Origin of the sequence: Cytobacillus sp. S13-E01, assembly GCF_029193815.1 — a bacterium.
Lineage (GTDB): Bacteria > Bacillota > Bacilli > Bacillales > Bacillaceae_L > Bacillus_BV.
The window spans coordinates 1-57,671 of sequence record NZ_JARFVC010000006.1 but is presented as its reverse complement, the minus strand read 5'-3'; the positions used below and the strand labels follow the sequence as shown (position 1 = coordinate 57,671).

General features: G+C 36.3%; 53 protein-coding genes, 1 pseudogene and 1 riboswitch. Of the genes and pseudogenes, 16 read left to right on the top strand and 38 right to left on the bottom strand.

The window, feature by feature from the left end:
• Positions 1 to 151: 151 nt before the first annotated feature.
• Positions 152 to 1,471, bottom strand: coding sequence for a hemolysin family protein (locus PY093_RS06335; RefSeq protein WP_275645043.1), 1,320 nt, complete (start codon positions 1,469 to 1,471; stop codon positions 152 to 154).
• 755 nt (positions 1,472 to 2,226) lie between these two features.
• A complete protein-coding gene (locus PY093_RS06330) occupies positions 2,227 to 3,144 on the bottom strand; it encodes a PhzF family phenazine biosynthesis protein (RefSeq protein ID WP_275645042.1) in 918 nt (305 codons plus the stop codon).
• 294 nt (positions 3,145 to 3,438) lie between these two features.
• On the opposite strand from PY093_RS06330, the gene PY093_RS06325 reads away from it, so the two are divergent.
• Positions 3,439 to 3,567, top strand: a complete 129-nt coding sequence (locus PY093_RS06325) for a hypothetical protein (protein ID WP_275645041.1) — start codon at positions 3,439 to 3,441, stop codon at positions 3,565 to 3,567.
• Positions 3,568 to 3,611: 44 nt separating this feature from the next.
• On the opposite strand, the gene PY093_RS06320 is transcribed toward PY093_RS06325, so the two are convergent.
• The 7 genes from PY093_RS06320 to PY093_RS06290 form a co-directional block, all read right to left on the bottom strand.
• Positions 3,612 to 4,751 carry a glycerate kinase gene (locus PY093_RS06320; RefSeq protein ID WP_275645040.1) on the bottom strand — a complete coding sequence of 380 codons (1,140 nt, stop codon included), beginning with the start codon at positions 4,749 to 4,751 and terminating at the stop codon, positions 3,612 to 3,614.
• A gap of 464 nt (positions 4,752 to 5,215) precedes the next feature.
• Positions 5,216 to 6,049 carry a carbohydrate ABC transporter permease gene (locus PY093_RS06315; RefSeq protein ID WP_275645039.1) on the bottom strand — a complete coding sequence of 278 codons (834 nt, stop codon included), beginning with the start codon at positions 6,047 to 6,049 and terminating at the stop codon, positions 5,216 to 5,218.
• Between the two features lie 32 nt (positions 6,050 to 6,081).
• Positions 6,082 to 7,026 (bottom strand): carbohydrate ABC transporter permease, encoded by a 945-nt coding sequence (locus tag PY093_RS06310; protein WP_275645038.1) that lies wholly within the window; start codon positions 7,024 to 7,026, stop codon positions 6,082 to 6,084.
• 74 nt (positions 7,027 to 7,100) lie between these two features.
• Positions 7,101 to 8,402, bottom strand: a complete 1,302-nt coding sequence (locus tag PY093_RS06305; RefSeq protein WP_275645037.1) for an extracellular solute-binding protein — start codon at positions 8,400 to 8,402, stop codon at positions 7,101 to 7,103.
• Positions 8,392 to 9,891, bottom strand: a complete 1,500-nt coding sequence (argH, locus tag PY093_RS06300) for an argininosuccinate lyase (RefSeq protein WP_275645036.1) — start codon at positions 9,889 to 9,891, stop codon at positions 8,392 to 8,394. The genes PY093_RS06305 and argH overlap by 11 nt, the downstream gene beginning before the upstream one ends.
• The gene (locus PY093_RS06295) at positions 9,888 to 10,811 is read right to left on the bottom strand and encodes an amidohydrolase family protein (protein WP_275645035.1); all 924 of its coding nucleotides are present in this window, start codon (positions 10,809 to 10,811) and stop codon (positions 9,888 to 9,890) included. Before PY093_RS06295 ends, argH begins: the two co-directional genes overlap by 4 nt.
• Positions 10,812 to 10,817: 6 nt before the next feature.
• Entirely contained in the window at positions 10,818 to 12,041 is a 1,224-nt protein-coding gene (locus tag PY093_RS06290; RefSeq protein ID WP_275645034.1) for an ROK family transcriptional regulator, read from the bottom strand.
• A gap of 462 nt (positions 12,042 to 12,503) precedes the next feature.
• Between PY093_RS06290 and PY093_RS06285 the strand changes: the two genes are divergently transcribed.
• From PY093_RS06285 to PY093_RS06275, 3 genes are all read left to right on the top strand, one after another.
• On the top strand, positions 12,504 to 13,433 hold the full coding sequence (locus tag PY093_RS06285) for a CobW family GTP-binding protein (protein ID WP_275645033.1): 930 nt from the start codon (positions 12,504 to 12,506) through the stop codon (positions 13,431 to 13,433).
• Between the two features lie 127 nt (positions 13,434 to 13,560).
• On the top strand, positions 13,561 to 13,755 hold the full coding sequence (locus PY093_RS06280) for an alpha/beta-type small acid-soluble spore protein (RefSeq protein WP_275645032.1): 195 nt from the start codon (positions 13,561 to 13,563) through the stop codon (positions 13,753 to 13,755).
• 262 nt (positions 13,756 to 14,017) lie between these two features.
• A complete protein-coding gene (locus tag PY093_RS06275) occupies positions 14,018 to 15,016 on the top strand; it encodes a DUF3231 family protein (RefSeq protein WP_275645031.1) in 999 nt (332 codons plus the stop codon).
• A gap of 102 nt (positions 15,017 to 15,118) precedes the next feature.
• Here the strand turns inward: PY093_RS06275 and PY093_RS06270 are convergent, their stop codons facing one another.
• The 5 genes from PY093_RS06270 to PY093_RS06250 form a co-directional block, all read right to left on the bottom strand.
• Entirely contained in the window at positions 15,119 to 16,741 is a 1,623-nt protein-coding gene (locus PY093_RS06270) for an ABC-F family ATP-binding cassette domain-containing protein (RefSeq protein WP_275645030.1), read from the bottom strand.
• Between the two features lie 609 nt (positions 16,742 to 17,350).
• Positions 17,351 to 17,623 carry a hypothetical protein gene (locus PY093_RS06265; protein WP_275645029.1) on the bottom strand — a complete coding sequence of 91 codons (273 nt, stop codon included), beginning with the start codon at positions 17,621 to 17,623 and terminating at the stop codon, positions 17,351 to 17,353.
• Between the two features lie 152 nt (positions 17,624 to 17,775).
• Positions 17,776 to 18,723 carry a nucleoside hydrolase gene (locus PY093_RS06260; protein ID WP_275645028.1) on the bottom strand — a complete coding sequence of 316 codons (948 nt, stop codon included), beginning with the start codon at positions 18,721 to 18,723 and terminating at the stop codon, positions 17,776 to 17,778.
• 312 nt (positions 18,724 to 19,035) lie between these two features.
• Complete coding sequence (locus tag PY093_RS06255; protein ID WP_275645027.1) at positions 19,036 to 19,635, bottom strand: cell wall hydrolase; 600 nt, start codon at positions 19,633 to 19,635, stop codon at positions 19,036 to 19,038.
• 261 nt (positions 19,636 to 19,896) lie between these two features.
• Positions 19,897 to 20,091: a hypothetical protein gene (locus PY093_RS06250; RefSeq protein WP_275645026.1), complete on the bottom strand. Its 195-nt coding sequence runs from the start codon at positions 20,089 to 20,091 to the stop codon at positions 19,897 to 19,899.
• A 174-nt stretch (positions 20,092 to 20,265) separates the two neighbouring features.
• On the opposite strand from PY093_RS06250, the gene PY093_RS06245 reads away from it, so the two are divergent.
• Complete coding sequence (locus tag PY093_RS06245; RefSeq protein WP_275645025.1) at positions 20,266 to 21,069, top strand: hypothetical protein; 804 nt, start codon at positions 20,266 to 20,268, stop codon at positions 21,067 to 21,069.
• 193 nt (positions 21,070 to 21,262) lie between these two features.
• Here the strand turns inward: PY093_RS06245 and PY093_RS06240 are convergent.
• Positions 21,263 to 21,470: pseudogene (locus PY093_RS06240) on the bottom strand (hypothetical protein); the annotation flags it as partial.
• Positions 21,471 to 21,665: 195 nt separating this feature from the next.
• Between PY093_RS06240 and PY093_RS06235 the strand changes: the two are divergent.
• Positions 21,666 to 21,845, top strand: a complete 180-nt coding sequence (locus PY093_RS06235; RefSeq protein WP_275645024.1) for a YkvS family protein — start codon at positions 21,666 to 21,668, stop codon at positions 21,843 to 21,845.
• 333 nt (positions 21,846 to 22,178) lie between these two features.
• Here PY093_RS06235 and queF read toward each other — a convergent pair whose 3' ends face one another.
• From queF to PY093_RS06205, 6 genes are all read right to left on the bottom strand, one after another.
• Positions 22,179 to 22,676 (bottom strand): preQ(1) synthase, encoded by a 498-nt coding sequence (gene queF / locus PY093_RS06230; RefSeq protein WP_275645023.1) that lies wholly within the window; start codon positions 22,674 to 22,676, stop codon positions 22,179 to 22,181.
• Between the two features lie 50 nt (positions 22,677 to 22,726).
• On the bottom strand, positions 22,727 to 23,389 hold the full coding sequence (gene queC / locus PY093_RS06225; protein WP_275645022.1) for a 7-cyano-7-deazaguanine synthase QueC: 663 nt from the start codon (positions 23,387 to 23,389) through the stop codon (positions 22,727 to 22,729).
• Between the two features lie 78 nt (positions 23,390 to 23,467).
• Positions 23,468 to 23,512: riboswitch (PreQ1 riboswitch) on the bottom strand.
• A gap of 145 nt (positions 23,513 to 23,657) precedes the next feature.
• Positions 23,658 to 24,599 carry an EamA family transporter RarD gene (gene rarD / locus PY093_RS06220; protein ID WP_275645021.1) on the bottom strand — a complete coding sequence of 314 codons (942 nt, stop codon included), beginning with the start codon at positions 24,597 to 24,599 and terminating at the stop codon, positions 23,658 to 23,660.
• Positions 24,600 to 24,903: 304 nt separating this feature from the next.
• Positions 24,904 to 27,261, bottom strand: a complete 2,358-nt coding sequence (locus PY093_RS06215) for an FdhF/YdeP family oxidoreductase (protein ID WP_275645020.1) — start codon at positions 27,259 to 27,261, stop codon at positions 24,904 to 24,906.
• Between the two features lie 238 nt (positions 27,262 to 27,499).
• Positions 27,500 to 27,859 (bottom strand): Na-translocating system protein MpsC family protein, encoded by a 360-nt coding sequence (locus tag PY093_RS06210; RefSeq protein WP_275645019.1) that lies wholly within the window; start codon positions 27,857 to 27,859, stop codon positions 27,500 to 27,502.
• A gap of 73 nt (positions 27,860 to 27,932) precedes the next feature.
• Positions 27,933 to 29,204 (bottom strand): L-lactate MFS transporter, encoded by a 1,272-nt coding sequence (locus PY093_RS06205; protein WP_275645018.1) that lies wholly within the window; start codon positions 29,202 to 29,204, stop codon positions 27,933 to 27,935.
• Between the two features lie 645 nt (positions 29,205 to 29,849).
• Here PY093_RS06205 and fdhD point away from each other — a divergent pair.
• Entirely contained in the window at positions 29,850 to 30,644 is a 795-nt protein-coding gene (fdhD, locus tag PY093_RS06200; protein ID WP_275645017.1) for a formate dehydrogenase accessory sulfurtransferase FdhD, read from the top strand.
• 19 nt (positions 30,645 to 30,663) lie between these two features.
• Entirely contained in the window at positions 30,664 to 31,683 is a 1,020-nt protein-coding gene (gene moaA / locus PY093_RS06195; protein WP_275645016.1) for a GTP 3',8-cyclase MoaA, read from the top strand.
• A gap of 38 nt (positions 31,684 to 31,721) precedes the next feature.
• Here the strand turns inward: moaA and PY093_RS06190 are convergent, their stop codons facing one another.
• Positions 31,722 to 31,856, bottom strand: coding sequence for a hypothetical protein (locus tag PY093_RS06190; RefSeq protein WP_275645015.1), 135 nt, complete (start codon positions 31,854 to 31,856; stop codon positions 31,722 to 31,724).
• A 2-nt stretch (positions 31,857 to 31,858) separates the two neighbouring features.
• Complete coding sequence (locus PY093_RS06185; protein WP_275645014.1) at positions 31,859 to 31,999, bottom strand: DUF6254 family protein; 141 nt, start codon at positions 31,997 to 31,999, stop codon at positions 31,859 to 31,861.
• A 258-nt stretch (positions 32,000 to 32,257) separates the two neighbouring features.
• Between PY093_RS06185 and PY093_RS06180 the strand changes: the two genes are divergently transcribed.
• Positions 32,258 to 32,722 (top strand): CPBP family intramembrane glutamic endopeptidase, encoded by a 465-nt coding sequence (locus tag PY093_RS06180; RefSeq protein ID WP_275645013.1) that lies wholly within the window; start codon positions 32,258 to 32,260, stop codon positions 32,720 to 32,722.
• A gap of 59 nt (positions 32,723 to 32,781) precedes the next feature.
• Here PY093_RS06180 and PY093_RS06175 read toward each other — a convergent pair whose 3' ends face one another.
• On the bottom strand, positions 32,782 to 33,843 hold the full coding sequence (locus tag PY093_RS06175; protein ID WP_345774220.1) for a YkvI family membrane protein: 1,062 nt from the start codon (positions 33,841 to 33,843) through the stop codon (positions 32,782 to 32,784).
• 568 nt (positions 33,844 to 34,411) lie between these two features.
• On the opposite strand from PY093_RS06175, the gene PY093_RS06170 reads away from it, so the two are divergent.
• Together PY093_RS06170 and PY093_RS06165 are read left to right on the top strand one after the other, a co-directional pair.
• Positions 34,412 to 36,532: an ATP-dependent Clp protease ATP-binding subunit gene (locus tag PY093_RS06170; RefSeq protein WP_275645011.1), complete on the top strand. Its 2,121-nt coding sequence runs from the start codon at positions 34,412 to 34,414 to the stop codon at positions 36,530 to 36,532.
• Between the two features lie 216 nt (positions 36,533 to 36,748).
• Positions 36,749 to 36,955 carry a TM2 domain-containing protein gene (locus tag PY093_RS06165; RefSeq protein ID WP_275645010.1) on the top strand — a complete coding sequence of 69 codons (207 nt, stop codon included), beginning with the start codon at positions 36,749 to 36,751 and terminating at the stop codon, positions 36,953 to 36,955.
• Positions 36,956 to 37,001: 46 nt separating this feature from the next.
• Here the strand turns inward: PY093_RS06165 and PY093_RS06160 are convergent, their stop codons facing one another.
• The gene (locus tag PY093_RS06160; protein ID WP_275645009.1) at positions 37,002 to 37,979 is read right to left on the bottom strand and encodes a DMT family transporter; all 978 of its coding nucleotides are present in this window, start codon (positions 37,977 to 37,979) and stop codon (positions 37,002 to 37,004) included.
• 909 nt (positions 37,980 to 38,888) lie between these two features.
• On the opposite strand from PY093_RS06160, the gene PY093_RS06155 reads away from it, so the two are divergent.
• Positions 38,889 to 39,188, top strand: coding sequence for a hypothetical protein (locus PY093_RS06155; RefSeq protein WP_275645008.1), 300 nt, complete (start codon positions 38,889 to 38,891; stop codon positions 39,186 to 39,188).
• A 528-nt stretch (positions 39,189 to 39,716) separates the two neighbouring features.
• Here PY093_RS06155 and PY093_RS06150 read toward each other — a convergent pair.
• Positions 39,717 to 41,411 (bottom strand): M3 family oligoendopeptidase, encoded by a 1,695-nt coding sequence (locus PY093_RS06150; protein ID WP_275645007.1) that lies wholly within the window; start codon positions 41,409 to 41,411, stop codon positions 39,717 to 39,719.
• Positions 41,412 to 41,640: 229 nt separating this feature from the next.
• On the opposite strand from PY093_RS06150, the gene motA reads away from it, so the two are divergent.
• Both motA and motB read left to right on the top strand, forming a co-directional pair.
• Complete coding sequence (gene motA / locus PY093_RS06145) at positions 41,641 to 42,432, top strand: flagellar motor stator protein MotA (protein WP_275645006.1); 792 nt, start codon at positions 41,641 to 41,643, stop codon at positions 42,430 to 42,432.
• Positions 42,425 to 43,192, top strand: a complete 768-nt coding sequence (gene motB, locus PY093_RS06140) for a flagellar motor protein MotB (protein WP_275645005.1) — start codon at positions 42,425 to 42,427, stop codon at positions 43,190 to 43,192. Before motA ends, motB begins: the two co-directional genes overlap by 8 nt.
• 94 nt (positions 43,193 to 43,286) lie before the next feature.
• Here the strand turns inward: motB and PY093_RS06135 are convergent, their stop codons facing one another.
• From PY093_RS06135 to PY093_RS06105, 7 genes are all read right to left on the bottom strand, one after another.
• A complete protein-coding gene (locus tag PY093_RS06135) occupies positions 43,287 to 44,858 on the bottom strand; it encodes a bifunctional metallophosphatase/5'-nucleotidase (RefSeq protein ID WP_275645004.1) in 1,572 nt (523 codons plus the stop codon).
• A 109-nt stretch (positions 44,859 to 44,967) separates the two neighbouring features.
• Positions 44,968 to 45,762 carry a phosphonate ABC transporter, permease protein PhnE gene (phnE, locus tag PY093_RS06130; RefSeq protein WP_275645003.1) on the bottom strand — a complete coding sequence of 265 codons (795 nt, stop codon included), beginning with the start codon at positions 45,760 to 45,762 and terminating at the stop codon, positions 44,968 to 44,970.
• A complete protein-coding gene (phnE, locus tag PY093_RS06125; RefSeq protein WP_275645002.1) occupies positions 45,762 to 46,571 on the bottom strand; it encodes a phosphonate ABC transporter, permease protein PhnE in 810 nt (269 codons plus the stop codon). The genes phnE (PY093_RS06130) and phnE (PY093_RS06125) overlap by 1 nt, the downstream gene beginning before the upstream one ends.
• Positions 46,571 to 47,341, bottom strand: coding sequence for a phosphonate ABC transporter ATP-binding protein (gene phnC, locus PY093_RS06120; RefSeq protein WP_275645001.1), 771 nt, complete (start codon positions 47,339 to 47,341; stop codon positions 46,571 to 46,573). Before phnC ends, phnE (PY093_RS06125) begins: the two co-directional genes overlap by 1 nt.
• A 73-nt stretch (positions 47,342 to 47,414) precedes the next feature.
• Positions 47,415 to 48,326 (bottom strand): phosphate/phosphite/phosphonate ABC transporter substrate-binding protein, encoded by a 912-nt coding sequence (locus PY093_RS06115; RefSeq protein WP_275645000.1) that lies wholly within the window; start codon positions 48,324 to 48,326, stop codon positions 47,415 to 47,417.
• Between the two features lie 131 nt (positions 48,327 to 48,457).
• Positions 48,458 to 49,243, bottom strand: a complete 786-nt coding sequence (locus PY093_RS06110; RefSeq protein ID WP_275644999.1) for an inositol monophosphatase family protein — start codon at positions 49,241 to 49,243, stop codon at positions 48,458 to 48,460.
• A 311-nt stretch (positions 49,244 to 49,554) separates the two neighbouring features.
• On the bottom strand, positions 49,555 to 50,502 hold the full coding sequence (locus PY093_RS06105) for an aldo/keto reductase family protein (protein ID WP_275644998.1): 948 nt from the start codon (positions 50,500 to 50,502) through the stop codon (positions 49,555 to 49,557).
• 263 nt (positions 50,503 to 50,765) lie between these two features.
• On the opposite strand from PY093_RS06105, the gene PY093_RS06100 reads away from it, so the two are divergent.
• Positions 50,766 to 51,995 (top strand): MFS transporter, encoded by a 1,230-nt coding sequence (locus PY093_RS06100; RefSeq protein ID WP_275644997.1) that lies wholly within the window; start codon positions 50,766 to 50,768, stop codon positions 51,993 to 51,995.
• 200 nt (positions 51,996 to 52,195) lie between these two features.
• Here the strand turns inward: PY093_RS06100 and PY093_RS06095 are convergent, their stop codons facing one another.
• Positions 52,196 to 52,732: a hemerythrin domain-containing protein gene (locus PY093_RS06095; protein ID WP_275644996.1), complete on the bottom strand. Its 537-nt coding sequence runs from the start codon at positions 52,730 to 52,732 to the stop codon at positions 52,196 to 52,198.
• A gap of 259 nt (positions 52,733 to 52,991) precedes the next feature.
• On the opposite strand from PY093_RS06095, the gene PY093_RS06090 reads away from it, so the two are divergent.
• Complete coding sequence (locus PY093_RS06090) at positions 52,992 to 53,336, top strand: hypothetical protein (protein ID WP_275644995.1); 345 nt, start codon at positions 52,992 to 52,994, stop codon at positions 53,334 to 53,336.
• A 190-nt stretch (positions 53,337 to 53,526) separates the two neighbouring features.
• On the opposite strand, the gene PY093_RS06085 is transcribed toward PY093_RS06090, so the two are convergent.
• Genes PY093_RS06085 through PY093_RS06070 form a run of 4 tightly spaced genes read right to left on the bottom strand, consistent with a single transcriptional unit; the run spans position 53,527 to position 56,962 of the window.
• On the bottom strand, positions 53,527 to 53,826 hold the full coding sequence (locus tag PY093_RS06085; RefSeq protein WP_275644994.1) for a ferredoxin family protein: 300 nt from the start codon (positions 53,824 to 53,826) through the stop codon (positions 53,527 to 53,529).
• Entirely contained in the window at positions 53,808 to 55,103 is a 1,296-nt protein-coding gene (locus PY093_RS06080; protein ID WP_275644993.1) for an FAD-dependent oxidoreductase, read from the bottom strand. The genes PY093_RS06085 and PY093_RS06080 overlap by 19 nt, the downstream gene beginning before the upstream one ends.
• Entirely contained in the window at positions 55,096 to 56,121 is a 1,026-nt protein-coding gene (locus tag PY093_RS06075; protein WP_275644992.1) for an electron transfer flavoprotein subunit alpha/FixB family protein, read from the bottom strand. Before PY093_RS06075 ends, PY093_RS06080 begins: the two co-directional genes overlap by 8 nt.
• Before the next feature lie 22 nt (positions 56,122 to 56,143).
• Complete coding sequence (locus tag PY093_RS06070; protein ID WP_275644991.1) at positions 56,144 to 56,962, bottom strand: electron transfer flavoprotein subunit beta/FixA family protein; 819 nt, start codon at positions 56,960 to 56,962, stop codon at positions 56,144 to 56,146.
• Positions 56,963 to 57,671: the final 709 nt, after the last annotated feature.

Below are 57,671 nucleotides of genomic sequence, written 5' to 3'. Positions count from 1 at the left end.
ACGGAACGGTTTAATGTTAAAACCTCTGCGTTTTCTATGCGTTTTGAGTTGGCAAAAATTGTCTGAATTAGCTGGTTATTTAACTTGTTAAATTGAGTTTTCTACTTCATAATCGAACTACTTACTAATATATTAGGTCTGCTTTTAGTTTTTACGATGCAACAATAAATCTATTATTTTGTACTTTTATTTTTGTAATTCTTTTTTCATCAACTTGATCGACATAAAAATTGATACCATCAAACTCGATTACCGTTTTTTCATCTTCAGTTGGAATATTTCCAAGCTGTCCGATTATAAAACCACTTAAGGTATCATAGTCCGTAACAGGTAAGTCTATCTTCAATAGATCTCTTACATCATATAAACTTACTGTTCCTTCCATCATGAACGTGTTAGCATCAAGCTGCTTATATTCATGCTCTTCTTCATGCTCATCATATTCGTCAAAAATATTACCAACGATTTCTTCAATTAAATCTTCTATAGTTACAATCCCATCTGTTCCACCATATTCATCAATAACAACAGCCATATGGACTTTGTTCTTTTGTAGATCTAAAAATAAATCGTCTGTCTTTCTAGAGCCGAGAACAAAATAAGGCGTTCGCATCAAATTTTTGAGGTTAAATGAATGGTTATCTCCACTCTCTATAAATTGAAGCATATCTTTCACATGAAGAATACCAACGATATTATCGAGACCTTCATTATAAACAGGGTATCTTGTATATTTTTCGTAATTGATTAGTTTTACAAGATCACTAAATTCTGTATCTATTGAAATACCAATTACATTTGTGCGATGGGTCATGATATCTGAGACAATTTTATTATCGAATTCTAAAATATTGTTAATCATCGTTTTTTCACTAGTCTGTATAGATCCGTTCTCTTCTCCTACATCAACCATCATCCGGATTTCTTCTTCCGTTACATTGTCTTCATCCAAATGGGGATCGACTCCAAAAAGTCGAATGATCGTGTTTGTTGATAATGATAATAATTTTACAAATGGGGCAGACACCTTTGAAAGTATTGTCAACGGTACTGCTGCGAACATGGAAATGGATTCTGCTTTTTGCATGGCTAGTCGTTTAGGAACAAGTTCACCCACTACTAAGGTAAAAAACGATAATAGTAAAGTTATCAAGATTACCGAAATGGTCTCAAGAACCTTTTCTGATAATGGTACCCCTGTCATAAAGATAAAACGCGCAATCTTACCAGCAAAACTACCGGCTGCAAACGCACTCGCCAGAAATCCGGCCAGGGTAACTCCTATTTGTATAGTGGCTAAAAAGCGACTTGGTTCGTTCAAAAGGTTGTGCAACAATCTTGCTCTTTTATTACCAGCTTCAGCCATTGCCTTTATCTTGTTATCGTTCAATGAGATTAGAGCAATTTCAGATGCAGCAAAAAAGGCATTAAGCACTATGAGTATCATTAAAACCAAAATTTCTATAAACAAACAATTCATCCTCCATATTAAATAATTTGTGTTTTAAAACCGCATTATTTACTAAAGAGATAATCATTGCCGTCTATAATAAATCGTATTTAGATACACTCTGGTTTTTATAACAATCCACATAGTTCTTACATTGTTACTCTCACCCTCAGGTTCGTCATCGTCCAATTCCTATCCACCTCCTTCAACTATACTATATTATAATCTAATTTATTAAAAATGTACATAATCAAGCTTCTTTTTTGGAAAAGATTGCTAGTATGATAATCTTCCAAACCTGATTATCACCTTCATCTGAAAATGCCTTTTGTAAGTAATCATCAGTACAATTTCACTTATACTCTTTCGTAATATTGAGTTAGTGCAATATGACTTGCTTTAAGTTGTGTTAACTCGTTAGCTTGGGTACGAATTTTGTTACTTGATAAAGCTAGTACAAACAACACTACACTTATAATCAGAACAAAAAGTGCTTTTTTCTTATCATCTCTAACAAATAATAACAACAAACCAAATCCAATCAATCCAATGGCAATGGCATATATGACTAAGGTTGCAATATATATGATTAGGATAATACCCCTCCTGGACTGGTATTAAAACACCTAACAATTAAAATAACCCTTTTTAAAAAAGTATTAACACAACACTACAATAATACCATTATTTGTAAAAAAATATCATTTATTTACTAATTATATTTTTAAAATGAAGTTCTCAAGGCATCACGACTATGAGCTTACAAAAAGGCCTTATTATAAATAAAGTCGTCCTTCACCAATATCGACACTACAACCACCAATTTTAACACTACTAATCTGATCATCTTTTTTCAAAATTGTTATGTCGATAAAGCTTGCTCGCCCCATTTCTATTCCTTGTTCACTGACTATCTGATACTCCCCATCTATATTTTCTTTCGTTACACCATAATGGACCAAATAAGCACCTAACGGACCACTTGCAGCACCTGTTGCGGGGTCTTCCGGTATTCCCATTGCTGGCGCAAACATTCTGCTATGGATAGTAGAACCTTTATGTTCAACTTCACGTGAAAAGACAAACACATGTTTAAAATCCTCATATGCACTAAAATGATCTTTCCAGATATCTAAACGAAATTTAATTTTTTTCAAGGCAGACAGCGAGTTTAAAGGAATATATAAAAAAGGGACACCAGCGGACACGGATTGGATTGGTAGACTATGGTCGATATCTTCCGTACTAAGTGATAACAGCTTGGCTATCTTATCACTATCCTTATAAATATCACCAAACTGTGGGATCGGCTGCTCCATTTCAACTTTTGAAACCTCACCCTTCAATTTATGAACCGTGACACCAATATCACCAACATTTTCTTCGAACACCACCACAGTTGCGCCTTCATTTGTTTCAATAAGTTTTCTACTTGCTAGTACATACGCAGTTCCAATTGTCGGATGCCCTGCCATTGGGAGCTCTACGGCTGGCGTGAAAATCCGAAGTTTCTTGTTGTTCCTTTCATTTTTTGCAGGCAGAACAAATGATGTCTCAGAAATATTTAGTTCCCTTGCAATCTTTTGCATTTGTTCCGTTGAAATACCTTCAGCATTAGGAAATACAGCTAGTTGATTTCCAGCAAATACATGATTGGTGAACACATCTACTAGATAATATGTAAAATCAGGCATCTTTTATCAGCTCCATTCACGTTTCTACCTTACTATTTTACAATTTACGGAGGTCAACAAGAAAAGCGCAGGGCGCCCGCCTATCGGCGACAAGCATAAGACAAGCCGGCTGGAAGGTTGTTCTTTACCTTCCGGACGGATTGGCTTATGACCTCGAGCCGATGGCGCCCGGAGCTAGACACTAAAACTAGGTTCAAATTTTTATACTTTCTTATCTTTTTAAAAATAATATACCTTTTTTGTTATAATTTGTTATACTCATTTAAAAAATATAAATGGGGATGAAATTTAAAAATGGAAGTAAGAGTCTTAACAGCACTAGATGCAGCCGATTATTTAAAGTTACGGTTAGAAGCTTTGCAACAAGATCCAGACGAAAATGTCTATTTAGATGAAGATTTGATGGTATTATTTTTAAACTAAAATTTAAAAGGAAAGAGGCGACCACACATTGGTTGCCACTTGGCCTATTCATTTTTTCTAAAGTTTAAGTTTACTAGATTCGCAATATTTCTAGCTTGATGACGTAATAAATCATCCGCTGCTTCTATCGAGTTTTCCAATGTCATCGGCCGATTCGTAATCGAAAAACATGCCGTAAACACATCGGTTAATTTTTCAAACCCATTGCCTAAACTACCAGATAATAATATAACTGGTACTTCATAGTTCTTCGCCGTATTTGCTATGAACATTGGAGCCTTTCCAAACAAAGTTTGATGATCACTCTGCCCTTCACCTGTAATCACTAAATTTGCAGAACGGATAGCATTCTCGAGATCACACGCTTCTGAAATCAACTTTGATCCTGAAGTGAGTTCACCATTTATTGTTAAAAATGCAAAACCTAAACCTCCTGCAGCACCAGCTCCAGGGATATTTTGCAACTTTTTATGTAGTGCATCTTCAATCATGCAGGCATAATTAGCTAAACCTTCGTCTAATTGTTTTATAATAGCCGCTGTCGCCCCTTTTTGAGGCCCATACACAGCGGATGCACCTTGCTCACCACATAATGGGTTGACAACATCACAGGCGACTTGAAAACGACACTCCATTAGAAGTGGATCGATTGTTGAGAAGTCTACTTTCTTGACTTTAGCTAAATTGGCAGCTATTGGAACGATTTGATCTCCTTGCTCATTTAAAAACGTAACATCTAAAGCCTGAAGCATCCCCAAACCACCATCATTAGTGGCACTTCCACCAAGTCCAATAATAAAATCTCGATATCCTCTATTGCATGCATCAAGGATTACTTCTCCAACTCCATATGTCGTACTTTTAATAGGGTTTTGTAATTCTTTAGGAATCATCGTTAGCCCAGCAATTTTGGCAATCTCAATGACAACTGTTTTATTATCACCTAATATGCCATATTCGGTTAAAATGCGGTCTCCTAATGGACCAATTACCTCAATTGGAATTTGTTGCCCACCTGTTGCAAAGAGCAATGCTTCAAGAGTTCCTTCACCACCATCAGCTATCGGAATGACCTTTAGATTTGCTTCTGGTATCACTTCTTTAAAAACATCGCTAATTGCATTTCCTACTTCAAGTGATGTCAGGCTTCCCTTATAAGAATCTGGAGCAATAACTATGTTCATTGAATAACCCCTTTTTCCAATTATTATAATATCAATTTTTAAAAAATTCAAATTACTTTTAAGCGATTTAAACTCCTGATTCTTCAAATCTGCGTAAATCTGCATTATCACCAATTACAATTAATATATCACCTTTCATTAAGAGCCAGCATTATTCAACCTCAGTTATAACCGGTTAAAAATCTAAAACAAAACCATTAGCATAAGGACCTTATCTAGTAAGTCTTTAAAACGTTCAGTTAACTATAAAGTGAACCTTCAATCAGTGGGGATTTTACTGCCCCTTAGACGTGGGATAAATCTCTTTTGGAACCATCCACAATCATGCGCCCGGGCCATTATGTTCAGATACAAATAATAACTTTTTAGAAAATAAAACAATTAATCTTCCAATAAAGACTATTTTCCGTTAAAACCTCAAAAAAAGAGACTGAAACTCAGTATCTGAGCCAGCCCCTGTAAATTTATTTCAATCCTGTTAATGTAATACCCTTAATGATATGACGTTGGAAGAAAAGAAATACGATGATGAGCGGAATGACTGCAACCGTTGCCCCTGTCATAATCATCTCCCAATAGTCTTCATTCTCGCCAGAAAAATAGGCGAGTCCGACTGGTAGTGTTTGAATTTCTGATGATTCGATAATGATTAGTGGCCACAGAAATGCGTTCCAATTTCCTAGGAAAGTAAAGATACAAAGTGCAGATAGTGCAGGCCATACTTGTGGAATAGCAATTTTAATGAAGATCATAAACTCATTCATTCCATCAATTCTTGCTGCATCTAATAAATCATTCGGTATGGATTCCATAAACTGCTTCATCAAAAAGATACCGAAAGCTGAAATAACCCCAGGAAACATGATTCCCCAATATGTATCAACCCAACCAAAGGCGGTTGACATGATATACCACGGTATAACAAGCATTTCTGTTGGAATCATCAACGAACTTAAGATTGCAATAAAGATGAAGTGTTTTCCTTTAAACGTAAACTTAGCAAGAATGTAGCCAACCAATGTATCAAAAAATGCGACACTGATCGTCGTAATTGTGGCAACGATCAAACTATTTAAAAACCACGTCCCGAATAAAGATTCTTGAAATATTCTTATGTAGTTTCTGATGGTAGGATTTTCAGGAATAATTTGTAATGAAAACACATCCATAGGTGCTTTAAATGATGTTGATACCATCCAAACAAATGGAAATATCATAAAAATTGCTCCGATTAGTAATACAATATATACGAAAGCTGTTGAGACTTTGCGCTTTGTTCTTGGACTGTTCATTAGCATGTTTTCACCCTCTTTATTTACACCATCACTCATTAGTACTCAAATTTTTTCGTGAGTACTTTCATTTGAAAAAGTGTAAGTAATAAGACAATCAGGAATAAAATGACCGTTGCTGCTGCCGCATAACCCATTTTGTATTGTTGAAATGCTAGCTGATATATATAGTGAACCATGGTATTCGATGAATTTAGGGGTCCACCCTGAGTCATATTTAACACCTGCGTAAATGATTGAAGAAAGCCGATACTCCCAATAACCGCGGAAAAGACAATTGTCGGGTTTAATAAAGGAATAGTGATACTTTTAAATTTATGCCAGCCATTCGCTCCATCTATATCCGCTGCTTCATAAAACATCTTCGGAATATTTTCAAGTCCCGCTAAAAAAATAATCATTTGGAAACCTAATCCCTGCCAAATCATTGTTGCAATGATGACGTAGATGGCTTGTGTTGGTGAACCTAAAAAGAGCTGTGACTCGAATCCCAGCTTCACAAGCCAGTCATTGACGATTCCATTAGGCATTAATAGCCATTTAAATACCCAGCTTACAGCTACAATACTTGTAATGTAGGGGATGAAATAAATCACTCGAAATAACCCAACAAACCTATTTATTCTTTGTAGCATTAGCGCTATCGCTAAACCAATGATTAGTTGTCCACTTACCCCTACTACAACATAGATAATTGTGTTTAACATTGATTTCAAGAACACTTCATCCTTAAAAAGATTTACATAGTTATCCATTCCTACAAAAGGTTTTTCAGGTGATAATATATCCCATTCACGAAACCCTACATTAAATGTATACAATGTAGGGGCAAAGCGAATGACGATGAAAAATAGCAGTGGGATCAACAAGCAAGAATACACAAAGATATATTTCTGCTGTTTAAGTGTAAACTCAAATTTCGGCTGTTTATTTTTCACGTTTTGTGTAATAGCTAGGTCTTTTTTATGATTTATTTTCGCCATGCATTTCACCTCCATGTAAGGACAGAGAGACTAGTAACATCCTAGCCTCTCTAAGTAAATATCTTTTACAAGTACTATTTGTTACTCCAGTATTCATCATATAATTTTTGAGTTCTCTCAACTAACTCATTATAAGCATCTTCAATTGACATTCCTTGAAGTATGATTTTGTCTCCAGCTTCCAATACATAATCTCTTTCAAGGTTTTCATCAACAAAGAAGTGGGCATTAGCATATGGTAACTGCTCAATAAATGGTCCAATTTTTTCATCATTTGCATACTTATCTTGTGTGGCTACCGCTTCTTTCGCCGGAAGCTCACCGATTTTGTCCATCCAACGCTCCATCACATCATCACTTGTTAAGAATTGAAGGAACTTAGATGCCGCCTCAAGCTTTTCACCTTCAACCTTTGACGTAATACCATTAGCCCAGAAAGATGACTGAGTAGCTTTATCTTTATAAGAAGGAAGTGGAGCGATACCATAATTTAAATCCGGTGCATCTGTTGCTAATGTACCTAAACGGAAGGATCCGTCAATATTCATTGCTGCATTTCCAGTTTTAAAAGCCGTTACATCGTTTTCATAAAAGCCTTTTTCCCCGACTTTATGAAGAGTTGTTAATTCCATCATATACTTAAAAGCTTCTAAGCCAGCAGGAGTTTCATTCCATAAAATTTTCTTGCGGTCTTCACTTAAATCTTGACCACCAGCTTGGTAGATTAGTGCATCACGGAACCAGTTGTGTAACTGACCACCTAATTCAAATGCCATTCCAGCTGTGATTAATTTTCCATTTGCATCTCTTTCAGTAAGCTTTGTAGCATAATCAACTAATTCATCCCAATCCTTTGGGGGTGCATTAGGGTCTAATCCAGCTTTTTCAAATAAATCTTTGTTATAAAATAGTGCTAATGTACGAACAGCAGTTGGAATGGCCCAATACTCACCATCAAGCTTTACAGATTCAACTAATGGGAAAAATTCATTCTCAATCGTTTCATCTGAAAAAGCATCTTTAGGAAGCGGCTGTAAATAGCCAGAATCAACGTATTTTGGTACCCATCCATAATAGAGGTTAATAATATCAGGTCCTCTACCTGCTGGAACTAATGTAGCAACCTTTTCATTGTATTGTTCATAAGGAAAATTCGTTTGTTTAACCTTAATTCCAGGGTTTGCATCTTCAAATTCTTTAATTAACTCATCCATTAGATCTACCTTGGATTTATACGCATACTGCCAATACTCTAATTCGATAACCTCTCCATCTTCTGTGTCGGTTGAGGCATTATCACCGCCACCAGAACAACCAACAATAATTGCCGCCATCAACGTTAGTAATAAGAAACTAAGTAAGCTTTTACCTTTCATTTTTTAGACCCTCCTTTATTTTGTTCGCAGTTTGGTTCATTAGATTGGTAAGATCTAATTGATACTTGCGAATAGTATCCTTTTTCTCATTAACTTGTTTGTTAAAGTCTATGACTCTCAGCCTAGATAATTCTATTTGTCTAGTCGTTTCAGCAGGCATTGGTCCACCTTTTACACTTCTAACAGCTACAAAATGGATTGGATCAATTGCTGCTTCATACTCAGTTTCTGATAAATGTACGTTTTTTCCAATTATTTCTTTTGCTAACCTATTTATTATACCGGCGTTACCATCTAGTAATACTTGGTTTTTCTCAAAAAGCATCCCTACAAATCTTTGTGTAATTTGATGTGACTCTCTGAATGATAGCTGGTGATTTCTAACAAGCACATCAGCAAGTTCCGTTACAGTTGAAAAGCCATTTTTACATTTGTTATAAAGCTCTTCCTTATGGAAGGTTGTATTCTCAAGTATTTCAGAAAGTAGTGCAACTATCCCCTTTGTTTCTGTTATACCGTTATATAAAATCGGCTGGATGTCATCTCCGATATCGACAATATCGCCAAATGGAACACTATGTGACATTGGAAAAACTGCTTGGAGTTCACCTATTGTTCTACTAATATATGACCGGGTATGTTCTAAAGATGATGGATTTCTTTTTTGTGGCATTATACTTGAAGTTTGGACTAAGCTGCTATGTATCGTCATACCTTTTACTTCATTTGTTGTTAACAGCATTAAATCATAAACAAAGCGCGATAATGAACTCAGTGAAGTAATAAGAACACTTGCCAGCTCGAGCATATAATCGGCTGCGGCAATGGCATCATAGGAATTTTCCATAGCTTTAGCAAAGCCTAAATGATCTGCAACGTAATCACGGTCAATTGGAAAGCCCGTTGTCCCTAAGGCAGCAGCTCCCATTGGTGAGACATTAATTCGCTCAAATAATGAAGTACCTCGCTCAAGATCTCTTTCCAAATGATGAACGACTGCGATAATATAATGGGCAAGAGTTGTTGGCTGGGCTTGTTGATTATGTGTATATGCTGGGATGATTGTATCTTTATGTTCATCTGCTATTTTTAAAAGGACCTCTATTAATTGGTCAATTTGCTCAAACCATTCAATAATATGTTCCCTCCAAAACATTCGAAACATCGTTGCATCCATGTCATTCCGGCTAAAGGCAATATGCATATTTCCGACTAGCTCATCACCAATACTTTCTTTAAGATCATGTTCGATCATAAAAAATAGGTCCTCAAACTCTGAATCATATTCCTTTTGATAGTCGGTTTCGAGTAATTTTCCGCAAGCCTCAATGATTTTCCCCACTGATTCCTCTGGTAAAATCCCTTGTTTTCCAAGCATTGACACATGGACAATACTAATTTCAAGAATATACGAATAAAAATGTTCACGCGTAAATTCAAAGATAGGAGTCAATACACTTTTCACATATAGTTGAGATCTCTTCGTCATCCTTCCACTCCACTCTGAAGGTTAAGTAGTCTACGGGCATTATTACCAAAAATACTTTCGATATCCTCTTCCCTAAAGTTTAAGTCTCTACATGTGCGAACTTGATCTTGAAGGTAGCGATAAGCAAATCCACGTGGAAATCCATTTGAGTCAGATCCAAAAACAATTCGTTCAGGTCCTATTAACTCATACGTTTTTCGAAAAAGGATCTCTAAATCTAAGTGATAAGGCATCCATCTCATCCATTGGTTTGAGCCCGATGTTTCTATATGAACATTAGGACAGCTCCAGCATAGCTGAAGTAATTCCTTAAAATAACCTGCTCCAAAATGGGGAATAATTATAGGAATCTCTGGGAATTCACTAGCTACTCGAAAAATCGCTAATGGATTGATGTTTTGATGTTCAACAATACCACCTGCTCTTCCAAGCATTCCAAAATGAATCAGGACAGGTAGCTTTCTGTCAGCGAGGAATCTCCAAACAGGCAATAAGGTTGGATCATGTAAGGGTCTGTTGACCAATGGTCCCATCATCTTATATCCGTTTAAGCCAAGTTCATCGACTGCTCTTGTTAATTCTTCAAGTGCGTTTTCACTCTCAATCGGATGATGCGCAAATCCGATAAAACGCTCGGGATACTGACTCACCTTTTCCGCTAAATCATCATTATTCAATGAAGTTAAAAAAATCATTTTTTCCAATCCATATTTATCAAGCTCACCCTTCCATCTATCCATAATTGGAATGGCTCGATCTTCATCTTTTTCAGAGGCTGGATTTGGAAAATCCCATGTGAGTCTCATTCGCTCAGAACGTTCAGCATTATATTGATCGGCAATTTCACTTCGCCTAATAAAGTTTACTTGCCATGGTAGGTGTGCATGAATATCAATCACTTTAAAATCATTTGAAAACATAAACCATCATCCCCCCGTATTAAAAAGCTCGTCATTCCTCAGACATAAAGAAACAGCACCTAACAATGAAACATTGGTATGTTTTGTAATTTGTATTTCAATTTGACTTTGTTCTGGTAGATGACTTTTTAGCCAAGCTTTTATTTTTGGTAAAAACCATGCACCAGACCCAGAAATTCCGCCTCCAAGTACCACTATTTCAGGATTTAAGATCGAGACGATATTGATGATTGCTACCCCAACATTATCGATCACATCATCAATTACCCTTAAAGCAAGTGGATCATCTTCGATCGCAAGCTTAAACACATTTTTCGCAGTCCACTCTTCATCAGAAATATCATATAATGCAAGCATATTCTCTGATTTAAGAATTTTTAAAAATTGATTAACAATCGCTGGCCCACCAACATGATTTTCTAAAAAACCATAACCTGCAAACATGGATGGATACGATTGCTTTGCTTTTCCCTTATCTGTAATAATATAACCTACTTCACCTGCTGCATATTTTGCACCATGATATAAAGTACCGTTAATAATAATGCCGCAGCCGACCCCAGTACCCAATGTAATGAGGATTACATGTTGTTTGTTCTTAGCAACGCCCCTCCATTGTTCACCTAACACAGCCACATTCACATCATTTTCAATATTTACTCGAAAAGGTATGAGATTCTCAAGCTCCGCCTTCAATGGGTAATTGCGCCAACCCAAGCTTGGCGCTTCAACGACATTGCCTTTACTTACATCAGTTATTCCTGGTGCTCCAACACCAACAGCTAATATTTGATGGTGATCAAGCTTGGACTGCGCAACCATATCAATAATCTCATTTGCGATCCGTTCTACAAGTGATTCGGAGCTTATTTTTTGAGTTGGAAGCGAAGACTGAATCATAATCTCCCCATCTAAATTAAGTAGAGCTAGTTTAACTGCAGTTCCTCCAATATCGACACCAACAACGAATTTTGCATTTTTATTAAATAAAAGGAAAACAGGCTTTCGTCCCCCTTGAGAGCTTGTAAACTCACTCTCACATTCCAAAACCCACCCCTCTGAAATTAATTCATCAACTATATTTGATATAGTTGGTTTACTAATTTTTAATTCCTTTGCAAGATCCGCACGACAATAGGAATCGTTCTGTGCAGACATGATAAATTGTAATACCTTTTTCTTATTAAGAAACTTCATGTAATTAGGTGTTCCAGATTCTGAATACTTCATCTGAACTTCTCCCTCTTGTTTTAAAGAACTTACTGATAAGGTAAGAGCAACTAGACAGTCACCGAAAGGCTTAGGGCCAGCCAAGTTTTCTTTAGTTAATCAGAATTTATAGCTAAATTCTGTACTCATAAGTACAAATACGCCTCTGTCATCTCCACTCGGCGAGTTTTTAAGCCGTGTAGTATTAGAGTTAGTTAACTTTCCTTACTACCATTATAGTAGTTCGATTTTTAGCAATTGTCAATATATTCATCTTATGACAATTAATGACCATTTTCGACATTGGCTGTACTTTGATCACTGAAATTGACGCTCCTTTCTTGATAAGATACTATAAAGTAAATAAATATCGTTTCGCTTAGGGAAGAATGATGCCACTAATAAGGTAAATAAGCTAGGTGCTTCAAAGATCAAAGTTTACGGAAAAAACAGCCTAAATATAAATAGCTGAGGAGATATAGAATGAAGAAGGTTGAAGTATACATACTGGCGGGCTTTTTAGGAAGTGGAAAAACAACTCTTTTAAAAAACCTGCTGACTGAAGAAAAACAATTAGGCCGTAGAGTGGCTGTTGTAATGAACGAGCTTGGACAAACCTCTATTGATTCTAATGAGGTGTCAGAAGATATACCATTAAAAGAATTATTAAACGGCTGTGTTTGCTGTACGATTCAAGGACAGCTTGAAGTTCATATGCATGGACTACTAAATGACCATGAACTTGATTCCATTTATATTGAAACAACAGGAGTTGCCCATCCTATTGAGGTATTGGATGCTTGCCTATCACCCTTGTTTGCAGATAAATTGGATGTTCAATCGATCGTGACAATCGTTGACGCAAATCGTTGGAAGGACCGTCATGGTATGAGTATCCGTTTACAAAAGCTTTTACAGGAACAAGTACGCCATGCTGACGTTTTATTAATCAATAAAGTAGATCAATTAACAGAGGCAGAACAAGGTAGTATTATTTTTGATATTCAATCTGTTAATCCTAAGGCCAAATGTTTGTTAACTAGGTATTCAGCAGTAAGGCTTGAGGATCTTTCGTTTAAACGTACTCGTATAAATGAGACACGCGAAAAAGCGCATGTTCAACATGACCTACGTGTAAAAACATTTGTCCATCAATTCCAACACCCTTTAAATATAGATATCTTTGAAAACTGGCTTCGTGCTATGCCTGACACCATTTATCGAATTAAGGGCTATTTGCGTTTTACTCATTCGGATAACACATTTCTTTTTCAATACTCCTATGGAATGCCGTTATATATGAAGGAAATGTTGAAATATCCATTGACGCTTGTCTTTATTGGGGAAGACTTAAATCCTTCTTGGATGGAAGCTGAAATGAAGCTTATTTCCGAACAGTCAGCTTTCGAGTAAAACCAGAGGTAATTGTAATGGAGTAATTTACTAAATTTTTTCATGAATTCCCTACACGCATTCGGTTATCTTAAAAGAGAGTAATTAATTATAGGTTACTCAAAACTTCGCACGGGAGTGATGTATCATGGCAAGAAACAAACTTTTAGTTCCTGGTGCAGGAAATGCTCTTGATCAAATGAAACAGGAGATTGCAGGCGAGTTTGGAGTTCAGCTTGGTGCAGATACGACCGCACGTGCAAACGGATCTGTCGGTGGAGAAATGACAAAGCGTTTAATCCAAATGGCAGAAAAACAGCTGCAAGACCAACAACAGCTGTAACTTTTTAGTAGTGTAGCTCATATCAGCATGGCTGATATGAGCTTTTTTGGTGCGCCAAAGCTGGAAATAACCTTTTTGTGCCTCTAACCAATAAATCGGCCGATAATCAAGTATATCTCCCTTTCTTCACCTAATCACTACCATACAAAAAAATGTATAACCAATATTAAGTTGATGATGCTAAATAATAGTACTTTTCAAGGATACACACAAGTAAAAAGGTTAGACTAACCTTATTCAAACATGTTGGAGGTATGCCAAATTGAACGATAAAACAACGATTCCTCTTACGGCATCTGAGATTTCAAACCTTTGGGCGAATTATTTAGATGATTCGATGGTAATCATTGGCTTCCGTTATTTTCTAAATCATTGTGATGACCAAGAGATTCGTGAAATACTAGCCACTGCACTAGAGTATTCAAAACAGCATATTTATAAACTCACTACCTTGTTTCAAAGCGAGAATTTTCCGATACCTCGTGGTTTTACTGATCAGGATGTAAATGTTAATGCTCCAAGGTTGTTTTCTGATGTGCTCTATTTACATTATTTAGTTCACATGTGTCAGTACAGTATGACAGTTTATAGCCTTGCTCTTTCAACTGCTGCAAGACCTGATATTATCAGTTATTTCTCTGAATGCTTACACCAAGCGATTCAACTACATAGTAAGGCAAAAGCATTGATGCAATCTAAAGGCCTTTTCGAACGTGATCCTATTATTCCTATTCCAGAAACAATTGACTTTGTTAAAAAGCAAACTTTTTTAGCAGGCTGGTTTGGGGATAGAAGGCCAATAAGTGGCGTAGAAATTTCAAATCTATTTTTAAATATGAAGCTTTGCGAATTGGGAAAAGCAATTTCAATAGCATTTAGTCAGGTTGCAGATTCGAAGGAAGTGAAAAAGTACATGGTGCGGGGCCGAGAAATTGCGACAAAACATTTTGATATTTTTAGTACAATTTTAAAGGAGGAAGACCTTCCTTCTCCTAGTTCATTAGTAGATCAAGTTACCAACTCAACTGAATCACCATTCTCAGATAAACTCCTGTTATTCCATTTAAACTTACTCGTCACTTTTGGTATTGGTCAATATGGTACTTCCTTGTCTTTTAGCCCAAGGCACGATATCGGAGGCCATTATACACGACTGATAGGGGAGTTATTACATTATAGTGAAGACGGGTTAAATATGATGATTGACAATGAGTGGTTAGAGCAGTTTCCTTTATCTAGTAATCGCGAAAAACTAAAATGAATAGATCTATTCTTTTTAGAGACCAGGCCTTTTCGGTGACTGCAAAGGATTTATACTTTTTGTTAAGGTAGAAAAAGCGCAGGGTTCCTGCGCTTTTTCTAATTATGACACGTACATTGCTTTAATTTCTTTTTGAAGATCTTCATTTGAAAGGTACTCATCATATGTCATTTCTTTATCGACTAGTCCATTTGGTGTTACCTCGATAATTCTGTTCGCAATCGTTTCGATAAATTGGTGGTCATGTGATGTGAACAGCATTGCACCCTTAAATGCGATTAAACCATTATTTAATGCGGTGATTGATTCAAGATCAAGATGGTTTGTAGGATCATCTAATAGTAAAACATTCGATCCACTTAGCATCATTTTAGAAAGCATACAACGAACCTTTTCTCCCCCAGATAATACACTTGCTTTTTTCAAAACATCCTCACCTGAGAATAACATTCTTCCTAGGAAACCACGTAGGAAGCTCTCACTTTGATCATTTGGTGAGAATTGACGTAACCAGTCTACTAGGTTTAGTTCCGAGTTCTCAAAGTATTTTGAGTTGTCTCTTGGAAAATAAGCTTGAGAGGTTGTTATTCCCCATTTAAATGAACCACTATCCGCTTCCATTTCACCCATTAAAATTTTAAACAGTGCAGTAGTAGCAATCTCATCTTTTCCAACTAGGGCTATTTTGTCACCTTTATTCATAATAAAGCTAACGTTATCCAACACTTTTACACCATCAATTGTTTTTGTTAAGCCTTCTACACGTAATAAATCATTCCCAATCTCACGTTCGGGTGTAAACCCTACGAATGGATAACGTCTAGAAGACGGTTGAATATCATCAAGTGTAATTTTGTCGAGTAATTTCTTACGAGAGGTAGCTTGCTTTGACTTGGAAGCATTTGCACTAAAGCGTGCAATGAACGCTTGTAATTCTTTAATTTTTTCTTCCTTCTTTTTGTTCGCGTCTGACCCTAGTCTTTGAGCAAGTTGGCTTGATTCATACCAAAAATCATAGTTACCAACATAGATTTTAATTTTCCCAAAGTCTAAGTCAGCCATATGTGTACACACTTTATTTAAGAAGTGACGGTCATGGGATACAACGATTACTGTATTTTCAAAGTTAATTAAGAACTCCTCTAGCCACTGGATCGCTTGGATGTCCAAGTGGTTGGTAGGCTCATCTAGTAGTAAAACATCTGGTTTACCGAACAATGCTTGTGCTAATAGTACCTTAACCTTGTCTCCACCCGTTAATTCCGCCATTTTTTTTGTGTGAAGATCTTCAGAAATACCTAGACCTTTTAATAGAATTGCAGCTTCTGGCTCAGCTTCCCAACCATTAAGCTCGGCAAATTCCCCTTCAAGCTCTGCGGCCTTCATTCCATCTTCATCAGTAAAATCGGCTTTCATATAGATTGCATCTTTTTCCTGCATTACTTCATATAAACGTGCATGTCCCATAATAACGACCTTCATTACTTCATGCTCTTCATATTCGAAGTGGTTTTGCTTTAAGACAGCCAGACGTTCACCTGGAGTCATATGAACCTCACCAATTTGCGCTTCAATTTCGCCTGAAAGAATCTTTAAAAAGGTAGATTTCCCAGCCCCATTAGCCCCAATCAAACCGTAACAATTGCCAGGTGTAAATTTTATATTAACATCTTCAAATAGTTTTCGATCTCCATATCGTAAGCCTACATTTGAAACAGTAATCATATAATGTAAATCCTCCATTTCTATTTTACAAAGCCCGCAACATAAATTGCTGAGACTGATTTTCACCAATATTTAAATAGTGCCCAAACGATTATACCATTTTACCTCTTTTATCTCCACTTCCTACAAAATAAATACATCATATCAAGCTTTGCATTTCTTGCTTTTTTCTTACAAATCACAATATGGTAGACTTAAAGTTACTAGTTTTAAAGATGGTGGACAAAATGAATGATTCTTTTGATGAAAAATGGATACTATGTACAGAATTTCATGCTTTCTTATCGCAGTTAGACAAGCGTAGGGCGCCCGCCCCCACGAGGAACGTCGATTAAAACGCATCATGTCTTTTGATTTTGGAGTTTCGGGCATCAGATTGCCCTTTTGGTTACCGTTTTTTATTTTTTACGCGATTTCGGGCATCAGACTGCCCTTTTGGTTACCGTTTTTTATTTTTTGCGGAGTTTCGGGCATCAGATTGCCCTTTTGGTTACCGTTTTTTATTTTTTACGCTATTTCGGGCATCAGACTGCTCTTTTGGTTACCGTTTTTTATTTTTTGCGCGATTTCGGGCATCAGACTGCTCTTTTGGTTACCGTTTTTTATTTTTTACGCTATTTCGGGCATCAGATTGCCCTTTTGGTTACCGTTTTCTATTTTTTGCGCGATTTCGGGCATCAGATTGCCCTTTTGGTTACCGTTTTTTATTTTTTGCGCAGTTTCGGGCATCAGATTGCCCTTTTGGTTACCGTTTTCTATTTTTTGCGCGATTTCGGGCATCAGATTGCCCTTTTGGTTACCGTTTTCTATTTTTTGCGCGATTTCGGGCATCAGATTGCTCTTTTGGTTACCGTTTTTTATTTTTTGCGCGGTTTCGGGCATCAGATTGCTCTTTTGGTTACCGTTTTTTATTTTTCACGCTATTTCGGGCATCAGACTGCTCTTTTGGTTACCGTTTTTTATTTTTCACGCTATTTCGGGCATCAGATTAGCTAAGAAAAGACTTGGTAGAACCAAGCCTTTTTAACCATAGCCTAATAATTCATAGGCAATATCATAACTCTTATTAAATCATTAATAAACATTTGGTAGTTTAATTGCAACCCTATTCGATCTAAGGTTTCAGGAGGATCGAATTCAGGCTTTGGACGAAAATCGGCAATTGTCTTCCCTCTAGCTTCTCCGAAGAGTTCTACCTTTACTCTTCTAGAAACATATTCAATCATTGTTGGATTAACTAGCGCACTTAATGTTACCACATCATGCAACGGAGCCCCTTTAATTCCTGGCACATTTTTTTTGTAAGCCTCAAAATAGTAATCAAATATTGGATTGATTAAGGGCCCAAATCGATTGGTTACATTACGACTAATATAAGCAACTACTTCAGGTGTAACGATAGCTTGATTTGTTATATTTAATGGTATTATTGTTACATTTTGACCCTGTTCTACTACTAAGTTTGAAGCAGTTGAATCTCCATGAAAATTCGCTTCTGCTTCTTCAGTAACATTACCTGGAACTAAAAAGGCCCCACCCATAAGGTAAAACGCTTTTACTTTTGACATAATGTCTCCACCAAGAATAAAAGCAATCGCCAAAGAAGTTGACCGCCCTACGTCTACAATGATTAATTCATGCTTATATTTTTCAATTATTTTAAAAATCTCATCAAAATTCAAAAAATCAATTTTTATATTCAATGGTGGACGAATAGGTCCTAAGCCTTCCTCCCCATGTATCTCAGGGTAAAATGGAACAAACTCACCAGTCAACGGCATCTTAGCCCCTGCTATTAACGGAATATCTCTTCTTCTGGCTAAAGATAGTAAATATGCTGCATTCTGTGTTGCTTGCTTCTGACTTACATTTCCATAACCCGTTACAATTCCAACTATCTCAATTTCCGGATGTAATAGTCCGTACATGATCGCTAAAGAATCATCGATACCTGGATCACCAAAGAATAGAACTTTCACCAAATATAAACCACCCTTTAAGTTTTTCTTTTAGTATATGCACATGATCCTTAATTCTAGAAACAGTGTATTTTTTATTTTTAAACTTCTTAATCCTCATAAATCATTTTTCTAGTCATTCCACCATCACTAACTATAACGATTCCTGCAAAAAATAATCGTTCCCGGATCACTGTATGTAGTAATCTAAAAGTGGGTCACCGGAGCTAGACACTAAGACTAGGTACAAATTTTTATACTATCCTTATCTTTTAACTAAAAAAGCACCCATTTCATAAAATATGAAATGAATGCTTACTGTTTTTACTAAAGGTCTTATTTTGCAAATACATGGTTACCAATCTTAACTGTTACTTGTCTTGATAAAATCCAATTATTCGTAATTTTTGCTGGGTTGTAAAAATAAATTGACCCTTTACCTTGTCCACGAAATGCTAGTGCTTCATCAACTGCACGCTTTGCTTCTGCATCTGCTGCTAGTTTGATAGAACCACTTCCTACCGGTGAAAATGCATAACTACCAGTTGGAGTGCGTTCGTTTATAACACCACTAATTGTGTTCGGAAATTCTGGATGCGCAACACGATTAAATACAACCGTAGCAACGGCTACTTTACCAGCATATGATTCACCCTTAGCTTCTGCATAGACTAGTCTAGCTAGTAAATCCTTTTCAGCTGCAGTAATAGATTGCGGGATTACAAGTTTTTGGCCAGGATATATAACATTACTTGTACGTTTGTTTACACTTTTCAGTTGATCAACTGACACACCATATGCTTTACCAATTAACCAAAGTGTGTCTCCACTCTTAACAGTATGAGTAGTAACTGCAGCATCAGCACCGCCTATATTTAAAGCGAAGATTGATAATGCAAGAGTTGACGCTATTACTAGTTTTTTTAGCTTTTTCATTATTTTTACCTCCTAGTAGTTTGCTTGGCTCTCTACTAGGCTAACAGGATATTATTATTCTATCATTAACCAAAAAATGGTTGTCAACTTCAACCAGTTTAAAACCTATATTATTAGAGGGATATGTCCGCATTCGGAAATTATATCCATGTATTAAAACAAAAAAAGTGAGGTTTAACCTCACTGATTTATCACCTATTCCTGCCAATCAGGCGAGTTGTTCAATTATTGAGACTCGCACTGACATACTAGATTTACAAATTAACTTCTTTCTTCCTTAAGGTATTTATAAATGACGGAACCGCCTCGCTGTGCAATTCCATGGAAATGTTTAAAATCATCCCTCTTTACAAGAACCATGCGAAATGACAGAAATTGTTCATTCGTAACGTGGTATTCATTTAACTCTCCGTCACGTAGTTTATTTAATATTTCAGCTATCAATTGCTCGTTCATTACTAACACCTCGTTTGATCTATCATTTTATTATAATCTCTTTAGCATATTGACAACAAGGCGGATACCCAATTCTTTGCCTACTAAACACCAATAGTCATCCTACACATAGTATATGGTGGATATGTTAGATAGGCATATTACATTACTTATAAATATGAGAGGACGATTGAATTGGACGAAAGATATAATATGAATCCACAAATGTATGGTCAGCAGCCATCAATGGGTGGTTTTGGACCTGGAATGAAAGCATATGGGCAAGGGTTCGAATTACAAGGACATCAACAGCAAGGTCAAGTACCGATGACACTACCCTACGGGCCATATAGCACAGGACCATCAGCTGCGACTGGACCGGTTTATGGTGGTGCCTTAACACCTTCATTTCCACATGATACAATGACTTCTCCATCTTTCGATATGGACGATGATACGGACTTTGCTCCACCATCTTACGGAACCGGCATGGGGCAACAATCACCTTGGATGACTCAGCCACATGGAATCGGACATGGGCCTGGCATGACTCAAGCTCCTCCTAGTATGTCGCAAGTTCCAGGTATGGGATTTGGTGGACACGGTACCCCTCAAGCTCCCGGTACGGGCTATGGACCAGATATGACACAAGCTCCAGGTACGGGCTTTGGACCAGATATGACACAAGCTCCAGGTATGGGCTTTGGGCCAGGTATGTCACAAGCTCCAGGTATGGGCTTTGGACCAGGTATGTCACAAGCTCCAGGTATGGGCTTTGGGCCAGGTATGTCACAAGCTCCAGGTATGGGCTTTGGGCCAGGTATGTCACAAGCTCCAGGTATGGGCTTTGGACACGGTATCCCTCAAGCTCCAGGCATGGGCTATGGGCCAGGTATGACTCAAGCTCCAGGTATGGGCTATGGACCGGGCATGACTCAAGCTCCCGGTAGATCAGCCATGAGCTTTGTACCTTCAGGTGGTTGTAGTTGTGGCAACTAACTGACACTTGATTAGATAATTAAAAGCCGTATAATTGACCAATTACCTTTAAGAGGGCATTCTTAGCGCTAATTGGCATACGGCTTTTTTATCCACTTGGAAATATGTACCACGTAATCTATTTGCAACCATTCTGTTATTTTTTCATAATTTTCTTTTGCGTCATTATACCCTTTTTCAGACAGTAGCGTAAGTCCATCCCAAATAGTTGTTTATGCCTAATTAAGTTTTTAAATAAGAGATAATTAGGATGATTAACATAATCAATGTTTACTACTCGATTTCGTCCATGTTGCCTTGAAAGGTATGAAGCAGCATTACACGCACCAATAATATATGGAAAAAATAATTTTTTCTAAAAGAAAGAATTCTACTACACCGGCGGTATACACACCTCTCATTCCGCCTCCCTCTAAAACCAATCCAATATTTTTAAAAAAAAGCTCAACTATTTATACGCAATATTCTTATATATCAATAACATTTAGATGCTAGAATACTAAACTAATTCTACCAAAAAGACTTTACGTTTTGGAAATAATAAGGCAAAATAAGATTAATTGAATTTTCTATAAAGTCGAAGAGGAGCGAGTGCGATGAAAATAGCTGGGATCGGAAATATTATCGAATTCAAGGACGGACTAAAGGGGGTCGTTGAAAAGGTTAATGAAAATTCCGTGATCGTTGATTTAACCTATATGGATAATTATAGAGACCTTGATTTAGAAAGACGAACCGTCGTCAATCATAAAAATTATCGTATTATTGAAGGATAATATTTTATTTGTTTCATAGAAAAAACTTTTCATCTGATAACACTGGCGCTTTTGAAATAAGAAAAGCGCAGGGTGTACGCCTATCTGCGACAAGCATAAGACGAGCCCTGACTGAAGGCGTTTTTTGCCTTCGAGAAGGGATTGGCTTATGACCTCAAGTCCGGTGGCGACCGGAGCTAGACACTAACTAGGTACAAACTTTTATACTTTCTTATCTTTGAACAAAAGCGCAAGGCGCGCCCGGAGCTAGTCCCCAAAATTAGGTGCAAATTTTATACTACTTATATTTTTAAAAAAGAGGAAGGCATATTAAGGCTGCGTTCCTCTTTTTCATTAGCGATTATCTATATTTTCTGGATATAAGTCATGATTCATCATGCGATACTCAGCCATTTTTTCGTACTTCGTCCCTGGCTTGCCATAGTTTGTATAAGGGTCAATTGAAATTCCACCTCTTGGTGTAAACTTACCCCAAACTTCGATATAGCGAGGGTCCATTAACTCAATTAAATCATTCATAATGATATTCATGCAATCCTCATGGAAATCACCATGGTTACGGAAACTAAATAAATATAGCTTTAAAGACTTACTTTCTACCATTTTCACTTCTGGAATATAGCTAATGTAGATTGTTGCAAAATCTGGTTGTCCAGTTTTTGGACACAAGCTAGTGAATTCCGGGCAATTAAATTTGACAAAGTAATCTCGGTTTTGGTGCTTATTTTCAAATGACTCTAGAATCTCCGGAGAATATTCAAAAAGGTACTTTGTTCCTTGATTTCCTAATAATGTTACATCTGTTAATTCTTCGTCTTTTCTTCCTGACATCCTATATTCCTCACTTTCATATTATCACATTTTTTTCTTAGTTGAATTAATCATAAATTGTTGAGTTCACCTAAATACTCATCCAGACCTTTCTTACGAAGCAAACAGGCAGGACATGTTCCACATCCATCGGCAATAATGCCATTGTAGCAAGTCAGCGTCTTATTTCGGATATATTCTAGTGCATCCAGTTTATCGGCAAGCTTCCAAGTTTCCGCTTTGGTCAGCCACATTAAAGGGGTGTGTATCACAAACTGAAAGTCCATAGATAGGTTCAGAGTGACATTTAGTGATTTTATAAAAACGTCCCTACAGTCTGGATAACCGCTAAAGTCTGTTTCACAAACACCTGTAATTAAATGCCTTGCTCCCACTTGTTTTGCTAAAATGGCAGCAAAAGATAAAAACAGTAGATTGCGTCCATCAACAAACGTAGTGGGGAGCTCACCGTCTTCCTGACTAATCTCAATCTCTGTTCGAGTAAGAGCATTTGGTGCTAGTTGGTTTAAAAGAGTCATATCAAGAACTGTATGCTTTACTCCCAATTCATTTGCAATATTTTGCGCAACCTCAATTTCATGCTTATGTCTTTGATTATAATTAAACGTAACAGCTTCTACTTCTTTAAATTGCTGCTTCGCCCATAACAAACAAGTGGTACTATCTTGGCCACCACTAAAAACAACAACAGCTTTGTCATTATGAGTACTCATATTGTACACTTCTCCTTTAGTGAAGAGGTGCTCATTTCCTCTATAAACGTAAAAAAAACAATACCCCAAGGATATCGTTCGTCCTTAGTTTTTTATAGAGGGTTTGTCTAGAACCTCTCCCGAATACACCTAGAGGAAATCATTTCCTCTTCAGTACTTGGAATTCTTTTTTTCCATCCTACTATAACATGATTTACAAAAGGACTCCATAAAAAAATTCTTCCTACTAAAGATTTTTCGACAAGTACCTGGTACTTGTCGAAATGATTTATACACTAAATGATTTGCTCTTACGAACCTTTTGCTCTGCATAAATTAGTAATTTTGTTTTCGATAGTGAATAGATTAGTAGAGCTACCCAGATAAAGAAAAATGTCACCAAATGCACTTTTGTAAATGTTTCACGGTATAAGAATACTCCAATAAATAAGCTAATCGAAGGTGCAATATATTGGAGGATTCCTATCATCGCTAGAGGGATGCGCTTCGCACCATTCGCAAACCATAGCAACGGTATTGCAGTAACAACTCCCGCACCCATAAAGAGGAGCTTAGTAGTTAGATTGGATTGAAGAAAAGTATCCACCCCATCCAGGTTTAGGAAAAATAAATATCCAAATGCAATTGGAACGACCAGCATTGTCTCAAATGTTAATCCTATTAGGGAGTCTAGCTTCGTCAACTTCTTTGTTAACCCATACAAGCCAAAACTAAATGCTAATGATATTGCGACCCATGGAATTTGACCATATTGTAGAGCTAATATTAGTACACCAATACCCGCAAGAACAAAGGATATAATCTGCCAAAACCCTAATTTTTCTTTAAGAACAAGCATTGCTAATAAAACACTTACAAGTGGATTAATATAATAACCTAGACTGGCTTCTATTATGTGATTCGCATTTACTGCCCAAATATAAATAAACCAATTAGCACTAATGAGAATTGCCGAAGCAGTCACTCCAAATAAAGTAGCCTTATTATTGAAGATATTTTTACACTCAGTTAAAAATAGCCTACCTTTTTTTACTGAGATTAAGATGAGAATAACGAAAATAAATGACCATAAGATTCGATGTGCTAATATTTCTACGGAGGATACACCATCTAACAGCTTCCAATACATAGGTAAAATACCCCATAATACATATGCACTAGCGGTATACGCAACCCCAATTCGCTGTTGATTCCAATATTCGTTCTGCATTCGGTTCCATACCCCGTTTCTTAAAAAATCCTGAATAGATACATTATAGTTTCTTCTTATATACTAAACAACGAAAATGTACCTTTTTCCCAAATTGCTTTTCAATGGTTATATAAATATTTATTTTCAAAACTCCACATATGCTAGCCCTTTCTTTATTACTAGTAGCCTTAACAAATTAAAAAGAAAAACGGACTATCCTAATCCGTTTTTCTTCTATTATATATAATACAATTCTATTTTAGATCTCTATTGGAATGAATTAAGAAGTAGGACATATCTTCTTTGTTAAGAAAACAGTTTCTTATGATGGTATTTCTTCTAGTTCTTCAATCGGTTTCTCTAGGTATTCCGTATCTTTACGAGCATTAAATCGGTCCGCCTTTTCAAGAGTTACCGAGATATTATAGTCAGGGATACCGGCGTATTTCTCGTAACGACCTCTTGGTAGGAGGAAGTTTCCTTCTGGAAAGTGAACTTCAACATTCCCACGTGCAATCTCAACAAACTTAGCTCTTCCCTGGAATACACCAAACCCGTTGTATAAGACAATACCTTCCCCTTGGGCAATACTTAATTCACGTGCATCTTCCGCATTGATTAATACATCATAGCGTCCAGCGTTATTAAATGGATCTACCTCTTTATACACCATAGAGTTGAATTGTTTTCCGCGGCGAGAGGTTACGATGAATTGACCTTCTTTTTTACCTAGGTCTGGAATATCTACTACTATTAAATTACCTTTGCCATCTGGAGTTGGACAAATTCCGTCTTCACATAACCAAGCTCCACCCCATTGGAACACATCCCCTGCTTTTTTCAGGTGTTGAACTCCATCGTAGCTTGGATTTGCTTTTGCAATTTCATTACGAATTTCTTGTGTCTCTTTAAAATCTACTAAATGAGCTGTTTCAGGTTTAACGCGCTTTGCAAGGTCAACATAGATTTTCCATTCTGCACGAGCTTCTTCAATTTTATTTTTATTCCCTTCAATTTCAGGACTAAAATATACCATACGTTCTGTTGAAGTAGACGTACCTCCACCCTCTTGTTCGTAACGCGTTTTTGCAGGTAGAACAATAACTGCTTCTTTTGCATCAACAAGAGTAGAAGTATTTAGGATAATATCCTGGTGAACACGAATTTCAAGTTCAGACAATGCTTTTTCTATGAAATGAGGGTCTGGCATTGTTTCTAAAAAGTTACCACCCGACATATAATAAAGCTTAATCTTTCGCTCATTATCTTCCGGTAACAAGATATTTTCAAGTGTTACCCCTACGATATCTCCTTGCCACTTAGGAAGTTCAAATCCCCATAATTTTTCAATGCGCTCAATATTTTCGCCGTAGAAGTCTCCACCTGGTAGTACAAATGGATCAGCACCCATCTCGCCACTACCTTGAACAGAAGAATGTCCACGAAACGGCATCAGACCTGCGTGTTTGCGACCTAAATGTCCACGAAGAAGTGCTAGATTAGCAACTTGGGAGATATTATCGGTTGCAAAAGAGTGCATCGTTAATCCAAGAGCCCATGCGTATACAGCATTTTTACTGTTTGCAAGCAATTCAGCTAATTCGATAATACGTTCTTTTGTAACACCGGAAGATTCAACAATTTTATCCCAAGATTGTGCTTGAACTTCCGTCTTTAACTCCTCATAACCATTTACATGTTCATTAACAAATTCATGATTTATAGCCGAACCGTGACCTCTTTTTTCCATCTCAAACCAGTGCTTCATAATTCCGTGCATAAAGGCGATATCGCCACCGATATTTACTTGATAAAAATCATCTGCAATTTTTGTTCCGAATAATGCAGATTCTGGGTTTGAAGGAATCCAGTATTTATCCATTGCTGGTTCCTTGTAGGGATTAACAACGATTATCTTGGTGCCCTTTTTCTTCGCTTCAAGCATATATTTTGTGGATACAGGAGAACTATTTGAAGCAACACTTCCCCAAAATAACAAGACATCCGTTCCTATCCAATCTAAATAGTTTGCTGTCGATGCTCCCACCCCAATAGAACGCTTTAGAGCTGTTTTTGAAGGAGAGTGACAAATACGACTAGCATTATCAATGTTATTGGCACCTAAGAAACGAGATACTTTTCCTGCTACATAATAAGATTCGTTTGTAATTCCACGGCTAGTCAAATAAAAGGCATATTGTTTAGGATCCAACTTTTTCATCTTCTCGGCAATTAAGTCCATCGCATCATCCCAGGTAATTCGAGAAAATTTTCTTTCTCCCGTGCGGCGTATCATTGGATAAGGAATACGACCTAACTTACGTAGTTCAGAACTATCGTATTTTTTTAATTCGTCAATGTCTGCATGCAAAATTTCGGATTTAATAGCAGGCATCGTATTTAAACGAAGAACATTCAATCTTGTTGTACAAACATGTGGACCTGTCAATGTTTGATCGTACAAGCCTGATACACCTAATGCACAACCATCACAAACACCTTTTGTAATGATATTTGTTGCATACCCTAAATTATCTTTGTTTTCCCAAAGTACATTAAAACCATCCCTTATGTGTTTTGGTTTCACCTTACCTAATCCAAATGGAATAGGACTTACCCAATGTTTTGGGTCTGGTAATAAAGCCTTTTTCTGTGGTCCTGGATGTATTGATTTTCCCAAAATATTCACTCCTTATTAGAAAAGCTAGGGATGCCTGATTGGGATATCCCTCACAAGGTTCCTGAGCTCGACATAAAACTATTTCTTTTTATACCTTATTTACTTAGCAGAAATAAGCAACATAACTACTTTCCGCTATGTCTTATAAAAAATAAAAAACCACCGTAACCCATGTCCATTATGGATGGGTCAATCGGTGGTTAGTCTTAAGCAGGATCGCTACCAAGTGCCAAACCTTCTATTTACAAAATTTTTGTTGAATGTCTTCATCAAACACGAAAATAGACATTCCAAAATCACGATCAATATCAATGTCTACGAACAGTTCAACGAACTTGCACTGTAGAAATTCCTCCATTTCGAGTGGAGGGTTTTTCTGATACATATCTTTCACCATTTCCGTTCTCGCTGATCGTAGTGCTTGTTTGCCTTCACTGGCACTAGCGATGAACTTTTCTACTGGCGAAAGATTTCCTTCCATTTCGCATATCGCCCAATTTTTACAAAATGTCGTTGTAATTTTACTTGGGCCTTTTCCCATATGCTTTTTTCTGAAAGAGCGAACAATATTGCTAAACTCAGCTTCATACTTATTCATAACTTCCTCCTACCTCTAAGAGGCTTAAAACTGCTTAGTATTGTACCACAAAAAGATAGGCTATGAAAAGCAATTAACCTGCCATTGTTTTATTTGAATTGATTGTAGCATTTTGACTACGTAATTTACTAATGTCACGACGAATTAATAGAGATAGAAGTAAGGCAACTATGAACATACCTGAGAAAAACGTTAAACTAGTTGCATAGCTTCCAGTTGTATCCTTCATCCATGCTGCAAACATCGGTCCAGCCAAACCAGCTGCTGCCCATGCTGTTAGGATATATCCATGAATAGCACCTAACTGTTTTGTTCCAAACATATCACCAATATAGGCTGGAATAGCTGCAAAACCACCACCATAACATGTATAAATAACTGCCAGCATCACTTGGAATAGGAATGCTTCAGTAGTTTGTGGTAAAAGTGCAAAAAGTGCAATTTGTAAAACAAAGAATGTAGTATACGTATTAGGTCTACCAAAGTAATCTGATATGGTAGCCCAACCAAGTCTTCCTAAACCATTGAAAAGCCCTAACACTCCAACAAGTGCAGCTGCTTCAACAGTTGACAATCCAATGCTTTCTTCAGCTAATGGTTTTGCTGCAGAAAGAATCGCAATTCCACATGTTACATTAATGAATAACATGAACCATAAGTAATAAAACCTAGATGTTTTAATTGCTTCATTAGCAGTTAATTGTGAAAGATCTTCTTTAAGTTTAGTTTTTCCGGCACTTACTTTTTCTTTAAAGCCTTCTGGTAGCCAACCTGCAGCTGGTTTTTCTAAGTATAATGATGATAAAGTCATAATAATGAAATATGAAATCCCTAATATATAAAATGTGTTTGCAGTGCCAACCGAGTTAAGTAACACTTCCATGACTGGGCTTGCAATTGCAGCTGCAAAACCAAATCCCATAATCGCGAGTCCAGTTGCTAGTCCACGTCGATCTGGGAACCATTTTACCAATGTTGAAACAGGAGCAATATAACCTACTCCAAGTCCAATTCCACCTAAAACACCATATGTTATGTAAAGTAGTGGCAGTGAACCAATGTTGACAGCAAATCCAGCTCCAATAATCCCAGCTCCAAAGAAAATCGATGCTAGTAAACCAGCTTTTTTCGGGCCATACTTTTCGACAAAGTGACCTAAAAATGCAGCTGATAATCCTAAAAATAAAATCGCTAAACTGAATGTAAATTGTACTTGTTTCGCTGTCCAACCGAATTCTTCAATTAATGGATTGGTAAAATTACTCCACGCATATACTGAACCGATTGAAATATGAATACCAACAGCAGATGCTGCGATAAGCCAACGATTTTTTGTCTTTTTCATAATTTCCTCCTAATACTTAAAGGGCGCTTACACCGTAAGGACTTGCACCGGATGTGCTTTCGTCGATATTCACTACTGGACATGGCGGCTTTTAGTAGACTGTCATTGAAAAGTGATATAGGAACTACAGAGCTCCAACCGATGCAATGACTTGGGTCGTAGCGACATCTGGTATAATACGCCTTACTTGTACATCAGTGTGAAGTCACTAGGCGCTAGCCCATTTCTTCGAATATTCAAAGTTTTGAAGTGGGTCTTACTGCCCGTTAATGCGGGACAAAAACAATAAAACCGTCAATCTCACAAAAAATGCAAATGAATGCATTTCAAGAAAAATTGACGGTTAGTATCAAGCAGGTTACGCTACTATCGGACCAACAGTTAATCGTTTATCAAATTATGTATGCGTTTTAATACGACGACAGGATCGCTATCTCGCACCAAAATGTTACAAATTTATGAACTTTATAAAATGATAGTATCACCATATTTCGTGAATCGCAACAATTTTTTTGATTTATTACTAATTGTACGTTAGTTATTGTTTTTATCGTCTCAAGGATACGTAGGTAAATCTTTATACTTGTCTAAAAAAAAAGAATGTGTTTATATTTTAATAATCTAATATATAGTCAGGTGAATATAATGAAGAATGAAAAGATGAGCGCAAAACGGGTTATTCATAGGTATGTTAACGGAGTTCTTTCAACCGTTCAAGATGAAATAGTAACTGAATTTCCATTGACGATTTTTGTAAATGACGAGGAATTTGCTACAATGGTTTGTACACCTATTCATTTTGAAGAAATGGTAATCGGCTTTTTAGCTTCTGAAGGGGTCATTCGTTTCCGAGATGATATTAAAACACTCACAATTGATGAGTCACGTGGATATGCATATATATCCCTCCACTCCAAGATGACGACGAGTCAGCAGCTACATTCGAAACGGTTTATTGGTTCTTGCTGTGGAAAAAGCAGGCAATTTTATTTTCATAATGATGCACGAACTGCCAAAACCTCAACCGCTACGACTACAATCACACCAAGTCAATGTAGTAATCTGATGAAGCAAATGCAGGATGAAAGTATTGTTTTTCAGGAAACAGGAGGCGTTCATAATGCCGCCCTATGCACTCCAGTTGAGCTTATTGTGAGTCGCACTGATATTGGTAGACATAATGCGCTTGATAAACTATACGGACATAGTCTGATAAACAGAATTCCCGTTAGAGATAAAGTAATTGTGTTTAGTGGTAGAATATCATCAGAGGTTTTATTAAAAGCAGCAAAGATCGGCGTTGGTATCGTTCTATCTAAATCTGCTCCAACAGACCTTGCACTAAAGCTTGCTGAAGATTTAAATATCACGGCAGTTGGCTTTATACGCGGTGATTCATTTAATGTATACTCTCACCCTGAGAGAATTGTTCAAAAATAAAAAGAAGGAGGGATTATTCTTGAAAAATGATCATAACATTTTGGACAAATGGCAACGCCCCCTTCGTGATTTAAGAATATCTGTAACAGATAAATGTAATTTTCGTTGTACCTACTGCATGCCTGCTGAAATTTTTGGACCAGACTATCCTTTTTTACAAAGAGTGGAATTACTCTCTTTCGAGGAATTAGAGCGTTTAACAAAGATTTTTGTGAATTCTTTAGGCGTCAAAAAAATCCGCATAACTGGCGGAGAACCGTTAATGCGAAAAAATTTACCTGAACTTATCGAGAAAATTAATCGCATCGATGGTGTTGAAGATATTGCCATGACGACAAACGGCTCCCTTCTTCCTAAGTATGCTAATGATTTAAAGGAAGCAGGTTTAAGACGGGTCTCAGTAAGCCTTGACTCTTTGAGCGACGAAGTATTTGGTAAAATTAATGGAAAAGGGGTCACCGTTCAAACCGTTTTAGACGGAATTGATGCCGCAGCTAAAGCTGGTTTGAAAGTTAAAATTAATATGGTTGTTAAACGAGGCATGAATGATAAAGACGTTGTTCCAATGGCTAAATACTTCCGTGAACAAGGCCATATATTACGTTTTATTGAATACATGGATGTTGGTAATAGTAACAAGTGGAAGCTAGATGATGTGTATCCTAAGAAACAAATTCTTGAAGATATTCATGCTGTAATGCCTCTTGAACCCATCGCACCTAATTATACAGGTGAAACTGCGAACCGTTTTCAATATATTGGTTCGAATCAGGAAATCGGAGTCATTTCATCTGTGTCTGATGCATTCTGTTCTACCTGTAACCGTGCCCGCCTTTCTGCAGATGGAAAACTATATACTTGTTTATTTGCTTCAAAGGGGCATGATTTACGTGAACCAGTCCGTTCAAGCTTAAATGATCAAGAACTAGGCTCAGTAATTGAAAATATTTGGATAGGTAGAAAAGATCGATACTCCGAAGAACGTAGTAGCAACTCAACAAATCAGAATAAAGTCGAAATGTCACGTATAGGTGGCTAAAAAGGATAAGTGGATTCTCTATCCTTTTTAGCATCTACTTACTTATTTTTCTTACGTAAATTGTTATGCTTACCCTCTGCTAAATCATTCCCAAAGTCCTTATCTGTACCAATTGCATCAGAAGCCTTTTTCATTTTTTTTTGCTGATTTTTATGACTATCACGTAATACCATGCTTATTCTCCCCTTTTTTCTGTTGTAATCTGAGGTGTAACTTCATCTGCAAGTTCTTCAAATGATTTTACTTTACCATGCGGATCTTGTGACTGTTTTCGAATATTCCATTGTCTTTCTTTTTCATGCTTTGACTTTGTCATATTTTTTCTCCTTTTAAATGTCGTCATGTTTAGAATAACTAAATTACTTTCATTTATGCTTCCCATATAAAAATTTGCTACACTAAAAGAAATAATCTTAGTCGAAAGGAAACAGTAGTGATGCCGCATATAAATAACACTACCTTACTCACAGTCATCCTTGCGCACATTCTTCTTTTTTTAAGCTTTTCTGGTTTTCTTTCTTTTTGGCCTATGTTCACCATTTCTTTATCCATATTAAGTGTCATAAGTCTATGTATGAAAACGGTAAATTTTAAAAACAAACTAATTTCTCCTGTCGGTCTGGGGATTATTTCAGGAGTTGCGCTTTATTTAATCTTTGCACTTGGAAAACAACTTCTTATCATGCTCGGTCTTCCAGTATTAGATGATTTACAAAGCTTATACGAAGCTGTTTCTCCTACAAAAAGGTGGCACTATATCGCTTTAATCCTGATTATCATCCCAGGGGAAGAACTGTTTTGGAGGGGTTATATTCAATCAACATTCGCTAAAAAATCGAACGTTCTAGGCATACTAATAGCTGCTTTACTTTACGCCTCAGCCCATATTTACTCAGAAAGTATGATGCTAATTTTAGCTGCAATAGTCGCAGGAATCTTTTGGGGGATTTTATATGCTTGGCGAAAAAACATCATACTAGTGATTGTTTCTCATTTAGTATTTAACTTATTATTGCTCGTTGTTTTTCCGCTTATATAAGAAAGCGCAACCAGTTAAAATTTGTGCTTTCTAAGCTTTGTAAAAAACCAGCATAGAGGTCATCTGCCTTTATGCTGGTTTCTAATTAATCCATCAGGTATCAATAAAAGAATTAAGATTGCTAAACTCATATAACCAAAAATTGGATAGAGTAATGAAATTAATGAACTATATCCAAATAAGCTGATTAAAAATGATACCCCTAATATTCCGGTGACTAACACTAATTTGGGTACCTTAATTGTCGTTTCTAATTGTCGCTGCAAGCCGAAGACATCTCCGATTACCGAAGTGAAAATCTCCCCATAGATTACAATGACATATAACCAATGAAAGGAATACAAAAGTGATCTCATTACTTCAGCCATTGGAATTTCATACAGCTCAACATTTGGTAAAGATGAAAGAGAAATGTGACTTGTGATTAATATTAAGCAGAGTACTGCTCCACCAATGATTCCGCCCCATTTTACAACAGCTTCATCATTCACTTCTTTAGCAAGTGGAACGAGCACAGCCAGCGACATCGCTAAGTTAAAAGCTGAATAGATAAAAGGTGAAATCAACCATTGCCACCCCTCATTACTAGAAAACGTTCCTAAAACTGGGTAATCTGCATCTAGTAATACTTTGCTTGCTAATATAAGACTGAATAAGACCATAATCGGAACAACAAATAAGTTAACTCCAAATAATCCTTTTACACCAAATACCATTACCCCAATGGTTAAAAATATTGTTATGATAATTCCGACCATATTTGGTAACCCGAGCTGTTCGTGGAATACTGCACCAGCACCTGATAACATAACAGATGTAACACCTAGCAATACTAATAACATTAATGTATTAACAATTGTTCCAATTTTTTTACCAAATAAATATTCAATGAATTCTTTGTAAGAGTTCGCCCCTATTCGTTGCGATATAATCATCATCTTTGCGCCAATCCACATAAATAAAAAACCGCTAATTATAATTCCAAATAGTCCATACAAACCATGCTGTGTAAAGAACTCAACAATTTCTCTACCCGTTGCAAAACCAGCTCCTACCACAGTTCCAACATACACTGCACCTACCTGAAAAGCCGAACCCCATTTCCCCTTCAAATGTCTCACCTCACTTACCTGTCTTTTAACAAGTATATGAAGTGATATCTGAATAAAGACGAGCTATTCCAATTTGAATACATTGTTACTAGTAAAATTCCTCCGTTTCAAGCTGAAGTAATTCCTCTTCTGAAGGAAAACGTGTATCAAAAAGGAAGATTAGGACTAGCGATATACTTTAACTCTATGAAACCGATAGCATCACGTTCGAAAAATGGTTCCAATATTTTCTTTATACAAATTACTTGAAAGTCAAAAAAGGTCAAAGTATAATAAAAAGCAAAGGAAAACTATAAGTTCTCTAACGTATGAAACTGATTTTCCTTGTGATCAAAATTTCTTTAGTTTAAATTACTTGAAAGTCAAGGAAGGTCAAAGTATAATAAAAAAACATTGATCAATTCTCATTCCGTCCTTTAAGACGGCTATTTGTATATATCCTATTGGTCAAAATTGGTCATAGCAAATACTCGCATCTTAGTAAGAGTTCAATATCCGTTCCATGTAACGGTTTTATTTATATATAATTAGTCAAAATTAGTCAAACCGAGCACAAATAATAAGGAGGTTACAAACCATGACATGCCAAGTATGTAATACAAAACAAGCAAATTTTCACCTGCATATTCAAATTAACAATGAACGCAAGCGTCTTCAGCTTTGTAGTGAATGTTATACGAAGCAAATGAATAATCTTCAAATTCCAACTGGATTTAATGGTTTTCAAAACTTCCCTTTTGAAGATATGTTCAAAGGCAATGACAATAATCCACAATCAAACCAACCACAAACAGAGCAAACGAAGCGAAATGGTGGTTTCCTAGATCAATTTGGCCGAAACCTAACACATCTTGCCAAAGCAGGATTAATAGACCCGGTGATTGGGCGCGCCGAAGAAGTTCAACGTATTATTGAAATCTTAAATCGTCGTAACAAGAACAACCCCGTTTTAATCGGTGAGCCAGGTGTTGGTAAAACGGCAGTTGTTGAAGGATTAGCATTAAATATTGCAAAAGGTGATGTACCTTCAAAATTATTAAACAAAGAAGTCTACCTTTTAGATGTTGCATCACTTGTTGCAAACACTGGGATTCGTGGCCAATTTGAAGAACGAATGAAGCAATTGATTTCTGAGCTTCAAAAACGAAAAAATATTATTCTGTTTATTGATGAAATTCATTTAATTGTAGGTGCTGGTTCAGCAGAAGGATCAATGGATGCAGGAAATATTTTAAAACCCGCACTTGCACGCGGAGAACTTCAGTTAGTAGGAGCAACTACACTGAAGGAATACCGACAAATTGAAAAAGATGCTGCATTAGAACGCAGATTTCAGCCTGTAAATGTTAACGAACCTACTGTAGAAAAAGCGATTGAGATTTTAAAAGGAATTCAATCTAAATATGAAGCTTTCCATGGAGTAACATTCAGTGAAGAAGCAATCAAAGCGTGTGTAACACTTTCACACCGCTATATCCAAGACCGCTTCCTACCTGATAAAGCGATTGACTTACTGGATGAAGCTGGTTCAAAAATGAACCTATTAGCAACACCTGTTGATACAACAGAGATTCAAGAACGATTACATTCCATAAAAGATCAAAAAACCAAGGCAACAAATGAAGAAAACTATGAATTAGCTGCACAACTTCGTGATGAAGAAACAGAGCTTGAAAAGCACTTAGAAAACAAACAAGAAGCTGTTCAATCTATTGTAAATGTAAGTGACATTCAAATGATTATTGAGAAGAAAACCGGTATTCCAATTGGTAAATTACAAGAGGATGAACAAGCAAAAATGAAGCACTTAGTAGATAATCTAAACCAGAAAGTGATTGGTCAGGAAGAAGCCGTCACAAAAGTGTCCAAAGCAATTCGTCGAAGCCGTGCTGGTCTAAAAGCGAAAAACCGCCCAATTGGTTCATTCCTATTTGTGGGTCCAACTGGTGTAGGTAAAACAGAGCTTACTAAAACACTAGCTGAAGAACTTTTTGGTTCAAAAGATGCTATGATTCGTCTTGACATGAGTGAGTATATGGAAAAGCATTCTGTTGCAAAAATTATCGGGTCTCCTCCTGGTTATGTAGGACATGATGAAGCTGGTCAGTTAACTGAGAAAGTTCGTCGCAACCCATATAGCATTATTTTGCTTGATGAAATTGAAAAAGCACACCCAGATGTTCAACATATGTTTTTACAAATTCTTGAGGATGGCCGCCTAACTGATAGCCAGGGACGAACAGTTAGCTTTAAAGATTCTGTTATTATTATGACAAGTAATGCTGGCGTCGGGTATAAGAAGAAAACAGTAGGCTTTGATCATGCGAATACAGATGCTGTAAAAGAATCATCAATCTTAGAATCACTAGGATCGCATTTCAAACCTGAGTTCCTAAATCGTTTCGATAGTATTATTGAGTTTAAACAGTTGCAAAAAGAAAATCTACTGCAAATTGTTGATTTAATGCTTACAGATCTTCAAGCGGCACTTACGGAGCAAAATATTACAATCACTGTATCACCAGAAGCAAAAGAAAAGCTAGCTACAATCGGATATCATCCAGCATTTGGAGCGCGTCCATTACGTCGTGTAATCCAAGAACAGCTAGAAGATCAGATTGCAGATCTATTATTAGATAATGAATCAATCACTTCTTTACAAGCAGTTTTAAAAGAGGATAAAATCATCGTTGAGTAAGGGAAAATCTCCCTTACTTTTTTTATTGGAGCTAAATGTTCACTGTATATTAGGAACGGTTGTCTCCTACTCTTTAAATAGGGATAATTTACACGAATTTGTTAACGATAATTTATAAAGGTTTTCCTAAAACTATATACTTTTACATCACAACCTTTAAGAAAGAAAGTTCATATCAATTTAATCAATCCGTCTACATTAGGAGGTGTAAACCACATGAAAAATCGTGTAGCAGCAGGGGTTTTGGGCATTTTATTAGGGGGTTTAGGAATTCATAAATTTTACTTAGGAAAAATTTGGATGGGTATATTATACCTTTTATTTTCATGGACAGGTATTCCAAGCATAATCGGTTTAATTGAAGGCATCTTATATCTTGTTAAATCAGATGAAGAATTTCAGGATAAATATGTAAAAAAGTGATGCCATAAAAAAGGTGAGAATCCTCTAAATTCTCACCTTTTTCTAATCATAGTGCAGACCTCGCCTTTTCACTTCGAATCACTAGTTTTTGGCTAGAGGCAAAGCTATGAAAGACCATCCCTGCTATGATGATCATCATTCCTATAATTGATTGATAATTTGGTAAAGCCTCAGATAAAATCAACATTTCCCCTATTAACACAAACATGATTTGACTGGACTGTGTTGCTTCTACTGCTGCTAGCTTGCTTTGATCCGCCTTCACCATATCAGTAGCATAGAAAAAAAGTACAGTTGCAATTACTCCAGAAGAAATTGAGACAATTAATGATTGAAACACTTGGCTACCACTAGGCAGTCCCACTGTAAAAAAGCCATATGTAGCTAGAACAATCCATAATGGCATAGATGCAATTGTCATGCCAAGCACACGTTGAAATGTGTCGATCCTACCGTTGCAGTGCTCCATCATTTTTCGATTACCTAGTGGGTAGGAAAAAGCAGCAACGATAACCGGGAGAACACCAACTAAAAGCATCTGTGAAGATAGCCCACCACTTGCCTGATCTAATTGAATTACGATAATTCCAATAAAAATAATACTTGAGAACAACAATCCTTTCCAAGGAAGCTTATGTCTTATTTTTATCGGGCCATTTTCAGTCAATCCTTTTGTATAAAAAAATGGGACGAGTAATAATCCAGCAATGATCGTAAATTGCCAGGTACCTGCAACTAACCATCCTGGACCAGATGCGGCTGCAAAGGTTATTGGTCCATAAAACAATCCAAAACCTACAACACTCCAGCCTACCCAGGTGATTGGATATTGCTTCATTTCCTTCAAAAGTGGTTTTAAATTTCCCCTCAATTGAACGATCAGTAACAAAAACGGAACCATAAAAAAGTATCGCAGGGATGAACTCCAGAGCCAGCTTCCTCCTGACAATTCCATTGAGCGATTTAAAATAAATGTAACTGCAAAAAACACAGACGAAATAACTCCAATTAAGATTGCCTTCACTTTTTTTTGCAGGCCCCTTTCGTAATCAGCTTAAAAATCTAGTTATGCTTTGTATAACACTCTTTAGAATTTCAATTGACTTACTAATATCCTTATCTTCTAAAATATGGTCTGCACCATTTATTAGTTCACATATATTATTACTTTTTCCAGACAAATCATCAAACCTATCTGAAACAAAGCAGGAATCATTGTCACCAATTAAGTACATTTAATCAGATTACCTGACAACTACCGGCCCCCTGTTAAAGCAATAAGCAAGAAAAAGCCGACATAATCAAAAACAATTCTGCTATATATGATAATCTTATGTATTTCTTCATCATCATTCATTCTTGATAGACTAAACTGAGTCACTGTCATAAAACAATAAGCACTAAATATATAAAAGATTTGGTTTCAACATCTATTAATCTTGCTAAAGTTGGATGTCAAATTACAAATAATGCAGCGATAAAAAAAATCCAACTTATATAGGAAAAAATCATTTCAGTTTTACAATCATTTAGGCTTAGTGTTTGCTTCATTAATCCACTGTCCTTCAAATTCTTATTTCCTTTAGTATACTAAAACCAATTAGGAATTGATAGAATCTTTAACATATTTCCCTTTTTATAGAAAATTTTATTGATACCAATATGGATTAAATCTATTCTAATTTTGACCAAACGCTCCTGATTCCACAGGGACATCTCTAGGTACTTCTCTTAGTATTATGATGACCACTTAACACAGATATACCTAGTCCATTTAGCGCTATAGATTTTTGATTCTAAGACATGTATCTGTCTTAATGTATTGCATATTACCTAGCGTACACTTTTGTGATAGCTAACCATAAAGTTACAAATTGTCACTTTGAGTTATCATCTATGAGTCCTTTACATATAGATAACTGAGGTGTTTCGGATGTCATTTATTCCCAAGTTTTTCATATTTACATCATTTTTTATTCTTTTGTATAACGGTTCATCATTAGGGTTTATTTTAAGTTTCGAAAGATTAGGGTCTTTATATGGTACAGCTTTGTTTTCTCTTACATCATTAGTGGGAGTGCTGTTTGCTTCTATTGCAGAGGATGGACAGCATATTAGTCGTTTTTATTGCAAATATTGTATGCTTGCTAATGCAATTATCTTTTTTTATCCTGTTTATTTTACAATTTTTTCAAAAACTATCATTCCAGATCTGATTGAAGCAATAGTTTGATACTCTCAGCCTAAGTCTGTTGTGTAATCGGATGCACGTTCCGTTTTTTTGTGAACGAAACGTTTTTTTGTAAAAGATAACGGACAATGGTTTCGTTTTCTATGAAAAAAGTAGATTTAGGATATGTGTAATTTAATGATTCTAACCAATGTTGTACTGGATTATACAAGTTTGGTACAATATCTGCTTTTTTTCATGCTAGATGATGGCGGCACGTTTTTTCGCCGCCATACTGGTTTAGTATGAAAAACAGCTATTTTCACATTATATTTCACTTATAACCATTTCTGTGTCATCTAAAATTCAAAAATAAATATATTATGGAAATAGTGGATGCTGTATCCTCTAAGAATCCCCAACTAAAAGTAAACATATTAATTAAGTACTCACCTTCACCAACAACCTTTAATATTAAATAAGACCATTTAAATATATAAAAGGTTCTGTGACTTCATAAGTTTTTTATATGCACCTCTCTAAAAAGAAAAGCTGTTAAATGGGAATTTAACAGCTTTTTTTTCACTATTTCTATAGTTGTTTATCATCGACACTATTTAACCACTCTTCAATGACACCAACTACTGACTGAACACAACCATCTTCAAATGGTGAAATTAAATTAGCAACCTTTACAAGTTCAGTAAATGATTGACTTCCTCCTTTTTGGCATAGTGCTAGGTAATCACTCCAAGCATTTTCGCTTTCTTCTCGAGAGCGCTTCCAGAATTGGAATGCACAGATTTGAGCCAAGGTGTAATCAATATAATAGAAAGGTGTTGAATAAATATGACCTTGACGCTGCCAGAAGGCGCCATTTTCTAAATACTCATTCCCATCATAATCACGATCTGGCATGTATTTACGTTCAATCTCTCTCCATGCTTGTTTACGTTCCTGTGGAGTTACCTCAGGATTTTCATAGACAAAATGCTGGAATTCATCAACTGCCACACCATATGGTAAGAATAATAAAGCTTCACTTAAGTGTGCGAACTTATATTTATCAGTATCTTCTTTAAAAAATAACTCCATCCATGGCCATGTGAAAAATTCCATACTCATCGAATGGATTTCACACGCTTCATATGTTGGCCAGTTATATTCAGGCACTTCAAAATGTCTGCTTGAGTAGACTTGGAAAGCATGACCCGCTTCATGTGTTAATACATCAATATCCCCAGACGTACCGTTAAAATTCGAGAAGATATATGGAGACTTATAATCTTGAATATATGTACAATACCCACCACTTGCTTTACCTTTTTTCGCAACAAGGTCCATTAAATTATTATCAATCATAAAATCGAAAAACTCTTTTGTTTCAGAGGAAAGCTCTTCATACATCTTCATACCATTATCAATAATCCATTCTGGTGTTCCTTTTGGTATCGCATTTCCAGATTCAAATTTAAACCCTTCATCATAATACTTTAGGCTATCAACACCAATACGCTCGCGTTGACGTTCTCTAAGCTTTACAGCTAAAGGTACAATATATTCTTTTACCTGATCACGGAATTTAGCAACCATCTCAGCGTTGTAATCTGTTCTTCCTAGTCGTAGGTAGGCAAGCTCAGTGAAATTGTTAAATTCTAGTTTTTTCGCAATATTTGTACGTACCTTAACAAGCTTGTCATAGATCTCATCAAATTTCTCTTCATTCTCTCTAAAAAAGTTGAAGCGTGCTTCGCTTGCTTTCTTACGCATGTCACGATCCGTTGATTCTGCAAATGGTTGTAATTGTGCTAGCGTGCGCTCTTCACCTTCAAAAAAGATTTTTGCCGAAGCTACTAGTTTTGTATATTCCGAAGTCAATTTATTTTCTTGTTGAAGATCTTTGACCACTTCAGGAACAAAGGTTTTTAACTGAGCATCAGCTAATGCAAATAATTGACCACCCCACTTTTCCTCTAATTCGCCTCTAAATTGGGAATTTACCAAAGCTGTATAGTACTTCGTTACCAGCCCTTGAACTAATGGTTGAATTTCATCCAAATAGTCGTTTTCTTGTTTGTAAAATTCATCGTTTGTATCAATCGTATGGCGCACATAACAAATGTCGAACATCGTGGCAACCGTATTACGAATGTTGTTTATTTCCTTCATGGCTACATCTTGTTCCTCTAAACTAGTAGCATTTGTAAATTTTTCTAAAGCGCTTGTAAACGATCCTTCTACTGCTTCCATATTAGGACGCTCGTACTTAAAATCATTAAAATTCATACTTGACCCTCACTTTTATATTTTTCAATACTATCTTTTATTATATTCTGCGTAAAGAAACATTATCCTTTTAGAAGAAAGTTTTAAAGTTTTCGCTGAATTTGTCGATATAAAGGATATGAATCAACAAATTGGATTTTTTTAATATACTTTGACATTATTTGACGTAGTATACTATTTTTATATGATTAAACACGCAACTAGATTTTAAGAAAGTATAGGTGAAATTATGGATAAAACGTCTATTATTGGAGTTCTACTTGGTTTTATTGCTGTAGGTGTTGGGATGTTTTATAAAGGAGTAAGTCCTGTTGTTCTATTAAACCCGGCCGCACTTTTAATTATTATACTCGGTACGATTGCTGCGGTAACTATTGCTTTTCCAACTAAAGAAATCAAGCGAATCCCGCAATTATTTGGAGTGCTTTTTAAAGAAAAAAAGATGGTCACTATAGAAGAGCTTATCCCAATGTTTACTGAATGGGCAACTGTTGCCAGAAAAGAAGGTCTCCTTGCACTTGAAGCAAAAGTTGCTGAAGTTGATGATTCATTCTTAAAAAATGGCTTAAGTATGGCAGTTGATGGACAAAGTGCTGAATTCATACGAGATGTAATGACTGAAGAAATTGAAGCAATGGAAGACCGTCACCAAGCTGGAGCTCTAATTTTCACACAGGCTGGTACGTATGCACCAACATTAGGCGTACTTGGTGCGGTTATCGGTCTTATTGCTGCATTGGGGTATATGGATAATACACAAGCCTTAGGGGAAGCAATTGCTGCGGCGTTCGTTGCAACGATGCTCGGAATATTCACTGGATACGTATTATGGCACCCTTTTGCTAATAAATTAAAACGAAAATCGAAAGACGAGGTAAATGTAAGGCATGTGATGATTGAGGGTGTGTTGTCAGTACTTGAGGGTCAAGCCCCAAGAGCAATTGAGCAAAAGCTTTCTACGTATCTATCGATTAAAGACCGATTAAAAGTCATGTCAGAGGGTGAGAGCTTAGATGTCTAGAAGAAAAAAACATCGACAACATGAAGAACATATTGATGAATCATGGCTAGTTCCGTATGCAGATATTCTTACTCTACTATTAGCATTATTCATTGTTCTTTTTGCTGCAAGCTCTGTTGACGTTGTCAAATTTAAACAAATCGCCTACTCGTTAAATAGTGCTTTTAATGGTGGAACAGGTGTTATGGACTACCCTAGCCCACTTCCAGAAACGGAACAAGAGTCTTTAAATCAGGAAGAAGAAGAAGAACCAGAACAACCAACGGAAGAAGCCCCTGACAAAATGGAACAAAGCCAACTTAAATCAGTACAAGAAAAAATTGATGGTTATATTTTGGCAAATAAACTTGATTCAAAACTTAAAACTAAATTAACGGATGAAGGACTTCTTATCACGTTTCTTAACGATACATTCTTCAACTCTGGTAGTGCGGATGTACGCCCAGCAGATAGAGACTTGGCAATTTCAATATCCGAATTACTAATAATGAATCCGCCACTTAACATCATAGTGAGTGGTCATACAGATAATGTTCCTATTAGTAATAGTGAATTTGACAGTAACTGGCATTTGAGCGTCATTCGGGCTATCAATTTCATGAAGATTTTATTAGAAAATGACAAGTTAGATCATAAATCATTTAGTGCAAAGGGATACGGTGAATACAGCCCTATCGCATCAAATGATACTGTCGAAGGTAGACAGAAAAATAGACGAGTGGAAGTCTTGATATTACCGAATGAAGGTGGAGATAATTAATTTTTAAAAAACGTGAATTCAACTTTGAATTCACGTTTTTTATTTAAGACGTATTTCTCGAGTACCTAGGAGCCGGATTATCTAGACCTCTTATTTACCAAACCACTTTCCAATTGTGATTTACCGTCGCTTCAATTGTTCCTTTTTCCAGGATATAGTTAGCAATTACCTCTGACATATCAAGGGGTATGTCCTTAATTACAGGTTTATCTTTAAACATCATGTAATCACCACCACCACCAGCACGATAGTTGTTCATGACAACATCATATTCCTTTCCGAGGTCAACCGCCTCTCCCTTAACATTTAGTTTGGTTACACGTGAACCAACAGATTTTGTTATATCTAATGTGTATTCAATACCTTCCCACATATCATAGTTATAATGCTGTGGTTTAGGTGTAGTAAATGCAGGATTAACCCCAATTTCACCATTATTTAATATGAAATAGCTTGCACATCTTTCAAGTGCTTCTTTCATGTCTTGGCCTGTAATTCGAATCACTTTTAATGTGTTAGGATAAATATAATTTGACACTATATCCCTCATTGTAATATTCTCTGGAAAACCTTTAGAAAGATTATTGAATAATGCAGTATTTGATATTGAGACATTCGCAACATCCATTTGTACTTTATTGATAAATTCAACTAATGAATTATCTTGTAGCCTCGCCTTAAATGGGTCAGAAATTGTCATATCACCAATTAATTTCCCCATCGGCTTATCTAACCATATTTGTGTTTGTTTTTCATACTCTTCTACAAGCTTTTTGCACTTCTCATCTGTCTTTACATCTTCTACTTGTAGCAATTCAGCCTTCTTCTCGGCAATTATCCAACTACCTTGCTCATTTGAAAGCCTAATTGAAATTTTCCCAATAGCCTGCCCATTGAAACTTGGTTGTACAATTGCTATGCCATTTACTGCAGACGCAAGTGAACGGTGCTGATGCCCAGTTAAAAGCACATCAATTCCTTCAATTTCCTTACAAATACGATAGCCTTGATTTTCACCAGTTAATGTTTCTGTAGGTTCACCAGTTTCAAGATCACTTTCAAAACCTCCATGATACGCAACAACTAAGACATCTGGTTTTTCAATCTCGCGGATTTTACGCACCCACATCTTTGTTGTTTCGAGAGCGTCTTCAAAGCCAAGACCCTTAATATTATTTGGGTTTTCCCAATTAGGAATATAATGTGTTGTAACTCCTAGAATGGCGACCTTCACACCTTGGTCCATCACTTTTATATCATATGGTTTACCAAAGTATGGCTCCCCTGTTTTGGAATCAATGATATTTGCTGATAGCCATGGGAAGTGCGAATCCCTCACAGCTTGATTTAAAATATCCATCCCATAATTGAACTCATGATTTCCTAGTACCGCTGCATCATACTGAAGTTCATTTAGAAGCTTGATCATCGGATTCATTTCCGAGCTACGAGAGTGTATATAATGGTATGTAAGTGGAGTACCTTGTAGTAAATCACCGTTATCGATCAAAATCATGCTTTGATTTTCTTTTCGTTCTTTATTAATTAGAGTTGCTATTTTTGCAAGTCCAAGTTCAGAGTGTTCATTGTTACCATAATTAATAGGTAAGACATTACCGTGAACATCACTAGTTTCTAGAATTGTAATTATGACATTTCCATTCATTGATCATTCTCCCTTAAAATTATGTTATTTTATCGAGATCCTGTTAATATGTTCCACTTTAAGAAAAAAAAGCACTTTCCACGAAACAGGAAGTGCTAAATTCATATAATTAAACTATCCGCTTACGAATTGTTCCACTGATTAAATCAATAATTGTTACAACAACTATGATAATAATTAACATCATTCCAACTTGCTCCCAGTTGCGCTGCATCGATGCAATGATTAATGGAGCACCTATACCACCCGCTCCTACAACACCTAATATTGTAGATGATCGAACATCGACTTCAAATCGATAAATTGCGTAGTTAGAAAACTGAGGAATTACTTGTGGAATAACACCATACCACATTACCTGCAATCTGTTAGCACCATTTGATCTTAAGGCTTCAAGAACCTTCATATCAATTGATTCAATAACCTCTGCATATAATTTCCCTAACATACCAATGGAATGAATACCAACAGCTAAAACCCCTGCATACGGCCCCATACCAACAGCTGCTACAAAAATGATTGCAAGCATTATCTCAGGAAATGCTCTTATCCCATTTAAAATCCATTTACCTAATCCTGATATTTTGGACATATTCCTAGCTGCTAGGAAACCAAAGGGAATAGCCAATACTGCAGCAATAAGTGTACCAGCATAGGCGATTAATAACGTTTCAAACATATAGTAAGCGTATTCTGGTATTTTCGCTCTTACATCAGCCAGAAAGAAGGGATCCCAGAAAAGTCGTTTAAAAATTGCCGCTGGGCTTAGTGAAGATCCCCTAAAAGTCAAATCTGTTGTTGTTAATGCTATATAATACAAAAAGATTAGTACAAGAAATACTACAGCAAACTTCCACTGATTCTTTTTTACTGGAGGTTTAATTAGTTCTGTTGCCTTATTCATTAAATAAATCGCTCCCTTATCCGGTTACTAGTAAAATCAATAATTGTAACCGCAATGAACGTCATGACGACAATTGTAGACACATTACTGAAATTAAAAAGTGCAAGCTGATGCTTTAAAATTAGGCCAATACCACCAGCACCAACAAAGCCAAGAACAACAGAGGCACGTACATTAATTTCAAGCACGTACAAAGTGTATGATGTAAAGTGTGGTAAAATTTGCGGCATAACCCCATACCAAATAACTTGAATTATGTTCCCACCAGTAGCACGTATTGCTTCTAACGGATTAGGATCAATTGCTTCAATAGTCTCACTTATTAACTTTGCTAATATTCCTAGTGAAAAAATAAACAATGCGCCAATACCTGCGAGTGCGCCAATTCCAATGATAGCAACCAAAATAACAGCTAAGATAAGTTCAGGAATTGTACGAAGGATATTTAATAAAAAGCGAACAACAGAGTAAAAACCTTTCTTTTTATTAATATTTGATGCTGCTAAAAAGCTTATTGGCAGTGCTACGATTGCAGACAAAGTAGTAGCTAATAAGGCCATATTCCATGTTTCAATTAAGCTTGCCATCACTTTATCTATATAACCCAAGTTAGGTGGGATAAGATCTTTAACAATAAAATCAATGACAATTGGCATTCCTTCAATGATTCTATCTGGATAGGCCTTTGTAAAGTAGGCCGAAAACAGATAAAGTCCAATAACAATTATTAAGATACCTGTAAAAGTGGCTTTTGTACGAGTCGGTAATACAGGAATTTTTTTTCTCATTGGCGCAGCTTGTTTTTCCATTATTCTACACTCCCGCGCAAATCATCTTCCTTGATTGGACGACCATATATTTGCTCGAACGTTTTTTCTGTTACTGTTGATGCAGGACCATCAAAGACAATTTCACCAGCTCTCATGCCAATAATTCGGTCTGCATATTCCATAGCCATATCAATAAAATGTAAGTTTACAATTGTTGTAATACCATCTTCTTTATTAATCTTTTTTAAATCCCTCATAACAATATGTGAAGTTGGTGGGTCAAGACTTGCAACAGGTTCGTCAGCAAGAATATATTTCGGTTGCTGCGTTAAAGCGCGAGCGATACTAACACGTTGCTGTTGCCCACCACTTAATTGGTCTGCTCTTGAATATGCTTTTTCTTCAATACCCACTCTTTTTAAACTGTTTAGAGCTAATTCTTTAGCGTCTTCTGGAAAAAGTCCAAAAATACTTTTTAGTGTTCCAGTATGGCCAAGTCTTCCTGTTAAAACATTACGTAATACTGACATTCTATTTACAAGATTATAATTTTGAAAGATCATACCAATTTTTTTTCTTAGTGACTTTAATTCTTTTTCTTTAAATGCTAAAGTGTTTTTTCCATCTATTAACAACTCTCCCTCAGTAGGCTTAACCAATTGGTTAATACTTCTGATAAAAGTGGATTTTCCAGCTCCAGATAATCCTACCACAACAATGAATTCACCAGGATTAATCGTAACGTTAATATTTTTTAAACCTTGATGTCCATTTGGATAAGTTAAAGAAACATTTTTAAATTCAATCATTTTACTGCTCCTTTACTTCGATAAAAAAGAGAGAAGAAATCTCCTCTCTCTTTATAGATTTTATTGGTAAGTATTATTGCTCTAATTGTTCTTTAAATTGTTCAAATACTGCGCGAACAACATCAAATTCCTCATCAGTTGATTCTGCAATTCCATCCCAAGTATATACTTCGTTCATAACTGCAAGTATCTCTGGATTATCATTAATAGCTAAAAATGCTTCCTTAATTTTGTTTTTCATGTCTTCAGACATCCCTTTACGAACAGAAACTCCATCGTTAGGAATTTCGTCTGTATAGCCAATTACTTTTACTTTTTCCATTACTTCTGGGTAGTCTTTCTCAATTGTTGTACGTGCATCATCAAAAGTTGTAGCAAAATCCGCTTGTCCTTCAAGTACTGCTAAAACAGCATTATCATGCCCACCTACAGCAGTTTGTTTAAAGAATGTATTAACATCTGCAACACCAAGCTCCATTAACTTAGAAGCTGGGAATAAATAACCTGAAGTTGAAAGTGTATCGCCAAATGCCCATATTAATCCTTCTTTTGCTACTAAATCCTCAATAGAATTAAGACCAGAATCAACACTAGTAATAAATTGTGCCTTATATGTATCAGAACCATTTCGGATTGACTTTACTAAAGGTTCAACCTCAGCACGCTCTACTGCTTGAACATAACCAAAAGGATTTGTAAAACCAATATCAATTTTACCTGTTCTCATTCCTTCAACAAGTCCAACAAAGTCAATCATAACTTCAGCTTTAACAGGTACCCCAAGTTGTTCGGTTAAATATTCTTCAAGTGGTTTAACATTATCAGCAATTTGATCTGCTTCTTGGGAAGGAATGAATCCCATTGTTAATTGTTTTACTTCTTCTTCTTTTTCTCCACCTGTTGCATCGCCATTATCTTCTGCCCCACCACATGCAGTAAGAGCTAAAAGTAATGTTAGTGCTAGCAAAGTTAATAACTTTTTCATCCTATTGCCCCCTTGTTAATTTATAATTCTAATCGTACTCATTATATAGTATAGCGTTCATTTTTTCGACATAATTATTTAAACTTTTACATAAGATTTACTTTTCTTAAAATACATCTTCGAGACCACTTTTATAGGTTTAAGAAAAGCTCTTCTAACACTTTATTATTTGAAAATACGGTTGAACTACGAGTGAATACATTAAAAGGCTGATTTTCAAATGTCTTCATTACTCCACCTACCTCATTTAGTATGACCATCCCTCCCGCAATATCCCATGGCGAAAGGCGAAAATCAATGTAGGTGTCTAATCGTCCACAAGCTATATATACAATTTCCAATGCTGCCGAGCCAATGTATCTAGTCCCTCTAGCTTTTTGAATGACACTGGAAAAAATTTGATGATCTATGTAATTATTATGCACTAACCAAAGCTGATTAATACTAATAATTGCTTCCTCCAAGGTCTTGTCCGCTAGTTTTGGAAGAGGAATATTATTTAAGAAAGCTCCCTTCCCTACTTGGGCATGAAAAAGCTCGTCTGCCACAGGGTCATAAACTATCCCAATTTTTGGCAACCCAAATTCAAAAATCCCAATAGATATTGCAAAGTTTCTTTTTTGATGCACAAAATTCGTTGTACCATCGATAGGATCAACAATCCAGACAACTTCTCTATCTGGACTGAATTTCTGGTCACTAGCTAGTCCTTCTTCTCCAAGTAGAAAATGTGATGGATATTCTTTAGCTATACGATCAATAAAGAATTGTTCAATCTCTTTATCTTTTTGGGTCACCAAATCTGCAGCTGAAGTTTTATACTCTACTATAATTTTTTCTTGTGTTGCTTTTCTAAGTATTTCACCTGCTTCTTGCGTCCATGCTTTCGCTGATTCAAAAACTTCATTCCAATCCATTTAAATTCCTCCTTAATAATACATAGTAAAAGTTATACAAAAAGAAGGAAATGGTCAACTTCTATTTGCCTAATCAATATTTGAAGAACCTTCAGTTACTTTAATGATTCTCTAAATTATAGTTGATATAATACAAATTTCCTAGGCTCTTGAAGCTAAGGAGCAACGCAAATAAATATAAACTGGCGACGGAACAATTGATATTGATCGTATCATTGACAATTTTATAAATTCCTAAAAAACAAAAAACAGGTTGAGGGCTTAACTCAACCTGCCATTAGATATCGGCAATTCAAAGAAAATAAAACGCCTTAAACCGCTAATACTTGTTCGATTCTTTGTAAAGTCTCAAAACTCAATACAACATTTGAAGCACGTACATTTGCCGCAATTTGTTCAGGATTTGACGCACCTACTAAAGTGCTTGCTACGTTGGGCTGACGTAAGATCCAAGCTAAAGCTAACTCAGGAAGTGTAACTTCAATAGCATTGGCTATCTCTTCTAATCTATCCAGCTTTGTAAGGACAATATCATTGATAATTTGTTTTACCCATGTATTAACCTTTTCATTAGCTCCTCTACTACCACTAGGTATTTGTCCACCCTTATATTTTCCGGTTAGTACTCCTTGTGCAAGAGGAGAAAAAACCACCTGCGAAATACCATTTTTATCACTTACTGGTATTATTTCATCTTCAATATCACGGTGAAACATATTATACTGGGGCTGATTTACAATAATTCGATCCAATAAATATTTATCAGCAACTGAAACAGCCTCTTGAATTTGAGCTGCAGACCATTCACTTACACCTGCATAAAGTATCTTTCCTTGACGGATTAAATCATCAATGGCTCTTAGGGTTTCATCTACAGGTGTTTCATGATCATAGCGATGACAATAAAAAATATCTACATAATCTAAATCCATTCTTTTTAAACTGGCATGTACTTGTTCAATAATATGTTTCCTTGAAAGACCTCTATCATTTGGACCATCTCCCATTGGCCAAAAGGCTTTTGTGGAAATTACATATGATTCTCTTTTATAGTCCTTGAGAGATTTTGCTAAAATCCTTTCACCTTCGCCTCTTTCATAGACATTAGCAGAATCAAAAAAGTTAACTCCCAACTCATATGCTTTATGTATCGTTTCAGAGGCAACATTTGCGTCAACTGTTTTGCCAAATGTAAGCCAACTACCCAAACTAATTTCACTTACTTTAAGACCAGATCGTCCTAAACGACGATATTTCATAGATGCTTCCTCCCTAATTGGCGAATATTTTATCCTCACTCTTAATTTATCAGAAAATTTAAAACCCGTAAAGTTATAGCACCACAATAGCCCACGAAGTAATTCGTCGAACTTGTTTAATTTTGTATTGAGCTTTAACTTGAGATAGTTAACTTAAGTAAACTACAAAACTTGAAAATTATTTCCTTCAAAACTCTTTACAAAATCTACAAAAAGAGCTTTCATTTAAATAAGATAGAAATATATGTTAGGGGTAATGCAGAATGCTTGCAACTAGTAAAATAGCAAACAAGGGAACGCCAACCGAACAAAAAACAACCTACAATATTTTATTTATTATTGGACTATGCCATTTATTGAATGATTCAATTCAGGCTGTAGTACCAGCTATGTTCCCTATTCTACAGAAATCTATCGGATTAACGTTTACACAAATTGGGTTAATCGGATTCTCATTAAACATCATCTCTTCAGTAATGCAGCCGGCAGTTGGCTGGTATACAGACAAAAAGCCAATGCCATACGCGTTACCAGTTGCCCTTACCTTTACATTTTTTGGCATCCTTGGATTATCACTTGCTCCTACATTTTTAACGATTATTATAGCAGTTCTTTTTATTGGTTTAGGTTCTGCCATTTTCCACCCAGAGGGTTCTCGGGTAGCCTACATGGCTGCAGGGAGTCGTAGAGGATTAGCACAATCGATTTATCAGGTTGGAGGTAATTCCGGTTCAGCCCTAGGTCCGATTATTACAGCATTTATTCTCGTGCCACTCGGACAGTTTGGGGCGATTTGGTTTACTGTTGTTGCTGCAATCGCAGTTGGATTATTAATCTATATAGCAAAATGGTATTCAAACACTTTAGAAAGCATATCATTAAAGCCGAAAATATTAAAAGCTAGTAGTCAAAACAATGGATATTCAAGAGCTATAAAAATTGCACTATTAATCTTAGTATTCCTAGTCTTTGCCCGCTCATGGTATATATCTAGTATTACAAATTTCTATACGTTTTATGTTATTGAAGTATATGGGTATTCAATCCCCCAATCACAGATTTTTATCTTTATTTTCCTGGCAACTGGTGCAGTTGGTACATTTTTTGGAGGCCCATTTGCAGACCGATTTGGTAAACAAAAAGTAATTTTAATTTCTATGTTAGGTTCTGCTCCCTTAGCCCTAATCTTACCTTTTGTAACACCTCTATTCGCTTATGTGATTGTAGCTATTATAGGATTTGTCTTAATGTCTAGTTTTTCGGTTACAGTTGTTTATGCACAAGAGCTCTTACCAGGTAAAATCGGTACAATGTCTGGTTTAATTGTTGGTTTGGCATTTGGAATGGGGGCAATTGGTTCTGTTGCACTAGGTTCACTTGCAGATACCTTTGGATTAACAAATACGATTATTGCTGTTGGATTTTTACCATTGCTTGGATTTTTAACATTATTACTTCCCAACGACGAAAAGGTAGCAGCGTTGAACGCATAAGAGCAGTATAACGCTGCTCTTTTTTTCTAAAATTACTGAATTCAAATAATTATTATCTACAACCTCAATGTCTCTTTTTCATATAAAGCCATTCGAGCACAAACTCTTATTTGTTTTAACAAAGAGGGATGGTACATTTAGAACGTAAATAAACGCACGGAGAGTTACTAACAATCTCATGCGTTTATTGACAACTATTATTAAATTTCATTCATTTTTCGTTCTAATAAGTCCTTTTCCTCATCGGTTAACATTTTTTCTGCCATCGGGAAGAGTACATTTTCCTCCTTTGCAAAATGATCCGTTAAAATTAAATATGCATTCGTTATATAGGATGCGTACTGCTTTGCATCCTCTTTGTTTAGATCTGAAGGAACATCTACTGTCTTCTCTAAGAATAATGCGATATTTAATTTAGCCTGTTCGTGTTCATATTCCATCACAGCTATTGGACCAGCGTCTTTACCAATATATTTTGCCATCATTGGAAATAAAACGCCTTCTTCCCTTTCTGAGTGTGGATCAAGATCAGCAATAAAAGCTTGAACCTTCCCTCGTAATTCTTTTATCGTATCACACCAGCTAACTTCTGCTTCCGCTTGTTCAATTGTAGTTGATAATGTATATAAATCTTTCTTTTGAAGATTCAGGGTAACATGTTCTTCTTTTAGTCTATTTAATGGGGTACAAAAACTGATTCCATCACCTTGAAACATACTACTCATACATCCAGACATATCAAGTCCTCCTAAAATTGTTATACCCTAATTATAGCGAATTAGTAATATAACCACCGTGATACAAATCACTTTCGGCCTCTTTCTTATAGCGATTGAACGTCGGAGATTTTGATCTATATACTTAAAACATTTACTTGTCTGACATAAAGTTGTGAACTTTTTCTGAAAAGTTAAAAAATTACTACATCAGTCCGTTGTTTTCACATATAATAAAGTTAACAAATAATAGCTTACATTTTTAAAGGAGTGAAAAATAATGAATGCGTTTCCAAACTATCGTGAATTTTATCAAAAACCACTGATACCAATTGGTGAAAGTGATATTCAGGTTTTCCTTGACAATGATGGTAGCTCTTCATCTTTTACTCATTGGTTAATTGCTTTAGAAGGGTCTGAGATCGAAAAAGGCAAAGAAAAATTCCATTGGAAAATTATTGTTTTCCAGACTACTAGTGAAGGGTCGTTTGATTATAATTCGCCACACTATGTTTCCCTCCAAATCCCTTGTGTTCATCAAGCATTTGAAATGGCAAAAGAAATAGAGAGCAAGTGCAAATCAGATTGTTTCACCATTAACCTCCAACATACACAAATCGTTTAACCTCCCCACTGGCTTCACCTTTCTTTTTTACACTCATTTGTGAAATAATGTACACTCTATGGAAATAGTATTTACTAATTAAAGCACATTTTCCCAGCGCCTATAGGTGTTATCCTGAAATAAACTGCATAATAATTAGTACACAAAAAAAGAACACTAGGATACGATTGCCTAATGTTCTCCAGTGTGATTATGCCAATTTGAACACTACACCATGGCCACCCTTAGGATATTCCCATTTAATATTTTGATATGGGCAGCCTATACGACAGCTTCCACATTCATGACAACCTTCATAACCGACGTGCATTCTTATTTCTTCCCATTTATAAACCTCTGCTGGACAGAAAATCGTACATATTTTGTCTGGGCATTGTGTCATACACACATCATGATCTAATACCGTTAGATGTGAATTTTTATCAGCCTTAAACCGAACTAAATATTGTTTTTCTTCAATATTCTTTGACATTATTTCATCACCTTCCATGCGCGATACATGTCTTGGATTACTTTAAAAGTCCCCTTTTCACTAGTGACCGATCTAAGAATTTCTTTTTGTTTCTGTTTCTTCGGGGTTCCGTCTACTGTAAAGAATTTGCTTGCTGCTTTATTCATCATCGGTAAATATTCTTTAAAATATTGTGGATGCTCTTCAAAGGTGTGCGCAGCATCTTTGTATTTTTTTAAATCCTTTCCAATAAAGCTGTTATAAATACTAGTTCTATAGAAATCTAATGTCGCTTCATCAAATTTCCCTCTATCCTTAGCTCGTAAAATTGCCTCTGCGGCTAATTTCCCAGATGACATTGCCATGTTTGAACCCTCTCGATGGATTGCATTCACAAGCTGAGCAGCATCTCCTACAACAAGTACACCATTCCCAACTAATTTCGGTATAGAATGATAGCCTCCTTCAGGAATTAAGTGTGCCAAATACTCAAGCGGCTCACCACCATCAACATATGGCTTTATCATTGGGTGGTTTTTCAAGTAATCTAACAAATCATATGGTTTTATCTTAGCTTTAATCATGCTAGAAAGAGTTGTACCTACTCCAAGATTTAAGCTATCTTTATTCGTATATAAAAATGCAGTACCAAGATTACCTTTTGTAGAATCACCGAAGATTTCAACTGTACATCCTTGATTATCTTCTAAATTAAACCGATCATTTATTTTGTCCTTTGGAAGATTAATAACTTCCATCACGGTTAATGCCACCTCATGTGGTTTAAATTCTTTATGGAATCCTAATTGTTTTCCTAAAAGAGAGTTAACACCATCAGCCAAAACAACGACATCAGCATATACATCACCATTTGGTCGGTCTGTTCTAACACCTATTACTCTATCATTTTCTACAATACACTCTGTAACAACAGTTTCATTAATTAAAAGCGCACCTTGTTCAACTGCTTTATTAGCAAACCATTGGTCAAATTTCGCACGAAGAACCGTAAAGTTATTATAGGGCTCCTGTCCCCACTCAAGTCCTTTGTAACCAAAGCTTATCATCGATTCCTTATCCATCATCCAAAATCTTTGTTCAATAACTGGACGTTCTAGTGGTGCCTCTTTCCAAAACTCAGGAATAATTTCTTCCATTTGTTTTCTGTATAGAACACCCCCCATCACGTTTTTACTTCCAGGATATTCACCACGCTCTATTAACAACACATTTAAACCATTTTTAGCACATGTATAAGCACATGAAGTTCCAGCTGGACCCGCTCCAACGACAATAACATCAAATTTCTCAGACATAACTAACTTCACCGCCTTTTTCTTTCCGTGCATCTCTAAACTGTTCTATTAATTTAGGTAAAATTTCTAAGGCGTCACCGACAATACTATAGGTTGCAACATCAAAGATAGGCGCATTTGGGTCTTTATTAATAGCAATGATCATATCACTGTTTTTCATTCCGACAACATGTTGAATCGCTCCTGAAATTCCTATCGCAAAATAGAGTTTTGGGGTTACAGTCTCACCCGTCTGTCCAACCTGGTATTCATGCCCAATCCAGCCTGCTTCTACAACGTCACGACTTGCACCTACAGTAGCACCTAATTCATTTGCCAATTCATGTATCAGCCCAAACCCTTTTTCATCCCCTAAGCCTTTTCCTCCCGCTACAATTACATGTGCTTCTGCTAAGTTAACCTTTTTATCAACATCTCTTACAATCTTTAAAACTTTAGTTCGAACGTCTTCTTCTTTAATACCAATTTTTTCTTCAATAATTTTTCCGCTTCTTCCACTTTCAGGTGTTAACGCTTTCATAACTTTCGGGCGTACTGTTGCCATTTGTGGTCTGTGCTTTTTACAAAGAATTGTCGCCATGATATTTCCACCAAATGCTGGACGACTCGCCTCTAGTAATCTACTTTCTGGGTCAACATCTAGCATCGTTGTATCAGCTGTTAACCCTGTCGCTAAATCGGTTGCAACAGCACTTGCTAAATCCTTTCCATTAGGTGTTGCCCCGTATAGAAAAATTTCTGGTTTATACATTTGGCACAGGTTATAGACACCTCTCATGTACGTTTCAGTTCGATAATCTTTTAAGACTGGGTCATCAATTACATATACTTCATCAGCTCCATACTCAATAACCTTTGTACAAAGATTCTTTACACCATCACCTAGCAAAACACCAGATAATGGCACTTCGAGCTTGTCAGCTAGCTTTCTACCTGCTCCTAAAAGCTCTAATGACACTGCTGCAATTTGGTTGTCAATTTGTTCAATAAACACCCACACACCTCTATTACCTTCCATTATTTATCCCCCCCATGCGAATTTATTTACCTGCAACAAATAAATCCTTTTTTTCTGCTAGCACTGCCATTAATTGTGTAACTTGTTCATCGACCGAACCCTCAATTGTTTTCCCACCTTCTTCTTTTGGTGGTGTGAACATTTTACCTACGATCGTCGGTGAACCCTTTAGTCCGAGCTGTTTCCTATCAACTTCACCAAGATCATTTACACTCCAAATGATCGGTTCATATCTTGCTGCACGAATCATATTAGTAAGCGGGGAGTATTCTACTTCATTAACTTCTTTTTCAACGGTTAATAAACATGGCATTGTTGATTGAATTAATTCATAACCGTCTGCTAATTTTCTTTTTAATAATACTGTTTTTTCACGCTCATTTACTTCCACTATTTCAATTACATTTGTTATTGGCGGAATATCCATTCTTCTTGCGATACCAGGACCCACCTGGCCTGTATCACCGTCAATCGCGTGTTTTCCACAAATGATTATATCAATCGGTTGTTCTTTGTTTATTTTCTCCAACGCCTTTGAAAGCGCATAGCTCGTTGCTAATGTATCCGCACCAGCAAATGCTCTATCTGAAATTAGATATCCTTGATCTGCTCCTATTTCTACACTTTTCTTGATAACGGCTGTTGCTTGGGGTGGACCCATAGAAAGGACTGATATTTTATCATCGTTTGTATTCTTCAAATTTACTGCTGCTTGTACGGCATGGGAGTCATATGGATTTAAAATGGCTGGTGCGCTTCTGCGGTCTAAGGTGTTTGTCTTGGGGTTTATTTTGATGATTTTGGTATCTGGTACTTGCTTAACACATACAACTATGTGCATTTAAATGTCACTCCTTTTGCTTCAAACATTTTTTAGACAAATATCTTTTGTTCACTTCTTCACATGTAAAGTTACATTAGTACTTTATATGAGTTGTCAACACAAGTTAGCACAGTTTTATTTTGAAATCTAATTTTTTCATATGTGCGCAGGGCGCCCGCCTATCGGCGCGTCGATTAAAACCCGCCACGTCCTGTGGCGAACATCGACATCAGCACATCTTGTGCAAGTCAAGCATACGATGGTTTATTCAAGAAGGTGGGTTTTCCTTTTTAAAGGAAATGGCTTCCATTGCACAGATTGAAATAAAGGTTGTAAGTTTACCTTTAAATAAGTGTAAATTAAAAATAAAAAAGATTCAGTGATTTTCATCACATCTTTGTAATTAATTACATTTGAGGTAGATCTCCCGTTCAAACGAGATAGAAAAAAGAGTGTTAACAAATCATATGATTAACACTCCTTACATATTGTGAAATTATAATTAGTTACTCTTAACAACAATGTTAACGAACACAGCTTTATAATGCTTTATTGGTAGTGATGAAGTTTATATTTTGATCCGTAAAAGAAAAGAATAGAGCATCTGTAACTGCTAAACTAAAGTAGACAGTTTTTGATAGATAATAATGAACACTTTTTTACCAACTGTACTTGGGGTTTTGGCATTGAAAGTGGTGGCGCCCCCGGGGGGGGGGGGACACCAATA

Excerpts from the sequence above, each read along its gene's own strand:
- rarD (WP_275645021.1), bottom strand. The coding sequence starts at position 24,599 with ATGCAGAACGAATATTGGAATCAACAGCGAATTGGGGTTGCGTATACC.
- PY093_RS06310 (WP_275645038.1), bottom strand. The coding sequence starts at position 7,026 with ATGGCGAAAATAAATCATAAAAAAGACCTAGCTATTACACAAAACGTG.
- phnC (WP_275645001.1), bottom strand. The coding sequence starts at position 47,341 with ATGATTGAATTTAAAAATGTTTCTTTAACTTATCCAAATGGACATCAA.
- PY093_RS06330 (WP_275645042.1), bottom strand. The coding sequence starts at position 3,144 with ATGCCTGATTTTACATATTATCTAGTAGATGTGTTCACCAATCATGTA.
- motB (WP_275645005.1), top strand. The coding sequence starts at position 42,425 with ATGTCTAGAAGAAAAAAACATCGACAACATGAAGAACATATTGATGAA.
- PY093_RS06315 (WP_275645039.1), bottom strand. The coding sequence starts at position 6,049 with ATGCTAATGAACAGTCCAAGAACAAAGCGCAAAGTCTCAACAGCTTTC.
- PY093_RS06180 (WP_275645013.1), top strand. The coding sequence starts at position 32,258 with ATGAAAACGGTAAATTTTAAAAACAAACTAATTTCTCCTGTCGGTCTG.
- PY093_RS06105 (WP_275644998.1), bottom strand. The coding sequence starts at position 50,502 with ATGAAATATCGTCGTTTAGGACGATCTGGTCTTAAAGTAAGTGAAATT.
- PY093_RS06250 (WP_275645026.1), bottom strand. The coding sequence starts at position 20,091 with ATGAACGAGCAATTGATAGCTGAAATATTAAATAAACTACGTGACGGA.
- PY093_RS06235 (WP_275645024.1), top strand. The coding sequence starts at position 21,666 with ATGAAAATAGCTGGGATCGGAAATATTATCGAATTCAAGGACGGACTA.
- fdhD (WP_275645017.1), top strand. The coding sequence starts at position 29,850 with ATGAAGAATGAAAAGATGAGCGCAAAACGGGTTATTCATAGGTATGTT.
- PY093_RS06290 (WP_275645034.1), bottom strand. The coding sequence starts at position 12,041 with ATGAAGTATTCAGAATCTGGAACACCTAATTACATGAAGTTTCTTAAT.
- PY093_RS06090 (WP_275644995.1), top strand. The coding sequence starts at position 52,992 with ATGAATGCGTTTCCAAACTATCGTGAATTTTATCAAAAACCACTGATA.
- PY093_RS06320 (WP_275645040.1), bottom strand. The coding sequence starts at position 4,751 with ATGAACATAGTTATTGCTCCAGATTCTTATAAGGGAAGCCTGACATCA.
- PY093_RS06085 (WP_275644994.1), bottom strand. The coding sequence starts at position 53,826 with ATGGAAGGTGATGAAATAATGTCAAAGAATATTGAAGAAAAACAATAT.
- PY093_RS06150 (WP_275645007.1), bottom strand. The coding sequence starts at position 41,411 with ATGAATTTTAATGATTTTAAGTACGAGCGTCCTAATATGGAAGCAGTA.
- PY093_RS06265 (WP_275645029.1), bottom strand. The coding sequence starts at position 17,623 with ATGCCCGAAACCGCGCAAAAAATAAAAAACGGTAACCAAAAGAGCAAT.
- PY093_RS06075 (WP_275644992.1), bottom strand. The coding sequence starts at position 56,121 with ATGGAAGGTAATAGAGGTGTGTGGGTGTTTATTGAACAAATTGACAAC.
- PY093_RS06115 (WP_275645000.1), bottom strand. The coding sequence starts at position 48,326 with ATGAAAAAGTTATTAACTTTGCTAGCACTAACATTACTTTTAGCTCTT.
- queF (WP_275645023.1), bottom strand. The coding sequence starts at position 22,676 with ATGTCAGGAAGAAAAGACGAAGAATTAACAGATGTAACATTATTAGGA.
- PY093_RS06110 (WP_275644999.1), bottom strand. The coding sequence starts at position 49,243 with ATGGATTGGAATGAAGTTTTTGAATCAGCGAAAGCATGGACGCAAGAA.
- PY093_RS06270 (WP_275645030.1), bottom strand. The coding sequence starts at position 16,741 with ATGATTACTGTTTCAAATGTAGGCTTACGATATGGAGATCGAAAACTA.
- PY093_RS06190 (WP_275645015.1), bottom strand. The coding sequence starts at position 31,856 with ATGGTATTACGTGATAGTCATAAAAATCAGCAAAAAAAAATGAAAAAG.
- PY093_RS06325 (WP_275645041.1), top strand. The coding sequence starts at position 3,439 with ATGGAAGTAAGAGTCTTAACAGCACTAGATGCAGCCGATTATTTAAAG.
- PY093_RS06305 (WP_275645037.1), bottom strand. The coding sequence starts at position 8,402 with ATGAAAGGTAAAAGCTTACTTAGTTTCTTATTACTAACGTTGATGGCG.
- PY093_RS06285 (WP_275645033.1), top strand. The coding sequence starts at position 12,504 with ATGAAGAAGGTTGAAGTATACATACTGGCGGGCTTTTTAGGAAGTGGA.
- PY093_RS06185 (WP_275645014.1), bottom strand. The coding sequence starts at position 31,999 with ATGACAAAGTCAAAGCATGAAAAAGAAAGACAATGGAATATTCGAAAA.
- PY093_RS06135 (WP_275645004.1), bottom strand. The coding sequence starts at position 44,858 with ATGAATGGAAATGTCATAATTACAATTCTAGAAACTAGTGATGTTCAC.
- queC (WP_275645022.1), bottom strand. The coding sequence starts at position 23,389 with ATGAGTACTCATAATGACAAAGCTGTTGTTGTTTTTAGTGGTGGCCAA.
- PY093_RS06210 (WP_275645019.1), bottom strand. The coding sequence starts at position 27,859 with ATGAATAAGTATGAAGCTGAGTTTAGCAATATTGTTCGCTCTTTCAGA.
- phnE (WP_275645002.1), bottom strand. The coding sequence starts at position 46,571 with ATGGAAAAACAAGCTGCGCCAATGAGAAAAAAAATTCCTGTATTACCG.
- PY093_RS06070 (WP_275644991.1), bottom strand. The coding sequence starts at position 56,962 with ATGCACATAGTTGTATGTGTTAAGCAAGTACCAGATACCAAAATCATC.
- PY093_RS06095 (WP_275644996.1), bottom strand. The coding sequence starts at position 52,732 with ATGTCTGGATGTATGAGTAGTATGTTTCAAGGTGATGGAATCAGTTTT.
- PY093_RS06170 (WP_275645011.1), top strand. The coding sequence starts at position 34,412 with ATGACATGCCAAGTATGTAATACAAAACAAGCAAATTTTCACCTGCAT.
- PY093_RS06280 (WP_275645032.1), top strand. The coding sequence starts at position 13,561 with ATGGCAAGAAACAAACTTTTAGTTCCTGGTGCAGGAAATGCTCTTGAT.
- PY093_RS06295 (WP_275645035.1), bottom strand. The coding sequence starts at position 10,811 with ATGTTTTCAAATGATTTTAAAGTGATTGATATTCATGCACACCTACCA.
- argH (WP_275645036.1), bottom strand. The coding sequence starts at position 9,891 with ATGACGAAGAGATCTCAACTATATGTGAAAAGTGTATTGACTCCTATC.
- PY093_RS06080 (WP_275644993.1), bottom strand. The coding sequence starts at position 55,103 with ATGTCTGAGAAATTTGATGTTATTGTCGTTGGAGCGGGTCCAGCTGGA.
- PY093_RS06205 (WP_275645018.1), bottom strand. The coding sequence starts at position 29,204 with ATGAAAAAGACAAAAAATCGTTGGCTTATCGCAGCATCTGCTGTTGGT.
- PY093_RS06255 (WP_275645027.1), bottom strand. The coding sequence starts at position 19,635 with ATGAAAAAGCTAAAAAAACTAGTAATAGCGTCAACTCTTGCATTATCA.
- phnE (WP_275645003.1), bottom strand. The coding sequence starts at position 45,762 with ATGAATAAGGCAACAGAACTAATTAAACCTCCAGTAAAAAAGAATCAG.
- PY093_RS06100 (WP_275644997.1), top strand. The coding sequence starts at position 50,766 with ATGCTTGCAACTAGTAAAATAGCAAACAAGGGAACGCCAACCGAACAA.
- PY093_RS06165 (WP_275645010.1), top strand. The coding sequence starts at position 36,749 with ATGAAAAATCGTGTAGCAGCAGGGGTTTTGGGCATTTTATTAGGGGGT.
- motA (WP_275645006.1), top strand. The coding sequence starts at position 41,641 with ATGGATAAAACGTCTATTATTGGAGTTCTACTTGGTTTTATTGCTGTA.
- PY093_RS06155 (WP_275645008.1), top strand. The coding sequence starts at position 38,889 with ATGTCATTTATTCCCAAGTTTTTCATATTTACATCATTTTTTATTCTT.